Source organism: Pseudoalteromonas sp. MMG013, from assembly GCF_018100885.1.
GTDB lineage: Bacteria > Pseudomonadota > Gammaproteobacteria > Enterobacterales > Alteromonadaceae > Pseudoalteromonas > Pseudoalteromonas aurantia.
The window spans coordinates 1-57,671 of sequence record NZ_JAGJEE010000018.1 but is presented as its reverse complement, the minus strand read 5'-3'; the positions used below and the strand labels follow the sequence as shown (position 1 = coordinate 57,671).

Annotated in this window: 58 protein-coding genes (1 of these 58 running past the window's edge); 18 read left to right on the top strand and 40 right to left on the bottom strand. The window is 40.9% G+C overall.

All coding sequences use genetic code 11. From position 1 onward, the window contains the following. From fba to J8L98_RS15985, 5 genes are all read left to right on the top strand, one after another. Positions 1-775: the 3' portion of a class II fructose-bisphosphate aldolase gene (fba, locus tag J8L98_RS16005; protein WP_192508649.1), read on the top strand. The gene continues 290 nt to the left of window position 1, outside the view; only the last 775 of its 1,065 coding nucleotides appear in the window; its start codon lies beyond the left edge, outside the window; it ends in the stop codon at positions 773-775. Between the two features lie 505 nt (positions 776-1,280). Next, positions 1,281-2,237: a porin gene (locus J8L98_RS16000; RefSeq protein WP_210997254.1), complete on the top strand. Its 957-nt coding sequence runs from the start codon at positions 1,281-1,283 to the stop codon at positions 2,235-2,237. Between the two features lie 178 nt (positions 2,238-2,415). Then, on the top strand, positions 2,416-3,105 hold the full coding sequence (phoB, locus tag J8L98_RS15995; protein WP_010362411.1) for a phosphate regulon transcriptional regulator PhoB: 690 nt from the start codon (positions 2,416-2,418) through the stop codon (positions 3,103-3,105). Between the two features lie 34 nt (positions 3,106-3,139). Continuing rightward, positions 3,140-4,474 (top strand): phosphate regulon sensor histidine kinase PhoR, encoded by a 1,335-nt coding sequence (gene phoR, locus J8L98_RS15990; protein WP_210997253.1) that lies wholly within the window; start codon positions 3,140-3,142, stop codon positions 4,472-4,474. 70 nt (positions 4,475-4,544) lie between these two features. Then, positions 4,545-5,513, top strand: a complete 969-nt coding sequence (locus J8L98_RS15985; RefSeq protein ID WP_210997252.1) for a phosphate ABC transporter substrate-binding protein PstS family protein — start codon at positions 4,545-4,547, stop codon at positions 5,511-5,513. A 51-nt stretch (positions 5,514-5,564) separates the two neighbouring features. Here the strand turns inward: J8L98_RS15985 and J8L98_RS15980 are convergent, their stop codons facing one another. The 8 genes from J8L98_RS15980 to sfsA all read right to left on the bottom strand — a co-directional run bounded on the left by J8L98_RS15980 (position 5,565) and on the right by sfsA (position 11,808). Further along, positions 5,565-5,804, bottom strand: a complete 240-nt coding sequence (locus J8L98_RS15980; RefSeq protein WP_192508645.1) for a hypothetical protein — start codon at positions 5,802-5,804, stop codon at positions 5,565-5,567. A gap of 11 nt (positions 5,805-5,815) precedes the next feature. Then, the gene (panC, locus tag J8L98_RS15975) at positions 5,816-6,664 is read right to left on the bottom strand and encodes a pantoate--beta-alanine ligase (RefSeq protein WP_210997251.1); all 849 of its coding nucleotides are present in this window, start codon (positions 6,662-6,664) and stop codon (positions 5,816-5,818) included. Further along, on the bottom strand, positions 6,664-7,458 hold the full coding sequence (panB, locus tag J8L98_RS15970; RefSeq protein ID WP_210997250.1) for a 3-methyl-2-oxobutanoate hydroxymethyltransferase: 795 nt from the start codon (positions 7,456-7,458) through the stop codon (positions 6,664-6,666). Before panB ends, panC begins: the two co-directional genes overlap by 1 nt. Before the next feature lie 33 nt (positions 7,459-7,491). Further along, the gene (folK, locus tag J8L98_RS15965; RefSeq protein WP_210997249.1) at positions 7,492-7,974 is read right to left on the bottom strand and encodes a 2-amino-4-hydroxy-6-hydroxymethyldihydropteridine diphosphokinase; all 483 of its coding nucleotides are present in this window, start codon (positions 7,972-7,974) and stop codon (positions 7,492-7,494) included. Then, complete coding sequence (gene pcnB, locus J8L98_RS15960; RefSeq protein WP_210997248.1) at positions 7,971-9,269, bottom strand: polynucleotide adenylyltransferase PcnB; 1,299 nt, start codon at positions 9,267-9,269, stop codon at positions 7,971-7,973. The genes folK and pcnB overlap by 4 nt, the downstream gene beginning before the upstream one ends. 295 nt (positions 9,270-9,564) lie before the next feature. Continuing rightward, positions 9,565-10,470 (bottom strand): tRNA glutamyl-Q(34) synthetase GluQRS, encoded by a 906-nt coding sequence (gluQRS, locus tag J8L98_RS15955; RefSeq protein ID WP_210997247.1) that lies wholly within the window; start codon positions 10,468-10,470, stop codon positions 9,565-9,567. 12 nt (positions 10,471-10,482) lie between these two features. After that, the gene (gene dksA / locus J8L98_RS15950) at positions 10,483-10,926 is read right to left on the bottom strand and encodes an RNA polymerase-binding protein DksA (RefSeq protein ID WP_192508639.1); all 444 of its coding nucleotides are present in this window, start codon (positions 10,924-10,926) and stop codon (positions 10,483-10,485) included. 174 nt (positions 10,927-11,100) lie between these two features. Next, the gene (sfsA, locus tag J8L98_RS15945; RefSeq protein ID WP_210997246.1) at positions 11,101-11,808 is read right to left on the bottom strand and encodes a DNA/RNA nuclease SfsA; all 708 of its coding nucleotides are present in this window, start codon (positions 11,806-11,808) and stop codon (positions 11,101-11,103) included. A gap of 82 nt (positions 11,809-11,890) precedes the next feature. Here sfsA and pepB point away from each other — a divergent pair, with 82 nt between their 5' ends. After that, positions 11,891-13,186, top strand: coding sequence for an aminopeptidase PepB (gene pepB / locus J8L98_RS15940; RefSeq protein WP_210997245.1), 1,296 nt, complete (start codon positions 11,891-11,893; stop codon positions 13,184-13,186). Positions 13,187-13,248: 62 nt separating this feature from the next. On the opposite strand, the gene J8L98_RS15935 is transcribed toward pepB, so the two are convergent. The 5 genes from J8L98_RS15935 to gpmM form a co-directional block, all read right to left on the bottom strand. Beyond that, on the bottom strand, positions 13,249-13,668 hold the full coding sequence (locus J8L98_RS15935; RefSeq protein ID WP_210997244.1) for a CBS domain-containing protein: 420 nt from the start codon (positions 13,666-13,668) through the stop codon (positions 13,249-13,251). Positions 13,669-13,777: 109 nt separating this feature from the next. After that, positions 13,778-14,548, bottom strand: coding sequence for a divergent polysaccharide deacetylase family protein (locus J8L98_RS15930; protein WP_210997279.1), 771 nt, complete (start codon positions 14,546-14,548; stop codon positions 13,778-13,780). Between the two features lie 45 nt (positions 14,549-14,593). Further along, a complete protein-coding gene (locus tag J8L98_RS15925) occupies positions 14,594-15,817 on the bottom strand; it encodes a S41 family peptidase (RefSeq protein WP_247682584.1) in 1,224 nt (407 codons plus the stop codon). A 37-nt stretch (positions 15,818-15,854) separates the two neighbouring features. Next, positions 15,855-16,961, bottom strand: coding sequence for a peptidoglycan DD-metalloendopeptidase family protein (locus tag J8L98_RS15920; protein ID WP_247682583.1), 1,107 nt, complete (start codon positions 16,959-16,961; stop codon positions 15,855-15,857). Positions 16,962-16,990: 29 nt separating this feature from the next. Further along, the gene (gene gpmM, locus J8L98_RS15915; protein ID WP_210997242.1) at positions 16,991-18,535 is read right to left on the bottom strand and encodes a 2,3-bisphosphoglycerate-independent phosphoglycerate mutase; all 1,545 of its coding nucleotides are present in this window, start codon (positions 18,533-18,535) and stop codon (positions 16,991-16,993) included. A 264-nt stretch (positions 18,536-18,799) separates the two neighbouring features. On the opposite strand from gpmM, the gene J8L98_RS15910 reads away from it, so the two are divergent. Genes J8L98_RS15910 through gpsA form a run of 4 tightly spaced genes read left to right on the top strand, consistent with a single transcriptional unit; the run spans position 18,800 to position 21,032 of the window. Further along, entirely contained in the window at positions 18,800-19,231 is a 432-nt protein-coding gene (locus J8L98_RS15910) for a rhodanese-like domain-containing protein (RefSeq protein ID WP_192508632.1), read from the top strand. A 12-nt stretch (positions 19,232-19,243) separates the two neighbouring features. Continuing rightward, positions 19,244-19,501, top strand: a complete 258-nt coding sequence (gene grxC, locus J8L98_RS15905) for a glutaredoxin 3 (RefSeq protein ID WP_010362429.1) — start codon at positions 19,244-19,246, stop codon at positions 19,499-19,501. 34 nt (positions 19,502-19,535) lie between these two features. Beyond that, a complete protein-coding gene (gene secB / locus J8L98_RS15900; RefSeq protein ID WP_119861134.1) occupies positions 19,536-20,021 on the top strand; it encodes a protein-export chaperone SecB in 486 nt (161 codons plus the stop codon). A gap of 3 nt (positions 20,022-20,024) precedes the next feature. Further along, positions 20,025-21,032 (top strand): NAD(P)H-dependent glycerol-3-phosphate dehydrogenase, encoded by a 1,008-nt coding sequence (gpsA, locus tag J8L98_RS15895; protein WP_210997241.1) that lies wholly within the window; start codon positions 20,025-20,027, stop codon positions 21,030-21,032. A gap of 47 nt (positions 21,033-21,079) precedes the next feature. Here gpsA and trmL read toward each other — a convergent pair whose 3' ends face one another. After that, entirely contained in the window at positions 21,080-21,544 is a 465-nt protein-coding gene (gene trmL, locus J8L98_RS15890) for a tRNA (uridine(34)/cytosine(34)/5-carboxymethylaminomethyluridine(34)-2'-O)-methyltransferase TrmL (protein WP_210997240.1), read from the bottom strand. A gap of 194 nt (positions 21,545-21,738) precedes the next feature. On the opposite strand from trmL, the gene J8L98_RS15885 reads away from it, so the two are divergent. Continuing rightward, positions 21,739-22,584 (top strand): cation diffusion facilitator family transporter, encoded by an 846-nt coding sequence (locus J8L98_RS15885; RefSeq protein WP_192508963.1) that lies wholly within the window; start codon positions 21,739-21,741, stop codon positions 22,582-22,584. Here J8L98_RS15885 and J8L98_RS15880 read toward each other — a convergent pair. The 3 genes from J8L98_RS15880 to J8L98_RS15870 all read right to left on the bottom strand — a co-directional run bounded on the left by J8L98_RS15880 (position 22,542) and on the right by J8L98_RS15870 (position 25,577). Beyond that, on the bottom strand, positions 22,542-23,510 hold the full coding sequence (locus J8L98_RS15880; RefSeq protein WP_210997239.1) for an alpha/beta hydrolase: 969 nt from the start codon (positions 23,508-23,510) through the stop codon (positions 22,542-22,544). The two genes, J8L98_RS15885 and J8L98_RS15880, sit on opposite strands and share 43 nt — an antisense overlap. Then, a complete protein-coding gene (locus tag J8L98_RS15875) occupies positions 23,507-24,796 on the bottom strand; it encodes an ATP-binding protein (RefSeq protein WP_210997238.1) in 1,290 nt (429 codons plus the stop codon). The genes J8L98_RS15880 and J8L98_RS15875 overlap by 4 nt, the downstream gene beginning before the upstream one ends. A gap of 94 nt (positions 24,797-24,890) precedes the next feature. Next, positions 24,891-25,577, bottom strand: a complete 687-nt coding sequence (locus J8L98_RS15870) for a response regulator (RefSeq protein ID WP_210997237.1) — start codon at positions 25,575-25,577, stop codon at positions 24,891-24,893. A gap of 152 nt (positions 25,578-25,729) precedes the next feature. Between J8L98_RS15870 and J8L98_RS15865 the strand changes: the two genes are divergently transcribed. From J8L98_RS15865 to J8L98_RS15855, 3 genes are all read left to right on the top strand, one after another. After that, positions 25,730-26,170 carry a hypothetical protein gene (locus J8L98_RS15865; protein WP_210997236.1) on the top strand — a complete coding sequence of 147 codons (441 nt, stop codon included), beginning with the start codon at positions 25,730-25,732 and terminating at the stop codon, positions 26,168-26,170. 609 nt (positions 26,171-26,779) lie between these two features. Next, entirely contained in the window at positions 26,780-27,097 is a 318-nt protein-coding gene (locus J8L98_RS15860) for a hypothetical protein (protein WP_210997235.1), read from the top strand. Then, positions 27,094-28,716, top strand: coding sequence for a PepSY-associated TM helix domain-containing protein (locus J8L98_RS15855; RefSeq protein WP_210997234.1), 1,623 nt, complete (start codon positions 27,094-27,096; stop codon positions 28,714-28,716). The genes J8L98_RS15860 and J8L98_RS15855 overlap by 4 nt, the downstream gene beginning before the upstream one ends. A gap of 94 nt (positions 28,717-28,810) precedes the next feature. Here the strand turns inward: J8L98_RS15855 and yacG are convergent, their stop codons facing one another. From yacG to nadC, 7 genes are all read right to left on the bottom strand, one after another. Beyond that, positions 28,811-29,050: a DNA gyrase inhibitor YacG gene (yacG, locus tag J8L98_RS15850; RefSeq protein ID WP_192508623.1), complete on the bottom strand. Its 240-nt coding sequence runs from the start codon at positions 29,048-29,050 to the stop codon at positions 28,811-28,813. 49 nt (positions 29,051-29,099) lie between these two features. Beyond that, the gene (gene pilB / locus J8L98_RS15845) at positions 29,100-30,782 is read right to left on the bottom strand and encodes a type IV-A pilus assembly ATPase PilB (protein WP_210997233.1); all 1,683 of its coding nucleotides are present in this window, start codon (positions 30,780-30,782) and stop codon (positions 29,100-29,102) included. 110 nt (positions 30,783-30,892) lie between these two features. After that, positions 30,893-31,498 carry a dephospho-CoA kinase gene (coaE, locus tag J8L98_RS15840; RefSeq protein WP_210997232.1) on the bottom strand — a complete coding sequence of 202 codons (606 nt, stop codon included), beginning with the start codon at positions 31,496-31,498 and terminating at the stop codon, positions 30,893-30,895. Between the two features lie 6 nt (positions 31,499-31,504). Beyond that, positions 31,505-32,392: an A24 family peptidase gene (locus tag J8L98_RS15835; protein WP_210997231.1), complete on the bottom strand. Its 888-nt coding sequence runs from the start codon at positions 32,390-32,392 to the stop codon at positions 31,505-31,507. Positions 32,393-32,451: 59 nt separating this feature from the next. Then, entirely contained in the window at positions 32,452-33,675 is a 1,224-nt protein-coding gene (locus J8L98_RS15830) for a type II secretion system F family protein (protein WP_312037185.1), read from the bottom strand. 75 nt (positions 33,676-33,750) lie between these two features. Next, positions 33,751-34,212, bottom strand: coding sequence for a prepilin-type N-terminal cleavage/methylation domain-containing protein (locus J8L98_RS15825; RefSeq protein ID WP_210997230.1), 462 nt, complete (start codon positions 34,210-34,212; stop codon positions 33,751-33,753). Positions 34,213-34,718: 506 nt separating this feature from the next. Next, entirely contained in the window at positions 34,719-35,576 is an 858-nt protein-coding gene (gene nadC, locus J8L98_RS15820; protein ID WP_210997229.1) for a carboxylating nicotinate-nucleotide diphosphorylase, read from the bottom strand. Between the two features lie 140 nt (positions 35,577-35,716). Between nadC and ampD the strand changes: the two genes are divergently transcribed. After that, positions 35,717-36,256 carry a 1,6-anhydro-N-acetylmuramyl-L-alanine amidase AmpD gene (gene ampD / locus J8L98_RS15815; RefSeq protein WP_210997228.1) on the top strand — a complete coding sequence of 180 codons (540 nt, stop codon included), beginning with the start codon at positions 35,717-35,719 and terminating at the stop codon, positions 36,254-36,256. Positions 36,257-36,269: 13 nt separating this feature from the next. Continuing rightward, positions 36,270-37,124 carry a beta-lactamase regulator AmpE gene (gene ampE / locus J8L98_RS15810; RefSeq protein ID WP_210997227.1) on the top strand — a complete coding sequence of 285 codons (855 nt, stop codon included), beginning with the start codon at positions 36,270-36,272 and terminating at the stop codon, positions 37,122-37,124. Positions 37,125-37,143: 19 nt separating this feature from the next. Here ampE and J8L98_RS15805 read toward each other — a convergent pair whose 3' ends face one another. Further along, positions 37,144-39,639: a PilZ domain-containing protein gene (locus J8L98_RS15805; protein ID WP_210997226.1), complete on the bottom strand. Its 2,496-nt coding sequence runs from the start codon at positions 39,637-39,639 to the stop codon at positions 37,144-37,146. A 209-nt stretch (positions 39,640-39,848) separates the two neighbouring features. Here J8L98_RS15805 and radA point away from each other — a divergent pair, with 209 nt between their 5' ends. Both radA and J8L98_RS15795 read left to right on the top strand, forming a co-directional pair. Further along, the gene (gene radA / locus J8L98_RS15800) at positions 39,849-41,219 is read left to right on the top strand and encodes a DNA repair protein RadA (RefSeq protein WP_192508614.1); all 1,371 of its coding nucleotides are present in this window, start codon (positions 39,849-39,851) and stop codon (positions 41,217-41,219) included. Between the two features lie 13 nt (positions 41,220-41,232). After that, on the top strand, positions 41,233-42,153 hold the full coding sequence (locus J8L98_RS15795; RefSeq protein ID WP_210997225.1) for a hypothetical protein: 921 nt from the start codon (positions 41,233-41,235) through the stop codon (positions 42,151-42,153). A 79-nt stretch (positions 42,154-42,232) separates the two neighbouring features. Here J8L98_RS15795 and serA read toward each other — a convergent pair whose 3' ends face one another. The 15 genes from serA to rsmD form a co-directional block, all read right to left on the bottom strand. Next, positions 42,233-43,462, bottom strand: a complete 1,230-nt coding sequence (gene serA / locus J8L98_RS15790) for a phosphoglycerate dehydrogenase (protein ID WP_192508612.1) — start codon at positions 43,460-43,462, stop codon at positions 42,233-42,235. 12 nt (positions 43,463-43,474) lie between these two features. Further along, complete coding sequence (rpiA, locus tag J8L98_RS15785) at positions 43,475-44,128, bottom strand: ribose-5-phosphate isomerase RpiA (RefSeq protein ID WP_210997276.1); 654 nt, start codon at positions 44,126-44,128, stop codon at positions 43,475-43,477. Positions 44,129-44,202: 74 nt separating this feature from the next. Further along, entirely contained in the window at positions 44,203-44,823 is a 621-nt protein-coding gene (locus J8L98_RS15780; protein ID WP_210997224.1) for a 5-formyltetrahydrofolate cyclo-ligase, read from the bottom strand. 2 nt (positions 44,824-44,825) lie between these two features. Further along, complete coding sequence (locus J8L98_RS15775) at positions 44,826-45,365, bottom strand: hypothetical protein (protein WP_192508610.1); 540 nt, start codon at positions 45,363-45,365, stop codon at positions 44,826-44,828. A gap of 122 nt (positions 45,366-45,487) precedes the next feature. Beyond that, entirely contained in the window at positions 45,488-46,771 is a 1,284-nt protein-coding gene (purD, locus tag J8L98_RS15770; protein WP_210997223.1) for a phosphoribosylamine--glycine ligase, read from the bottom strand. Positions 46,772-46,786: 15 nt separating this feature from the next. Next, complete coding sequence (locus tag J8L98_RS15765; RefSeq protein WP_210997222.1) at positions 46,787-47,620, bottom strand: class I SAM-dependent methyltransferase; 834 nt, start codon at positions 47,618-47,620, stop codon at positions 46,787-46,789. A gap of 97 nt (positions 47,621-47,717) precedes the next feature. Then, on the bottom strand, positions 47,718-49,304 hold the full coding sequence (gene purH / locus J8L98_RS15760; RefSeq protein ID WP_210997221.1) for a bifunctional phosphoribosylaminoimidazolecarboxamide formyltransferase/IMP cyclohydrolase: 1,587 nt from the start codon (positions 49,302-49,304) through the stop codon (positions 47,718-47,720). A gap of 248 nt (positions 49,305-49,552) precedes the next feature. Beyond that, positions 49,553-49,843, bottom strand: coding sequence for a DNA-binding transcriptional regulator Fis (fis, locus tag J8L98_RS15755; RefSeq protein ID WP_005491017.1), 291 nt, complete (start codon positions 49,841-49,843; stop codon positions 49,553-49,555). Positions 49,844-49,861: 18 nt separating this feature from the next. Continuing rightward, complete coding sequence (dusB, locus tag J8L98_RS15750; protein WP_192508606.1) at positions 49,862-50,833, bottom strand: tRNA dihydrouridine synthase DusB; 972 nt, start codon at positions 50,831-50,833, stop codon at positions 49,862-49,864. A gap of 252 nt (positions 50,834-51,085) precedes the next feature. Beyond that, the gene (gene prmA / locus J8L98_RS15745) at positions 51,086-51,970 is read right to left on the bottom strand and encodes a 50S ribosomal protein L11 methyltransferase (protein WP_210997220.1); all 885 of its coding nucleotides are present in this window, start codon (positions 51,968-51,970) and stop codon (positions 51,086-51,088) included. A gap of 78 nt (positions 51,971-52,048) precedes the next feature. Continuing rightward, on the bottom strand, positions 52,049-53,887 hold the full coding sequence (rpoD, locus tag J8L98_RS15740; RefSeq protein WP_192508604.1) for an RNA polymerase sigma factor RpoD: 1,839 nt from the start codon (positions 53,885-53,887) through the stop codon (positions 52,049-52,051). A 104-nt stretch (positions 53,888-53,991) separates the two neighbouring features. Beyond that, positions 53,992-55,749 carry a DNA primase gene (dnaG, locus tag J8L98_RS15735; RefSeq protein ID WP_210997219.1) on the bottom strand — a complete coding sequence of 586 codons (1,758 nt, stop codon included), beginning with the start codon at positions 55,747-55,749 and terminating at the stop codon, positions 53,992-53,994. Between the two features lie 104 nt (positions 55,750-55,853). Then, positions 55,854-56,300: a GatB/YqeY domain-containing protein gene (locus J8L98_RS15730; protein WP_210997218.1), complete on the bottom strand. Its 447-nt coding sequence runs from the start codon at positions 56,298-56,300 to the stop codon at positions 55,854-55,856. A gap of 20 nt (positions 56,301-56,320) precedes the next feature. After that, on the bottom strand, positions 56,321-56,536 hold the full coding sequence (gene rpsU, locus J8L98_RS15725) for a 30S ribosomal protein S21 (RefSeq protein WP_010362466.1): 216 nt from the start codon (positions 56,534-56,536) through the stop codon (positions 56,321-56,323). A gap of 125 nt (positions 56,537-56,661) precedes the next feature. Then, entirely contained in the window at positions 56,662-57,264 is a 603-nt protein-coding gene (rsmD, locus tag J8L98_RS15720) for a 16S rRNA (guanine(966)-N(2))-methyltransferase RsmD (RefSeq protein WP_210997275.1), read from the bottom strand. Between the last annotated feature and the right edge of the window lie 407 nt (positions 57,265-57,671).

Here is a 57,671-nt window from a genome sequence, read left to right as displayed (position 1 = left end):
TGGTTTTTCATCTGTGATGATGGATGGCTCTTTGCTTGAGGATGGTAAAACGCCTTCAAGTTACGAGTATAATGTAGATGTTACGCGTCGCACAGTTGATATGGCACACGCATGTGGTGTTTCGGTGGAAGGTGAACTAGGCGTGCTTGGTTCATTGGAGACCGGTGAAGCTGGTGAAGAAGATGGTATTGGTGCAGTTGGCAAGTTAAGCTTAGATCAGTTACTAACAGATCCTGAGGAAGCAGCTGATTTTGTAAGTAAAACAGGGGTTGATGCGCTTGCAATTGCTTGTGGTACATCTCATGGCGCTTATAAATTTACACGTCCGCCGACAGGGGACATATTAGCGATTAACAGAATCAAAGATATTCATTCACGGATCCCTAATACACACCTTGTAATGCATGGTTCTTCTTCAGTTCCCCAAGATTGGTTAGCCGTGATCAATGAGCATGGTGGCCAAATTCCTGAAACGTATGGTGTGCCAGTAGAGCAGATCATCGAAGGGATTAAGCACGGTGTGCGTAAAGTGAATATTGATACCGATTTACGTTTAGCTTCAACGGGGGCAATTCGCCGTCATTTAGCAGAGAACCCTGCTAACTTTGACCCACGTAAATACTTAGCTGAAGCAACGAAAGCAATGACCGCAATTTGTGTTGACCGCTATGAAGCATTTGGTACAGCAGGAAATGCAGCTAAGATCAAACCAATTTCATTAGACGATATGCACTTGAAGTACTTATCGGGTGAACTTGATCAACAGATCAAATAATAACTAACACACCTGAATAAATTAAAGCTCCGAATACGGGGCTTTTTTTTGGATCATTATTTTATTAACTTTCTTTATTCACAGGTAAACTCATAACATATTGATAAAAACAATAATAACTAATTCTCAGGGCCCCAATTAGAGTAAGTTGATGTTAAGATCATGTTGGGATCACGATTGTACTAACAGTATTCAATGTAGATCAAGATTGTACTAATTGATCACGGCTTAATGCCTATTTCACTTGGTTTACGCCGTGTTAGTCATTATGTTTATACTGTTTGATCTAACTAAAGTGGCGTAAAGCTAGTAAAAAGCTGATCCCAAATAGGATCGCGTTAGTAAGATTTTGATCCTGATAAGTTGGGTTGATATAAATTTGATCTGTTCCTAATCACTGACTTGATCTATTTAGAATTACAGCTAATTTTTAACTTAGACGATAATTATATGAGCATCGTATGGACTCGGTGTTTTCCTCTTACAATTATGAGGCTGCGCTAATATGAAAACCAAATTATTACTCTCTCTTTTTACACTCGGCTTGCTTGTAATATCTGATGTTACGCTAGCGAATGAAGTTAAAGTCTATGGTCGAGTTCACGCCGGTTTACAGTTTAGCGATACGGGCGATGAAGATGAAACATCGATTAAAAGCTATGCGTCGAGGATGGGCCTTAAGGGTAAAGCGAAGATAAATGAGGGTGTTGATGTTTTCTTTAAATATGAATTCGAAGTTAATCCAGTAGATAACGATAAAGATGGTAAAGATGGTGATAATATCACCGCCCGATCGCAATATGTTGGGTTAAAAGGTAGCTACGGGGAAGTACTTGTTGGACGAAATGACACTCCAGTGAAAAAATCGCAAGGAAAAGTTGATTTAATGAACGATTTTACCTCTGATAATAAGGCGCTATTTGCAGGGGATAACCGCCTGGGGGATACGATTCAATATACCTCTCCATCACTTAACCATATGAAGTTTGTGGTTAGCTATATTGCGGAAGATAACAGTAAACAAGATGGAGAAACAGGGGTATCTATTGCGGGCGTGTACGGTGATAGTAAATTGAAAAAAACACCTGTTTACGCCAGTGTTGCTAGGGATTCAAAAGTTGCAGGACGCGATATTACACGGGTTGTATTGCAAGGAAAGCTAGGCGATGTGACATTAGGTGGCTTATACCAGCAAAGTGAAAAAGTGGATAGTGATGATTCTGTTGATAGCTTTGTTGTCAGTGCCGCGTATAAACTCCCGAATAGTTATAAATTATTAGCTCAATATCAAGACACCGATGGTGCTGAAGGTAAATTGAAAGATTCTGGAAACTCTACGTCGTTAGGTGTTGAGAAAAAGCTATCTAAACAAGCGCGTATGTATTTATGGTATTCCAAATTTGATCTTGATAACTCAGCAGATCAAGATCATATGGCGTTAACATTACGTTATGATTTTTAAAAAAACTTCCTAAAAAATGACATGATATAGTCATAATACCTTGTTAAAAAAATCGCTTAGCGCAAATAGTTAAGCGATTTTTTAGCAGGTTTTGTAGATCCACGTTACACTTTCATAAAACTGTCACACTTAGTCATAATAATGAAAACATCTTCGGTAATGAAAGAGAATATTGGGAATGTCACGTAAAGTACTTGTAGTTGATGATGAAGCACCTATCAGGGAGATGCTGGTATTTGTGCTGGAACAAAATGGGTTTCAAGCGATTGAAGCAGAAGATTACGATTCAGCAATTACGGCGATGGTCGAACCATACCCAGATATGGTGCTGTTGGATTGGATGTTACCAGGTGGCAGTGGGATTCAAATCGCGAAAAAGTTTAAGCAAAGTGAATATACGCGTCAGATACCAATTATTATGCTAACTGCGCGTGGTGAAGAAGAAGACAAAGTAAAAGGCTTAGAGGTTGGCGCTGATGATTACGTCACGAAACCTTTTTCTCCAAAAGAATTGATGGCGAGGATCAAAGCAGTGATCCGTAGAGTATCGCCGACTTCTTTAGAGGAGGCCATCGAAGTTCATGGTCTGCGCCTTGATCCTATATCACACCGTGTAACGTCGGCTGGCAGTGAGTTAGATATGGGACCGACCGAGTTTCGTTTATTACACTTCTTTATGACACACCCAGAGCGAGTATATAGCCGAGAGCAATTACTTGATCATGTCTGGGGTACTAATGTCTATGTTGAAGATCGTACTGTTGATGTACATATCCGTCGTCTACGTAAAGCAATAGCACCTCTGGGTCATGATAGATTAGTACAAACTGTGCGCGGTGCCGGCTATCGGTTTTCAAGTAAACTGTAGCGGCATGATGAATTATATTTAGGGTCCATCGTATATGTACCGAGTGATTAATAAACAGGCGTTGTTTAAGCGCCTGTTTTTGTATTTTTTACCACTAACTTTGATCGGTATTTTGATTGGTGCACCTTTTATTTTATTGTTTATAGGTGCATTGTCTTTACTGCTTTGGCATTATCACCAGCTATATAGATTAAGTGATTGGTTGCTTAACCAACGAAGCTTTAACCCTCCTGAAGGTGAAGGGGCATGGGAACAAATATTTGAAGGAATATATCATTTACAACATCGAAACCGCAAAAAGCGCAATGAGTTAGCAGAATTGATACGCCGCTTCCGCGAAGGTGCAGAGGCGGTGCCCGATGCGGTTGTAGTATTACAACAAGATCTCAGTATTGTGTGGTGTAATCAACTTGCTTTAAAAGTGCTTGGGTTGCAGTGGCCAACAGATCATGGTCAGCGATTAGATAATTTGATCAGGGATCCTAAGTTTGTTAAATACATGCAACTGCATCACTTTGATGAGCCGTTAGAGCTAGACTCAAGCCATGCAAATGATCAGGTACTGGAATTTCGTGTTATGCCATATGCTGAACAGTTGATGATGGTTGTCCGGGATATCACGCGTTTAAAGCAACTAGAACAAATGCGTAAAGACTTTGTGGCAAATGTTTCACATGAACTGAGAACACCATTGACGGTTGTTACGGGTTATTTAGAAATGATGGATGCTGATAATATGCCACCGCCTATGATGTGGGAGAAAGCGCATACAACCATGATTGAACAATGCAAACGCATGGATAGCCTAGTAAATCAATTATTGTCATTATCACGTATTGAAGGTGCAAGGCGACATGAGAAAGACAGGCCGGTTAATGTACCTGCTATGCTTGCCTTAATTCAAACTGAAGCATTATCTGTTAACCAAGACAAGCAACACGAAGTTGTATTTGATGTAGATCCACTTTTAGATATTTTAGGGTCTGCTGATGAATTACGCAGTGCGTTCTCTAATCTGGTGTTTAATGCGATTCATTATACAAAACCACATGGCAAAGTCGTTGTCTCTTGGCAGTACAATGATAAATCAGCTTGTTTTTCAGTGAAAGATAATGGTGATGGTATTGCCCCTGAGCATATTCATAGATTGACAGAGCGTTTTTATCGTGTTGATAAAGCACGTAGCCGTAAGACGGGGGGCTCTGGGTTGGGGTTAGCAATCACTAAACATGTGCTAACAAGGCATGACTCTAGTTTAGAGATCCAAAGTACGTTGGGAGAAGGATCATGTTTTTCTTTTTCCTTCACGCAAGATAAAGTAAAAATTATGACAGATGGTGAAAGTCATGAAACTGTCATTTTAGAGTAATTTTATTGTCATTAAATCGCGGCAGAATGAATCGCGTTATTTAATGGGAAGAACAATTGGAGCAACCCAAATGAAATTCAAAAGTTTAGTCGCCGCTATGGGCGTAGCTGTAACAACACTTGTCGCAACACAGGCGTCAGCGTTAGATAAAAACCTAGTTGAGTATAATAAAACGAGTGGTATTTCAGGTAATTTTTCTTCAGTTGGTTCTGATACCCTTGCCAATATGATGACCTTCTGGGCTGAAGAGTACAAACGTATTTACCCTAATGTGAATATTCAAATTCAGGCAGCTGGCTCTTCAACAGCGCCTCCAGCATTAACAGAGGCAACTTCTAACTTTGGCCCAATGAGCCGAAAAATGAAGTCAAAAGAAATTGAAGCCTTTGAGAAACGTTATGGATATAAGCCAACAGAAGTCCGTGTAGCTATTGATGCACTTGCTGTTTTTGTACATAAAGATAATCCGATTGAAGGCTTACGCATTGATCAAGTTGACGCTATTTTTTCATCAACACGTAAGTGTGGTGCTACAGACGAAGTTAAGCGTTGGAGTGACGTAGGTTTAGCTGGAGATTGGGCTGCCAAAGATGTTCAACTTTATGGACGTAATTCGGTATCAGGTACATACGGTTACTTTAAGAAAAAAGCTCTGTGTAAAGGCGACTTCCGTAATAATGTGAATGAACAGCCTGGTTCGGCATCTGTTGTACAGTCAATTTCATCATCTGTGAATGCTATTGGTTACTCGGGTATTGGTTATAAAACGTCAGGTGTACGTACTGTACCATTAGCTAAAAAAGGTAATAACTTTGTTGATGCTACATTAGAAAATGTGGCTAAAGGGAAATACCCATTATCTCGATTTTTATATGTTTATGTAAATAAGCACCCGAATAAAGCATTGTCACCTATTGAAGCTGAATTTCTAAAAATGGTTTTATCAAAAGATGGACAAAAAATTGTTGAGAAAGATGGTTATGTACCACTTTCAAGCAAAATGGCGACCGTTGAACTGAAAAAACTTGGTTTACTGTAGGAATAACAGATAAAAAACCGCTCATTTGAGCGGTTTTTTTGTAAAATTAACTTATTGGTACTGCCGAGTTTTACTCTTCGTCAGTTGCTGGGCTTGAACTTTGCACTGGTTAAAAGTTTCAATACATTCATTATTACATATTTGATGTGACATTGTTTCTGGTGTATTACTGTTCACACAGCTTGTTTCACATTGATAATTCTGTTGAGCACATTGATTCAATTCTGCTGAATTGTTACTTTGGCATGCACTTAATAGTAATATTGCACAGAGTGACAGTACAGTTTTCATCTTACTTCCTTCTAGATAGAGACTTGTAAGTTATCTATTAAGCGTACTGATCCTAAAAAGGCAGCCGCTAAGATCACCAAGTGATCATCTCCAAGTGTAGCAGGATTTAGTGTATCTTTATTTGCGATAGCAAAGTAATCAGCTTTTAAACCTTTTTGTTCTAGTGCCACTTTTGCACCGGCTTCTAATTGAGCAAAGTTGTGGTTACCCGCTTTAAGTTGAGTCGAGATCTCGAGTAGGGATTGATAAAGCGCTTTCGCTGTTTCCTTCTCAGTCTCGCTTAAATAGCCATTACGAGAACTCATTGCCAAACCTGAGAACTCTCGCTGTGTTGCAACACCGACAACTTCAATTGGCATCGAAAGGTCGCGTACCATGGTTTTGATGACTTGCAGTTGCTGATAATCTTTTTCACCGAAACATGCGAAATCGGGTTGTACCATGTTAAACAATTTCGTCACGACGGTTGCAACGCCTTTAAAATGGCCGGGCCTTTTACCACCGCAATAACCCAGTGATATACCAGGCACATCGACATAGCTCTGAGCACTTAAGCCATTAGGGTATATAGATGCAACAGAAGGTGTAAAAACAATATCAGTGCCAAGCTCTGCTAGCCCTTTTTTATCTTCGTCTAGGGTGCGAGGGTAATTATCTAAATCTTCATTTTCACCAAATTGCATAGGGTTGACAAATATACTGACAACAACTTTATCTGCGAGTGTTTTGGCTTTTTCAACAAGTGAAAAGTGTCCTAAATGCAAATTCCCCATTGTTGGTACAAATGCAATGCTCAGTCCTTGCTGTCGCCACGCTTTAATTTGGCTACGTAATGATTTAATTTCTGAGGTTGATTGCATTAACTAAACTCATGTTCGCTAGTTGGAAAGGTACCCGATTTAACATCGGCGCAGTATTGTTTAACTGCTTCTGGCATGTTGCCCGTTTCAGCTAAATAGTTTTTGGAAAACTTAGGAATATAACCCGCAGAAATCCCAACAAGATCATGCATTACTAATATTTGTCCATCAGTATCTTTACCTGCCCCAATGCCAATGACTGGAATAGTAACGGCTTCAGAAATACGTTTGGCAAGTGCTGAAGGAATACACTCAATGACGAGTAGCTGTGCACCAGCTTGCTCTAATGCTTGTGCGTCAGCAACCATTTTATCAGCCTGTGCTTGTTCTCGACCTTGTATTTTAAAACCTCCAAACACATGGACTGATTGTGGTGTAAGGCCTAAATGGCCGCATACAGGAATGCCTTGTTGGGTGAGAGTTTGAATAGTTTCATATAACCATTCGCCACCCTCTAACTTCACCATATTGGCACCAGCACGCATTAATTTAGCAGCATTATCACAGCTTTGTTGTGGATTTGCATAGCTCATAAATGGCATGTCTGCGACCACAAATAGTTCTTTACTTCCAGCGCGCACACAACGGGTATGGTAAGCAATTTCATCGGTGGTCACTGCTAACGTATCATCAGCGCCTTGTAATACCATACCAAGTGAGTCGCCAACCAACACAATGTCCACGCCATTGTCATAAAATAATTTTGCGAAGCTTGCATCATAGGCGGTTAACGCCGTAATTTTGTTCTGCGCATGTTTCATCTTCGCCAACGTTGACACTGTTACTTTAGCCATGTCCATTCCCCTTGATATACAGTAATCATTTCATTAATTAAGTGCTATTAAGTTATTTAATGCAACGTGTTCACTGACGTCTTGTAGTTTTCGACCATCAGGTAAAACGAGGTATGGTTCGATCTCGAGTAAGGGGTAGACCACAAACTCTCTCTCACATAACCCATAATGTGGGATGACTAATCTTTGAGAATCAATCACCTCATTGCCAAATAACAAAATATCTAAATCTAAAGTGCGCGCACCCCAACGTTCTTTTTTACGCTGTCTGCCTTGTTCTAACTCGATTGACTGTAAAACATCTAAAAATGGCTCGGGGGCCAACGATGTTGTCAATTTAGCCACTGCATTCACGTAATCAGGTTGGTCTTGAGGGCCCATTGGCTTTGAAGCATAAAATTTAGAGACAGCCAGCAGCTCGCAGGTCGTTATTTTTTTAATAGTTGCTATTGCACTGTGAAGCTGTGCGCTAGGGTTATCTAGGTTAGCGCCTAACCCTATATAGACAGTTTTCATGACTCACTAGGCTTCTTTTTAGGCTTTCGGCGAAAGCGACGTCGGGGCTTGTTTGACTCACTAGGGCCTAATGAGCGTACCATCTCTTTCTGACCGTTGATATCTTGTTGTAAATAGTTTGTCCACCAGTCAGCTAATTCAGCTTGTTCTTGCTCTCCACTTTCAACTCGAAGTAATAAGAAGTCGTAAGCAGCTTTGAAACGAGGCTGTTGACTGACCCGGTATGCGCGTTGTCCACCACGTTTATCCAAGCGCAATTGAATATGCCAAATATCTCTTGCGCCGAGTGTAAATCGCTTAGGTACTGCAACACTTTGCGCGTTTTCACTCAAGACGTGATTCATAGCTTGTGCGTAGGCATCAAAAATAGGCATGTTTTCTTGTTGTAGCTGTTCACTGCGTTTTAATAATGGAAACCACAATAAAGCGGCGTAAACAAACGCTGGCGTGACTTTTTTCTCTGCATTAATGCGTTTGTCAGTGTTAGCAAACATTTGAGCAATAAAGCGCGTTTCAAAGCCTGTTTCACTATTTTCGATAATATCGTCTAAAGCAGGGAACAGTTGTTTGAATAGACCAAACTCACGTAACATATGATAATTAGCTTCGGCCTTTCCATTTAAAAATAATTTCAATGTTTCTTCAAATAAACGAGCTGCAGGAATATGCGATAGCAAATCAGCTAGTTCAGAAATAGGAGCTTTCGTTGGTTGTGCTATTTCCATATCTAACTTGGTGGCAAATCGCACCGCTCTTAACATGCGCACGGGATCTTCACGATAACGTGTTTCAGGGTCACCGATCAGCTCTATTTTTCGATTGGCAATGGCATTCATACCATTGGCAAAGTCATGAATAGTAAAATCCTTGATAGAATAATAAAGCGCATTAATAGAAAAGTCTCGGCGCTCAGCATCTTCTTCTATCGTGCCATACACATTATCACGCAGTAATTGGCCATGCTCACTCGACTGACTGGTTTGATTTTTACTGGCACTGGCTTCGTGGTGGCCGCGCATGGTAGCAACTTCAATAATTTCACGTCCAAAAACGATATGGGCTAAGCGAAACCGGCGACCAATTAGGCGGCAATTGCGAAATAACTTTTTTATTTGTTCTGGAGTTGCATTGGTGACTACATCAAAGTCTTTGGGCTCAACACCTAACAAAATATCACGAATGCAACCACCTACTAAATAGGCATCGTAACCGCCATCTTTTAGGCGATAAAGTACTTTGATTGCATTTGGGCTAAATTGTTTGCGAGAAATACTGTGCTCACTGCGGGGAACCACTTGAGGGTCAGTACAGGTGACAAGATCTGATGAGCTTTTCTCACCATTGACTAGCTGTCTGCAAAATTTTAATAGCTTAGAAATAATAACCTGTCTCCTAAAAACTCATACCGATGCATGCTCGACTTAATACTAGGCTCACTTATTAGTGGTTAATCACTGTATTTATCAGCAATTAATACGGCGCCTAAGGTGGTTGCTTGAAACCGCTTACAGTGTAGGCAATTTTGCAAGGCTCGCTATGATATACCAGCAACGTGAAAAAATTAAGTTACAGGTGATAAATAATCGTAGATCAGGCGTATTCTATAAATTGACGTTCAGAAACAGCAGGAATCGCGCTTAAGCTGAAGTGTGCTTGTGACCAATGTAGAATATTATCAATATTGGTATGCATGATGTCTTCAGGTGTCTCGACGCCCAAGTATTTAAGGGCTGAGCACAAAGTTGGAATTGGATTACTTTCATTAATTGCAGGCGCGTGATTTTGTTTTGACAATTTAAACCCTGGTTTAGTTACAATCACGGGAATATGGGCAAATTCAGGTGGAGTGTGGTCCAGTTGTTGAAATAAACCTAACTGTCGAGCGGTGGGTTCAAGTAAATCGGCACCACGAACAATATGAGAAATACCTTGATCTATATCGTCGAGTACAACAACGAGTTGATATGCATAAAGGCCATCACGGCGTTTAACGATATAGTCTTCGTGAGCTATTTGCTCAGACGTATAGACTTTACCCTGTACCATGTCGTTGTATTGTAATATGGGGTGATGTTGTTTAATTCTCAGTGCATTGTTTGTCGGAGGGTGATTAGCGTGACGACAATGCCCTGTATATAAACCGCCTTGTAATTTAATTTCTTTGCGTGTGCATGTGCAGGCGTAAATTAAATTTTGTTGTTGGAGTGTGTTTAACGCATCGTTGTAGTAGTCATGCCGACGGCTTTGGTAAACGACTTCTCCATCCCAATGTAAGCCAAAAGCATCGAGCGTGCGTAAAATATCACTATCAGCGCCCTTAAGCATTCTTGGGGTATCTATATCTTCCATACGGACTAACCACTGACCATCGTGTACTTTAGCTGCTAAATAACTTGCGAGTGCAGCTACAAGTGAACCAAAATGCAGTGATCCTGATGGCGAAGGAGCAAACCGGCCACGATAGCTCCCTTGGATGGGTAATGCTGGGGTTAGCATAAATGGCAGAGTTTAACCTCTGCCGTTTTGTTTTTCTTTAATCTCGGCCAGTGTTTTACAGTCGACACATAAGTCAGCTGTAGGGCGGGCTTCTAAACGACGGATCCCAATTTCAATACCACAAGACTCACAGAAGCCAAAGTCATCATCTTCAATTAGTTGCAGTGTTTTCTCAATTTTCTTAATCAGCTTACGCTCACGGTCACGTGTGCGTAACTCTAAAGAAAACTCTTCCTCTTGCGCTGCACGGTCTACAGGATCTGGAAAGTTTGCTGCTTCATCTTGCATATGCGTTTTTGTACGATCAACTTCATTACGTAGATCTTTACGCCATGCATCTAATATTGCTTTAAAATGCGTACGTTGTACGTCATTCATGTATTCTTCGCCTGGTTTTTCCTGATATGGTTGTAAACCGGCTTGAGCCAACAACCCTAGTTTCTTTTGGTCTGGCATAGCATTCTCCTAAATCCTTAACACAACACCCCAGCTAACGCCGGCGGCTATAAATAGCAGAATCTCACACCCTTAGCAAATACTTTGTCTCAAAAGTTAACAATTGAGTGGGTAAGAATCAGTCATAGAGGTTTAATTCTAATGAGCAGCGATATGGGGGCTGGTTTTTAAAACTCAAGCCATTAATACCGGTACACGTTGTTTTATTTTTATCTCATCAAGGCTGATTATGGTGTTATAAGCATAAATTTCAACACCAATTTCTTTTGCTTTAACAAGCAGTTTAGCATATTCGGGATCGATATGTGCTGCTGGTTTTACTGAGTTGATACCACTGTGCATAACAATAAATAAAAGTACGGCTCGATCTCCTTGCTGCTTCATAGTCATTAACTCTCGGATATGTTTTTGCCCGCGCAGTGTTTGGGTATCTGGAAAATATCCTTGTTGTTGCTCTAAAAGAGTTACCGACTTGACCTCGACATAACAATCTTGTTTATTATCATCGCTTAATAGGATATCGATACGGCTATTTTCGTTACCATATTTAACTTCGCTATGTGTGTGTTGATAATCGCTAAGTTCAGGTATTTTTTGGTATTTAATGGCTTCAATAGCCACTTTATTTGCATGATTGGTGTTTACACAAATCATCTGCTTAAGATGGTTGCTAGTTATTTCAAGAGAGTGGGGGTATTTTCGTTTTGTATTGTCACTCGTTGAGTAATAGGCTCGAAAACCGGGGTCAGCACACCCAGTCATTTTACCTGTATTAGCGCAATGAACTGTGAATTCAACACCATTAGTATCAATTAAATCAACGAGAAATCGCTTATAGCGCTTAATTAATTGGGCTTGACTTAATGTACTAGAAAATTTCATATATTAATCGCAAGTCAGTTGGGTGATATAAAGGGCTAGTGTACACTGCTCAACATAATATAAGCGCTAAGGTTAGGATAAAATGTCTGATAAATTTATTGTTCGATTAAGTGAGCAAGCTGCTGCTCCTCATTGGGGGCAAGGCACAAGCCTGTCATTCACTGAAGATGGTGCAACCATTCACTTACAAGAAACTGAAACATTGAAAAATGTTCAAAAGGCCGCACGAAGTATTGCGCAGCAAGGCGTAAAAAATGTGACGCTTATGGGTGATGTGTGGTGTACGGAATCTCAATGGGCGTTTTATCAAGGTTATGTTAGTCCTAAACAGTTAAGTGGCGTTACATTCATTGAAAATGCACAGTCAGATTTGAATGAATTGATTGCGTTACAGAAGTCTGCAACGTGGGCTCGCAGCATGATTAACGGCACCGCTGAAGATGTGTATCCAGAAAGCTTGGCTGGAAATGCAGCAGAGTTTATTCAATCTTTAGCGCCAGAGCATGTGAGTTATCAGATCATCAAAGGTAAAGCACTACTGGAGCAACAATGGATAGGCATCCATGAGGTTGGTCGAGGTAGTGAACGTCCCCCTGTATTGTTGGAGTTAGACTACAATCCGACAGGGGATAAAGATGCGCCGGTGAGTGCTGCATTGGTTGGTAAAGGGATCACGTTTGATTCTGGCGGTTACTCAATCAAGTCTAGCGAAGGTATGCTGGGTATGAAATGCGATATGGGTGGTGCTGCAACGGTCACGGCCGGTCTTGCTTTGGCAATCCAGCGTGGTATGAAAAAGCGTATTAAGTTGTTTTTATGTTGTGCTGAAAACTTAATTTCAGGTCACGCATATAAGCTTGGCGATATTTTGACCTATAAAAATGGCACAACGGTCGAGATTGTTAATACTGATGCTGAAGGGCGCTTAGTATTGGCTGATGGCTTGATGGCCGCGGGTGAAACGGGAGCGGAGCTTATCATTGATGCAGCAACATTGACGGGTGCAGCTTTGGTAGCGGTCGGGCAAGAATATAACGCCTTATTTGGATTAGATAAAGCGTTAGTTAATGATGTTCAACAATTTGCCAGTGATGAATTTGAAGCCGCATGGCCGTTGCCTTTAGAGCCGTGGCACAAGAATAACTGTCCTTCACCGTATGCTGATACTGCTAATAGCAGAGCACAAAAAGGTGGTGGTTTTGGTGGTGCGTCAAATGCAGCAGGCTTTTTGGCTCGGTTTGTACCAAATGAAGGTCAAGGTTGGGTACATATTGATTTAGCTGCTGCATTTCAAAATAGTGCTGGTGGGCAATGGGCTGCTGGAGCAACGACATTGGGTATGCGCACGATAGCCAGAACATTACAAGAAAAAGCATAAATTGTATTTTAGTGAGTAAATAAAGAGTATGCCAAGCATGCTTTTTATTTACCCGCTGTGTTTTACGAGAGCAAAGCAGCCGCCAAGCGAACAAAATCTGACGAGGTTAATATCCCTATTAGCTCTTTTTGAACATTAGTTACAGGCATACACCCGTGGCGATTATCAACAAAAAATTGTGCTACTTTACTCAAGTTTTCTTCAGGTCCAATACAAACAAAGTCAGTGGCCATAATGTCACTTACTAATGTATGTTTTTCTTTTCTTTCAAGTGCAGTCGGCCCATAGGTGGCAATGATCCGCATTACCTCAGCAATCATAATTTTTTGGGTTAACATACCACAGAGAAAGCCTTGTTCATTAGTAACAGGAATATGTCGAACGTTTTTGGTGCGCATTAAATCGTGAGCATCACGTAAAGATTGATCTTGATTGACGCTATAGGGCTTGTGTGTCATCAAATCAGAAACTGTTTGTAGCATTCGGATACCTATAATTAAACTTGGTATATTAGTTATAACTGAAGCTGGCGAAATTTGAAGAGTAAAGTGGGGAATACCTGAGCGATATCAACTAATCGGTATAAATGTTTTATTTAATCCCTCGTCGATTGTTAGGTAAGTGCGTATTTTGTTGTTGTGCTAACTGAATATATTTATGTTGGACGAGCTGGGAAACCGGCACAAGTTCAAAGCCCTGCGCAATTAACTCAGGTAAAGCTTTGTTCAAAAATGAAATAGTGGTTGGGTATGGATGAGCAATCGCAATGGCTGAATTTTGACTTTGTGCAAGGAGTTTGAGCTGTGTTAACTGTGATTGTAACGCATCTTCTGTGGGGACATTGTCTAAAAAGACATGGCGTCCAATGTTTCTCACACCGTATAAATTAGCTGCATGCTGGGCTTGTGTTTGTTCTGTTGTACGACTATCTAAAAAAAATAAACCTCGTTTTTTGAGTACCTCCATCGTCCAGTTCATAGGGGTAATATATTGCGTAAGCGCTGATCCCATATGATTATTTACGCCTCTTACTTGAGGAAGTGTAGCAAGAGCATGGCCAAGTGTTGTTTGTAACTGCCATTTGTTCATCTTTAGCGTTAGGGCGCCAGGACCGAGTACCTTATTTTCGATAGATTGCATTGGCACGTGTAATAGGAGTTCTTTATTTTCTTTACTCGCTAAGCGAGCAAATAGTTGCGAGTATGGTGTATGAGGTAAGATCGAAAAAGACAACTGGCCCGGGAGGTTCAGAAGCTCAAGATCACGTTCATGATTGCCAACGTCATCAATAACGATGGCAATTTGTTTTGCATAACTAGGTGCGAGCGCTAAGCAAAAGCAAATAACTCCCCAAAAAAATATCTTTAACACGGTGCCTACTATAATTATTGTTATATGTTTTAATCGTTATTTTTGTAGCAACCTTTTAGCTGTCATGATGTGCGAGTCCAGCTTTGCTAACACGGTAATTTTGTTCGTTTGTTCACCATTCATTATAACGTCTTTGCTTAAATTCGAAAGGCTTTGTGGCGTGATAATGATATCAGGTTTAATGCCGACACCTTCAATAGATTGCCCTGACGGAGTAAAGTAACGGGCGGTTGTGAGTTTTAATGCGGTGGTACCATTGCCTAAAGGAATTAAAGATTGCACAGATCCTTTGCCATAGGATTGTTTGCCAATAATTAATGCTCTACCGTTATCTTGTAATGCGCCCGCAAGTATTTCTGCTGCAGAAGCTGATTGTTCATTGATTAACACAACAATCGGGGCACCATTTAAGATGTCGCCGTGCTCTGCACTGAAACGCTGGTTTGCGTCAAAAAACCGGCCTTTTGTTGTAACAATGGTGCCGGCCTGTAAAAACAAATCAGAAATTGCCACCGCACTGCTGAGTGTGCCGCCTGGGTTATCTCGTAAGTCAATAATAAGCCCTGTTAGTGGCGCGCCATTTCTGCTAATAAGTTTATTGATGTGTCGTGATACATCATGATAGCTATGGTTATTAAAGCTATTTAATTCAATATAGCCATTTCCGCTTTTTAACAGTTGGCTGCTAACACTTTCTAAGTTTATTTCCTGTCTACGAAGAGCAAGTGTCAGGTTGGTTTTTGCGCGCTCTACGGTGATGTTGATGGTTGCGAACTTGGCGTCCCGAAGCAGTTTAGATACATGGGCTATGTCTTTTTTCGTCACATCTGTTTGTCCAATTGCAACTAGTTTATCTCCGCCTTCGATACCTGCTTGCGCAGCAGGCGAGCCGGGTAAAGTATTGACGATGACAATGCGCTCATCAACTCGCTCAACCTCAATCCCAATACCTGTGTAGCGACCATTTGCAGCGCTGAAAATAGCTTCAAGTTCATGTTCTGAAAGGTATTTTGAGTAAGGGTCCAAATCTTTAAATAGTGAGTTTATGTTGTTTGCTTGAATATGGCTAAGCGGAATATCTTCCACGTAATAAGTGTGGATATGGTAGACAATTTCATTGATTTGTTCATTGTCAAATTGCGTGGCTGCATTGACCGTATGTAGCTGTAGTGCAATGCAAAATAGCAGCGTCGTTATAGCCATTTGCCAGTGATTAAGTATGCAGTGTGTGCTCGCTGCTATTTGATGTGATTTTTTCATGTGCTGCTCCAATGTCTTGGGCAGCACAGTTAATCAATTAACTTGCTCTGCACCATTTTACTGGGTCGACAGCGCTTCCCTTATGCCGTATTTCAAAGTATAGACCAGAACTTGATTGTCCGCCGCTTTGTCCAACCAAAGCAATTGGTTCTTGGCTCGTTACTAGGTCACCAACATCTTTTAGCAGTGTTTGCGCATGGCCGTATAAGCTCATAAAACCTCTACCATGATCAATGACAATGACCCAGCCAAATCCATTTAACCAATCAGCAAAAACAACTTGGCCTTGATTGATACTTTTAATTGCTTGTCCATTTGGAGATTGAATGACGATCCCTTTCCAGCTCATACCGGCATGTTTTCGTTGGCCAAAGCGGTGTTTAATTCGGCCCTTACTAGGGAGTGTGAGTGTTCCCTTGTATTGGGCAAGACCATTGAGAACCACCTCTTCTGGGACTGTTACTTTAGCTAAATTTTCTAATGCGCTTAGTAAAGTTTGTTCATTTTCTTTTAAATAAGAAATGGCTTCTTGCGTTTCATTTAAGGTTGCATCTAGTGTCGTTAAGTTCTTTTTTCGTTGAAGCTGCATTTTTGCGAGCGCACTTTTGCGTTCAGTTTGTTGAGTGAGCAAATGCGCTAGTTGATTTTTTTTGCGAGCGAGACGATTTTGATTTTCAGCCAGTTGTGCAACGACGCTTTTCAAAGTATCTAATTGTGTTATACGTGCTTTATTAAAATAATCATAATAACTTAAAGTACGCTCAAATGTGGCGCTAAGCTCTTGATTTAATAGCATCTTAGAGTAATCGTGAGTGCCCGTCATGTAAGCGCTTTTTAGCTGCGCAGCCAGTAAGTTTTGTAATTTTCGCTTTTTATTATTAAGACGCTTAGACTCGTTTAAAAGTGCATATTGCTGTTGTTGGTTTTCATTGATACCAAGCTGAGTTAACGATAAAGCTTTCGCATTTTTGGCAATATCGAGTTCTTGAGCTTGCAATTTTTGTTGTAAAACTGAAATTGCTTTTCTTTGTTGTTGATAGTTTTTTTGGCTTTTTTTAAGCTCTTTTTGTACTTCGGTTAAGTCTTGCTTTGTACGAGATTCATTGGCCGTAACATACGTTGCGGCCAGTAAACATAAAAACAAAACACACCTGAGAAAGGAGGAGTGCATATTTATTTTATCGTCATAATTGGAGTACCGGTCATTTCAGTTGGCTGTTCCATACCAATTAAGTGCAATATGGTCGGTGCAACGTCGCTGAGCGCTTTGCCTGCATGAGGCTGCGCATCACGACCAACGTAAATAAAAGGTACAGGTTCACTGGTGTGGGCTGTATGAGCTTGACCTGTTGCAGGGTTAGCCATTTGCTCTGCGTTACCATGATCTGCTGTAATGAGCGCTTCACCGCCGACTTCTTTGAGTGCAGAGACGACACGACCGATACATGTATCGACAGCTTCACAGGCTTTTACTGCGGCGTCAAATACCCCTGAATGTCCAACCATATCACCATTTGGGTAATTACAGATGATCACATCATGTTCACCGCTATGAATTGCTTCAACTAAGGTATCGGTCAGTAGTTCAGAGTTCATTTCAGGCTGCAAATCATACGTTGCGACTTGAGGGGAAGGAATAAGAGCTCGTTTTTCGCCGTCGAAAAGGTCTTCACGTCCCCCACTGAAAAAGAAGGTAACGTGTGCATATTTTTCCGTCTCAGAAATTCTAAGTTGAGTTTTATTATGTTTGGCGAGCCATTCTCCGAGTACGTTATGGAGTGCTTCAGGTGCAAATGCAACTGGCGCATCGATATCTGCGGCGTACTCAGTCATCATAACAAAGGCGCTTAACTTTGGAGAGCGCTTTTTAGCAAAACCAGTGAATTCTTTATCAACAAAAGCACGGGTCATTTGACGCGCTCTATCGGCTCTAAAATTCATAAATATAACGGTATCGCCATCGTTAATTGTGGCAGCGGAGGCATCTTGCGGCTGGATAATTGAAGCCGTGACAAATTCATCATTTTCATCACGTTCATAGGCTGCATTCAGTGCTTCAATACCTGAGCTATAGTGATTAGGTGCTTGTGCACAAACCATTAAATCAAACGCCGTCTCAACACGTTCCCAACGGTTATCTCTATCCATCGCATAGTAGCGGCCTACTACTGAGGCTAATCGACCACATTGCAATGCTTCGAAGGTAGTTTCAACGCGCTTGATAGATGCTTCGGCACTACGGGGTGGCGTATCTCGGCCATCTAGAAATGCATGAAAATAAACTTGCTTTGCGCCACGTGCAGCAGCCAATTCGATGGCGGCAACAATATGGTCTTCATGACTATGAACACCGCCAGGGCTCAGAAGGCCCATTAAGTGAACTGCTTTATTGGCTGCAACAGCCTTGTCAATATTGGAGACAAGTATTGGGTTATGTGCGAATTCACCATCATCAATGGCTTTAGTTATACGGGTAAAGTCTTGATAAACGATGCGCCCAGCACCTAAATTCACATGGCCAACCTCGGAATTGCCCATTTGCCCATCAGGTAAACCCACATCTAAACCAGAACCTGAAATGAGTGTACGAGGTTGGGTTTGCCATAACTCATCTAATACTGGGGTATTAGCGGCTAAAATTGCATTACTTTCTGTTTCTTCTCTGTAACCCCAACCATCTAAAATCATTAAAACAAGTGGTTTTTTCTGTGCAGTCATTTGAGCTCCTGAAATATGGCACGATGTCTAGCTCTAGCATACCTTGTTTTGTATCAATGTTCAGCCCGTGAACGATGATTTATGCTCACGTTGGAGTGGTTCAAATGATAAATCAAACGGTGAAGCATAAGGAGGCTTGATGATTTGTTTAATGGTGGACTAATAAAGGGCTATACCCAAGTGATCGCAAAATGTATACTTCGGGGTTATTAAAAATCATACATAATCGCTGCGTTTTGCTGCGAGATTAAAGTTGGAAGGTTCATGGAACAATATATTGAATTTGTTGGCAATCATGCTGTATTGAGTATTATTTGGTTGGCGATAGTCGCAATGATAGTGAGCAGCTTTATAAAAAGTAAGTTTTCTGCAATTAGACAAATTAACCCTCAGCAATTGACGTTGTTGGTTAACCGAGAAGAAGGTCAGGTTGTTGATATCAGAGCGATTAAAGAGTTTAATGCAGGACAAATAGCCGGCGCCAAACATTTAAGCGCTGAAAAAGCAAAACAAAGTGAATTTGTTGGCCTTGAAAAACTAAAAAGCAAACCCATTATATTGGTATGTACCACAGGTATGACTGCTTCTGGCATCGCAAATACCATGCATAAAGCTGGATTTGAGCAGGTTTACGTATTAAATGGTGGTATGGGAGCTTGGCAAAATGCAGGCTTACCGACTACGTCAGGAAAATAAAGAGAGAATTCAATGAGCCAGGTTGTTATATACAGTAAAGATTACTGCCCATTTTGTCATCGTGCCAAAGCATTGTTTGATGCAAAAGGTGTCACATATACAGAGTATGATATTGGTGTTCAACCTGAGCTACGTGATGAAATGATTGATAAAGCGAACGGGGCATATACTGTGCCGCAAATTTTTATCAATGATAAGCATATTGGTGGTTGTGACGACCTTATGGCCACAGAAGCCCAAGGTAAACTCGATACCTTGCTAACAGCATAATTATACAAACAAAAAATTTAATTTAGGAACACTCATGACTGAACAAAATCAAAACGCAGCGGCAGAGCAACAAGAAGGCGCACAATTTAACATTCAACGTATCTTTACTAAAGATGTCTCGTTTGAAACGCCTAACTCTCCAGCTATCTTCCAAAAAGAGTGGACACCTGAAGTTAAACTAGACATGGACACGCGTTCAAATAAGCTTGACGAGAATGTATATGAAGTTGTTCTCGCACTGACTGTGACTGCAACAATAGGTGAAGAAACGGCATTTTTATGTGAAATTCAACAAGCAGGGATCTTCTCTATCGCGGAATTGGAAGAGCTACAAATGGCGCATATGCTAGGTGCTTATTGCCCGAACATTCTGTTCCCATATGCGCGTGAAGCAGTAGCAGGCCTTGTTAACCGTGGTACTTTCCCACAGTTAAACCTAGCACCAGTTAACTTTGATGCGTTGTTTTCTCAGTACATGCAACAACGAGCTGCGCAAGCAGAGCAAACTGCTGACGCATAATTGATGACATCAGCACATACAGCTGTAACTGTTTTAGGGGCGGGGTCTTATGGCACCGCCCTTGCTATTTGTTTTGCCCGAAATGGTCATAAAGTGACGTTATGGGGTAGAAACAAGCAAGACGTTGAGACGCTAGCAGCTGAGCGCAAGAACCAACGTTACTTACCGGACATTACCTTCCCTGATTCTCTGACTTTAGAAGCAAACTTACAGAAAGCCGTACAAGCCAGTGAACTCGTTTTAGTGGTTGTACCAAGCCATGCATTCGGACAAACCTTAGAGCAAGTTCGAAATGATTTATTACCCAATGCCAGAGTTGCTTGGGCAACTAAAGGGCTAGAGCCAGAAACGGGTCGATTGCTACAAGATGTGGCGACACAAAAACTCGGGAATACTATTCCACTGGCAGTACTGTCAGGGCCCACGTTCGCTAAAGAAATGGCCGCAGGGTTAGTTACAGCAATTTCCGTTTCTGCTACGCATAATGAATTTGCAGCAGAGCTGGCAAAATTACTTCATTGTGGGCGCTCATTTAGAGTGTATAACAATGATGATTTTATTGGGATCCAATTGGGAGGTGCTGTTAAAAATGTGATTGCGATTGGTGCTGGTATGTCTGATGGGTTTGGTTTTGGTGCAAATGCACGAACGGCTTTGATAACTCGAGGCTTGGCTGAGTTATGTCGGTTAGGGTGTGCATTGGGTGCTCGTTCAGAGACTTTTATGGGGATGGCTGGGCTTGGGGATTTAATTCTCACATGTACAGATAACCAATCAAGAAATCGCCGTTTTGGACTTGCATTAGGCAAAGGTCTTGCTGTGCAAGAGGCCATGGATAGTATAGGGCAAGTTGTTGAAGGGTTTAGAAATACCAAAGAGGTTTACCTTTTAGCAAAACGCTCAGGCATCGAAATGCCGATCACTGAACAAATTTATCAAGTCCTTTATCAACAAAAAGATGTTAAAGAAGCTGCGATGGCATTGCTTAGCAGAGAACAAAAAGCGGAGTAACTTCTCCGCTTTTTGTACATGCCCACTTATTGTATCAGATGGTGCTACTACTTCGCGTTAACGAAGTCTAATTGTCGCCAAGACTCATAAACAAACACTGCGACGGCATTGGATAAATTCATGCTGCGGCTATCCGGGCGCATTGGAATACGCAAGCGCTGCTCTTCAGGTAGTGAATAAATAATATCATCAGGAAGTCCACGGGTTTCAGGCCCAAACAGCAAGCAATCACCAGCTTGATATTCTGGTTGGTGATGATATTTAGTGCCTTTTGTTGTACAGGCAAAGACACGTTTAGGTTGTTGCTTTTCTATGTACTCTGCAAAAGATGCGTGGCGTTGAACATCACTAAATTCATGATAATCTAACCCTGCGCGCTTGACGCGTTTATCATCCCACTCAAACCCTAAAGGTTCGATTAAATGCAGCGAATAACCGGTGTTGGCACATAAACGGATTATATTGCCCGTGTTAGGTGGGATTTCTGGCTGGTATAGTACAATATCTAACATAATAACCTCGAATAATGTAATAGCACTAGTATATCGAAAAGATGACAGCGCGATAACTATTTTAGAAGTGATGTCATGTGCCGTTAATTTGCATGTGCTAGGTTATGTACAGTAGTATCGCCAAGTTAGTAACGGTGGAGGGTGTTGTGAAGCACAGTTATGATGTTTTAGTCAGATTTTCTAGTATATTTACCATGATTATGGTGAGCCTAATGATTGCTACTAAGTGTTGGGCTTGGCTGTCATCTGGCAGCGCCGCGATGTTGGGCTCATTGACAGACTCTATGTTGGACATTAGCGCATCCATGATGAGTTTCTTAGTGTTGAGTTATGCGCTAAGACCGGCGGATGATGACCATCGCTTTGGGCATGGTAAAGCTGAAGCTTTGGCAGGGCTTGGACAAGCTGCATTTATTGCTGGCTCAGCTTGCTTATTGGTTTTTCATGGTATTGAGCGTATCTTTAACCCAGTTGAATTAGGCCATTCGCTACTCGGTGTTTGGGTGAGTCTATTTGCGATAGTGTGTACATTACTTGTGGTATTTGTACAGCATCAAGTATTGAAACGGACTCAATCAATTGCGGTTAAAGCGGATGCTTTGCATTATAAAGGCGATATATTACTGAATGTTGCAGTCCTGATAGCTATTCTTTTATCCTACTATGGTGTTATATATGCAGACCCGCTTTTTGCTATAGGGGTGGCTGGTTACTTACTCTATAATTGTTGGGATATCGCTAAAGAAAGTGCAGACCATTTGATGGATAAAGAATTGCCAGATGATGAAAAGAGTGAAATCGTCTTGTTGGCATCCAGTCATGAAGATGTATTTGGGATTCATGAATTGCGGACTCGACAAAGTGGCAAAGTGAAATTTATACAGCTGCATTTAGAATTAGATGATAATTTACCTCTGATAAGGGCTCACCATGTTGCAGATGAAGTGGTTCAAAGTATTGAAGCTGCATTTGAGGGAGACGTTGATGTACTTATTCATCAAGACCCGGTGTCTTTAGCTGTAAATGCCAACGCGTCATAAAATTCATACATATCCGTCAGGACTGCGTGTCTAATATCATCTGTTTCACATAGCAGCTCATGACGCGCCTCGACATATTGGCTCAGTGTTACATTGTCATGTCGAGTAGCCATACTGAACTGCGCTTGGTTGTTTACTATCATGTCATTGTTTGCACTGGCAATATGTATTGGTGTCGTGGTTGATAAAGCGTTAGCTTTTGCAACATATTTGAATACTTGCTCTAACCAGTTAAAGCTGACGCCACCTAAGCGTAGCTCTGGCTCATTATGATATAAAGTTCTGAACCGTTGATAACGGGTTGCGCATTGGGTTAATTTGTTTTCCCAAAACTCAGGCGGTGCATAGTCCTTTTGTCCAAATGCATAATGTTTGGAAAACCCGAATATACAGCCCACATGAGCGATAAACTTTGCGAGTGCATAGGGTACTTCGTGTGTCTGGATATCAAACATAGGAGCGCTGAAAAAAGCGCCTGAAATACTATTCTCATAGTGGCATAAGTACTCGTAACTAATAGCAGCGCCCATTGAATGGGCCAAAATGAAGGTTTCTCCTACGGCATTAGGTTCAACAATATTTTTTATAAAATAATGGAGGTCCTCAGAATAATCGCTGAAGCGACGCACATGCCCAATATGAGAGTTTGCCAGTGTGCGGGTTGATAAACCTTGACCAATATGATCATAGCTAAACACCGCAATATTATTTTTTGCCAGCTCCCACAGGAGCTCTTGGTACTTCCAAACTGACTCAATACGGCCATTTACCAAAACCAGACTATACTTTGCCGCTCTTGGTATATGGTAGGCGTAGAATAACGTTCCCTGTGGAGTTGAAAAGTAGCCTTGCTGGCAGTTTTGCCAGTGTTGCTCAATAGCAACTTGATGTTTAGCAAGTTCAGTACTGTGGCTATAAAAGTTCATAGTGGTAATCGTATCTCTGCAGCGAGCCCTGTAGGCGTGTTATGTTTAAGTATAAGTTTACCATTATGAGCGCAAACTGCCCGTTTAGTGATTGCAAGCCCTAAACCAATTCCCCCTGAACTTCGATTTCGAGAATCTGACACTCGATAAAATGGTTGGCATAAACGGATTAACGCCTCATCCGTGACTCCAAAGCCATCATCATGAACAAAAATGCTGAGAGAGTCAGCTGTTTGCGAAAAAGACACCGAGATATGATTTTGTGCGTATTTAATTGCATTTCGAATGACATTTTCAATCGCACTATTTAATAGAGACCCGTCACAAATAAGGGTAATAGAGGGGATTGGTTGACTGTTAAATATACGGTCTTTTTGTTCTGCTTCAAAGTGTGCATCATTGAGGAGGTTACTCATCAATGCATCTAAACTGACTTCCTCCAATTGTAATGTTTGTTGATTTTGTTCTAAGCGAGAGAGTGTTAGGACGTCAGAAAGCATTTGGTCTAAACACTTTGCTTCTTTCTCAATACGTATTAGGTAGCCATTTTGTGTGGTTCCTTGAGTGTCTTGTGCCATGGCATTTGCAAGGGTAAGGCGCGTTAATGGCGAGCGCAATTCATGAGACACATCGGCAAGCAATTGTTTATGGGCATGAACACTGCTTGATAAGCGTTCAGCCATAAAGTTGAAGTCGTGCATTAACGAAGCAATTTCATCATGGCGTTTGGCTGGAACGGTGACTCTAGCCGATAATTTTCCTTGCGCGAGCTTCTTCGCTGCTTTACCAAGTTCCGTCAAAGGAGCCACTAATCGACGACTAAATAAAATACTCAACACGATAGAAGGTAATAGTATAGCCAGCCCTTTTAACCAAAATGGCAGCATTTTTATGCGCGTAAGAAAAGCAGGTGCTTTCAAAGCTTTAATTTGAAATAACTGATATTCTTCACTGTTTAAAGTGACAGGAAGCGGCCCGTAAGCATAGTATTTGTCGGTGACAATGAAGAGGGGCTCTGTTGGAGATTCAAAAAAAAGCAAGGACAAATCCAGTTGTTGCTTGTTTGGTCGAGAGCTCACACTCTCTTCTATTTTCTTATGCGATAAATATAACCATTTATGTTCACTGAGGCGCGGGTGCTTAAGTGCTTTTGCGATGGGTTTGTGTTTAATATTAACGAACCGCTCTAAATTGTGCTGAATATGTATCAATGAGCCTAACATTTTACCCCGTAATTTTTTTGACTCTAATTGCTCTGGGTGTAATTGACTGAGTAATAGCAGCATTAAAAATATGCCTAATATCGTTAACCAAAATCCAAAAAAAGCTTGGTAAACTAAGGAGCCAGGCTTACTTAGAGTACAATTAAGAGGGCGATATTTATTCAGCCAAGAAAACATAGCCACTTCCTCGGATTGTTTGAATACATTGAATATCACTATACTTGGCTATTTTCTTTCTTAAATTACTTACATGCATATCAATAGAACGATCAAATGGGGCTAATCTTCTGCCCAGTACATGCTGACTTAAGGCATCTTTATTGACCACATCACCAATGTTAGACATTAACTTTTGTAAGATCGAAAACTCAGTACCAGTTAAGACCAGTAGATGATTATTTACCGCGGCTTTACGGGCTGCGATATTGAGTGTGACATGGGAGGAGGATAGTAATTGGTCATGTTGTTCAGTTTGTTTTACAAATTCGATTCGGCGGCTGATTGCATGGATGCGAGCTAGTAATTCCCGATGATTAAATGGCTTGGGAAGATAATCATCAGCACCTAACTCTAAACCGAAAATACGGTCAAAATCGTCGCCTTTTGCTGTGAGCATTATAATAGGCGTTAGGTGGCTAAGACGAATTTTCTTGAGTACTTCAAATCCATCTAAGTGTGGAAGCATCACATCGAGCAAGATAACATCATAGTTATTACTGGTCGCTTGTTTTAGTCCAGATAAACCATCAAATGCTTGTTCAACATCACAGCCTTGAGATGTTAAATACTCACTCAATAAATCACTGAGCGCTCGATCATCTTCGATTAATAATAATTTACTCATGCGGTTCACAATTAAGGGCGTTTTATTTAGTTTACCTCTATGAATATTAAATTGCAGATCTTTACACAGCCTTTACATTGCTTTGCGTTGCTTTTCATTAGGCAGCGTACACTCAAGGTGTTGTCTAATTTTACAGTGGAAAGGTAATAAATATGAATATTAAAAGTGGCTTAACATCAATTGTATTGTGTTCCGGAGTGTTGTTTGCATCGCTGACATATGCCGGTTCAGCTCATCACAGTGGAAAACATTTTTTACTTACAAAGCATGCAGCAATGAAGTTGGCTCTTACGGACGAGCAGCAAAATAGAATTAGTGAAATATTAACCGAAAAGCGCAGCCTAGTTAAGCAGGCAAAGGCAGCCCGAGCTGATAATAAAGGTGCATTTAAAGCAATAGTGGAAGCTGATAATTTCGATGAGCAACAAGCTAAAGAGACGATTGCAAAAATGCAGACTGTGAAAGCGCAAGTCTTATTAGCAAAATTGAAAAGCAAACAGCAAATTTGGCAACTGTTAGATGCTCAGCAACGAGAAAAGCTCTCAAATATTCAGCGCAAAAAAATGAAGCGACATCAACAAAAAGAAATGTAGTGCAACAATACACCTTCGAACAAGCGCTTTATCTAAAGCGCTTTTATGCAGTAATAGCGGGCTATTACTGCATAAAAGCAACGCCGAGAGTGAGAAAAATAGCTTTATTGGACAAATTCGCTTATCCAGAGCTGAGGTTATGTAGTAAATAAATACCTCAATATGTGTCACTGCAATAAACCCCATCATCGATGGCCCTTTTTAATTAAGCTGCGCGTGAATGTAACGGATAATAATTAAGTGAAAATGGTTATCATTGTTATTTTTATCGTTGTTGTATTTTGGTGTTTTGGGTATAATTCAAACTGTTTCCATTAAGAGTACTTACAATTATCAATAATGACTTGGAGTAAGGCGTGATTTTAAGCTTATTTGTTATCTTGGTCATAACGTCAGTTGTTTTGCTCTATTGCAGTAATAAGCATCAATATTTACTTATAAAACCATTACCAACTCATTATAAGGGGCTCAGCTTGTGCTGTAGTATGGCTGCCTTGTATGTGGTGAACTTACAATTGAGTGGTGTTGCAGCAGCGATGACTTGGCTGGTGGTGACGATGTTATGCCTGATAATACTACCCAGTACTATTTTTTTTGTGAAGGTAAAGAATGAACGATAGGCAAAAAGGAAAAATTCAGCCTCAGTGGTTATGGAAAACTCTGATTTCTTTGGTTTTAGGTTTAACGCTGAGTTTTGGTTTAGTTGGCTTATTCGCATGGTTTGGACCAGATAGCTTAAACAGTGAATTATCTGGTGAGCGTCTACTTTGGAAGACACAAATACATATGTGGATGGTCCCTCCAATATGGATGATTATTGTAACTGTTGGATACTTGTTTAAAACAGCCAAAGAAGCAGCAATGAGCTTACTTATTGGCAATGTATGTGTATTTGGTTGCTTGATATTCTTCAAGGATTTATTATGAAAATCCGTCCCGACATCATCAAAACATATCAAGTTTTACACACTTGGACAGGGATTTGTGCAGGATTGTTGTTGTTTATTGGTTTTTTTGCCGGTTCATTAACCATGTTTAGAGGTGCAATTGATCAATGGGCAACACCGCCAAGTTATCAGTTACCACAAGTGCACAGCAGTCAATATGATATTCTAATCCAAAAAGTATTGACGGATTACCCCAAGGCTGCGGATTCAATTAGTTTACATTTTTCAGAAGCCCATTCACCGATAACTTGGTATGAGTCAGGCAATGGTCGAGGGATATCTTTAGGTGATCAAGTTTACCATGCAACGCTTGATGAGCAGGGGGAATTGGTTGCAGAATTGCGCCATGTCAACGAATTGTCAATGCTTGTTGATTACTTGCACCGAACCGCTGGTATTATGGGTGAAATAGGGCATGATCAAGCCGGTGTATATGTTTTAGGTGTTGCCTCTTTTTTATATTTTATTGCACTAATCTCCGGAGTAATTTTTTTATTACCCACACTAACAAAGAGTTTTTTTGCGCTGCGTAATAACAAATCAAAAGCGCGGTTTTGGTTAGATACTCATAACTTAATTGGTGTTAGTAGTTTACCATTTCATATCATTATCTCCTTCACCGTATTTGTATTTGCCTTTCATGATTTGATTTATGGAGGAGTCGCTCAAATTTATGGTGATAAGCCTTTATTTAAGAGCAAAGTGAGATCTGAAGCCGTTTATAAAGTTGAGAACTTACCAAAGTTAGTCGAGTTACAGGACGTCATCAATAAATATGCACCGGAGTATGTAATTACGCAAATTGATTTTAGTGGTTTATCTGAATCAGGTCCTAATGCCGCAATTAAAATAAAAAGTACAGAGAAACTGATGCGAGGCCCAGTTACCGATTTTCTGTATATGCAACCTTATACATTTGAGATCTCAACGAGCAGCGTACGTGGAGGAGATCAAGGTGTATGGAGTGATCTCGTCTCTAGTTTCTTCGGTTTACACTTCGGAAGCTTTGGTGGTGACTTCGGCCGTTGGGTTTATTTCTTTATGGGGCTATTAGGGGCGGTATTATTCTACTCTGGAAACTTATTATGGCTAGAAAAGCGCAGAAATAAACAGGTACCAGAGCAAGCGAAATCAAGTAATTTACTGGCAAGCCTAACCGTTGGTATTAGTATTGGGTGTATCGCTGGTATCGCGAGTTCATTTGCCGCAACAAAGTGGATCGGGCTATTCAATGTCAATATAAACATTGTTTATCTGTATCTGTATTATTGCGTGTTTTTTGTAATTATTGCAATGAGCTTTATGTCTGGCGCTGCTCGTACTGCGATTGCTGGTATGCGTTTTATAGCCGTGCTCTGTTTTAGTATTCCACTCACTTCTATTTTAGCGACTATATTTCCGATTGATCCTATTTGGGCGGCATATAATGTCACAACCATCAGCGTTGAAGTCGCGGCCTGTGTTTTTGGTTTTGCTTTTGTCATCATGAGTCAAAAGGTAATGAAACGCGCGTATAGCAGTGAGGTCAATAGTGTTTGGCATATATCAAGAGGTAAGTCAGCGATAGCAAGGTTATCAAAAACGCCCATTAACGAATAGTAAGGGTAGGTATATCTACTTACCCTAAGCACGGAATGTAAAACAAAAAATGAGACTATTTTAAAGACATATTAAATGGAAGCTTATGGAGTGCTCATTTGAAAAAATCATCATTTTTTGCAAGCATAGCTTCCATGTCTTCAATCAAATCTTGAGCTGCCTGAGGATCTAGCTCAGCATCGCTTTGAATTGTTGTGGAGATCTTATTATTTTCGAAAGACCATTCGCCTAAATCAATAAGTTGGCAACGCTTGCAACAAAAGGGGCGGTATTGACTTTGCTCAGACCAAACAACATCTGTTGCACAGGTTGGGCAATTTACTACTGTGGGCATATAATTAACCTCGTCGTTAACTCAGCCCACAGTGTAATAAACAACGAGTCTAGAAGCTAGTCACTCGGTTTATTTCTAACAGTGATGTAACTCCTGAGGCTGCTTTTTTGAGACCTGATTTGCGTAAATTAGCAAATCCTAACTGCTCAGCCATTTGTGCAATTTTAATCGAGTTACCTCCCTCCATTATAACCTGTGCTATCTCGGGGGTAATTTTAACTACTTCATAGATACCTACACGTCCTTTATATCCATCAGTACAATGTTCACAGCCTTGCGGTGAGAATAGGGTGATATCTTGTATTTGCTCCGAGGTAAATCCTTGTTTAAGCAGTTCCTCTTCTGGCAGTGTCTCAGCTTGTTTGCACTTAGGGCATAAACGACGAGCAAGACGCTGTGCAATAATTAAGCTTATCGAGCTGGCTACATTATAGGCAGGTACGCCCATGTTGAGTAATCGTGTTAATGTCTCTGGGGCGGAATTGGTATGCAGAGTACTTAAAACCAAATGCCCAGTTTGGGCCGCTTTAATCGAGATCTCAGCAGTTTCTAAGTCTCGTATTTCACCAACCATAACGACATCGGGATCTTGTCGCAAGAATGCCTTTAATGCGTTGGCAAAAGTCATATCTGCACGAGGGTTAATTTGTACCTGGTTAATCCCCTCAAGATTGATCTCAACAGGATCCTCCGCGGTACTGATGTTACGTTGTGGTTTGTTGAGAATATTTAAACCTGTATACAGAGAAACTGTTTTACCAGAACCAGTCGGTCCTGTGACTAATATCATACCTTGAGGTTGCTCAAGCGCATCCATGAATAGGGATTTTTGTTCAGCTTCATATCCTAAAACATCAATGCCTAACATGGCACTTGATGAATCGAGTATACGCATTACAATTTTTTCACCCCATAATGTAGGTAGGGTGCTGACACGAAAGTCGATACTTTTACGTTCTGATATTTTTAGCTTAATACGGCCATCTTGGGGTTTTCGTTTTTCAGCGATATCTAAGCGAGCCATGACTTTGATTCGAGCTGATAAGCGCGTGGATAAGCTTGTTGGTGGACTTGCCATTTCATGCAATAAGCCATCAATGCGAAAACGCACTCGATATTTATGTTCATAAGGCTCAAAGTGTAAATCGGACGCCCCTTTCTTAATAGCATCCATGAGTATTTTATTGATATATACAATGATTGGGGCATCATCTTTATCACCCTCATCATTTTGCTGCTGTGCGCTTTGCGTGTCTTCAACATCTAAGTCTGCGAACTCTTTGTATTCTTCATCGCTGAGTGAGAGACCACCTGTGGAATCGAAAAGTAGGTCAATTTTTTGTTCGAGTTGTTTGTAGTCAACGACAACGGCTTCGCATTGTAGACCCGTGCTAAATTCGAAGTTCTCAAATGCCCCATAATCGGTAGGGTCTGATGTCGCTATATAGAGTTTTCTCCCCTTTTTAACTAAAGGAAGTAAGTGGTGTTGCTTAATGAGTTTTTCTTTAACTAATTCAGCTGGTAACTGTTCAACATCAAAATCGGTTAAATCAAATAAAGGAACTCGAAATAAGTCAAGGCATTGTTCCGCTAACTCTTTACCATTCATACCTGTGCACAAACAGATTAACTCCGCGGTTGATTGTGCTTCTGCTTGTTTTAGCTTGAGCTGCTCCGGTGTGACTTTACCCAACGTAATAAATTTACGTAGTAGTGGTGAGTGATGCTCCATAATGCCTCTAATGCTTACCTATACTGAACTCAGTTTAGCAAAAATATCAATAACTAAACTCTTTCTATGGTTAAATATCTTAAATTAGCGTGCCGCTTTGTCGCACTAATTTAGGTTAATTGCGCTTTGATTATCAATTCTTGATGTAGTGTATTTAGGTTATCGTACATTTTCTCTAATGAACCATTGTTATCTAAAATTGTGTCTGCTTTTTGCCGTTTCTCGTGCCGAGACATTTGTGAAGCAATAATACGTTTAACGTGGTCACTCTCAACATTATCTCTTTGAGAAGTTCTTGCTATTTGGGTTTCTTCGCTGACATCAACCAGCAATGTATGATTACACAATTGCTCGAGTTTGTTTTCGAACAGTAAAGGTGCAGCCAAGACAACATAGGTGGATTTGGCTTGCGCCAGCTGTGTGAGTGTGGCCTGGCGAATGATGGGGTGCAGTAAATCGTTTAGCCAACTTTTATGGTCATCATTGGTGAAGATAATGTGGCGTAACTTGGCTCTGTTTAAACTGCCGTCATCTTGTAAAATGTCTTTACCAAATTTATCAACAATTGTATTTAGCCCAAAGGTACCGGGTGCAACGACTTCGCGTGCAATGACATCGGCGTCGACGATACAAATGCCTTTTTCAGCCAGCGCATCACTGACAGCTGTTTTGCCCGCACCAATTCCTCCTGTGAGGCCTAAAACCCAATTTGCCATAGCGTATTAATACCCAATTAAATTGAAATACCAACTTTGTATTTGTTGCCCATATAAGAGCATAAGCCAACCGGCTATTGCTAGATAAGGACCGAATGGTATAGGCGTGCTTTTATCTTTCCCCTGTATTGCAAGCTGAGCACTTCCTATGATTGCACCAACAAGACTAGACAACAATACAATGGTTAAAATTGCTTGCCAACCAAGCAAGGCGCCGAAAATAGCGAGTAATTTGAAGTCGCCAAACCCCATACCTTCTTTACCTGTGAGTAACTTAAATAGCCAGTACACACTCCATAAACTGAGATAGCCTACTGCAGCGCCAATAATTGCCTGTGCAGGTAAAATCGTTAAATCAAAAATACTGGCTAATAATGCGAGCCATAATAATGGTAATGTAATTTGATCTGGTAATAGCATATGGTCGATATCAATAAATATCAGTGCCACTAACGCCCATGTAACGACTAAATACAGCATCATTGTTTGAGTTGGGCCAAAAGAATAGGCAACGAGCAAAGAAGCTAAAGTGGTGCCCATTTCAATTAATGGATATCTTACAGAAATACTGGCGTTACATCCGAAGCATCGGCCTTTTAATAATAGCCAACTAAGGACTGGAATATTGTGCCGCGCTTTGATCGCACTGTTACAGTTTGGACAGCTAGAGTGAGGGGTAGCAAGATTAAATGTAGCATTATCATTTTTCGGGTTGTCGCTCGCAAGTTCATCGGCAAGTAAAACACGGCACTCGCTCTGCCATGACTTATTCAACATAATGGGAATACGGTAGATGACAACGTTTAAAAAACTGCCAATACAAAGGCTAACGAGGCCTATAGTGAGAAGGAAAAACCATGGTTGAGTTTGTAGTACCTGTATTACTTCTTGCATTTTTATACTTATTAGAATGAGTTGTGAACGATAGAAAATGTGTGTTCTAGCGCTTCGAGTTAAATGACAGAGCCTAATTGGAAAATAGGTAGATACATTGCAATAATTAGCCCACCGACCAAAACACCCAAAACAGCCATTATTAGCGGTTCAAGTAAACTGGATAGTCCGTCTACGAGATCATCAACTTCTTGTTCATATATATTAGCGACTTTTGCAAGCATACTATCTAGTGCGCCAGACTCTTCACCGATGGAAACCATCTGTATGACCATGTCAGGGAACACTTTTGAGTTTCGCATGGCCCAGTTCATTTGGTTACCAGAACTAACTTCGGCTTTAATGTCTAAAATGGCATCTCGGTAAATAACGTTACCAGACGCACCAGCTGCTGAATCTAATGCATCAACTAAAGGGACACCTGCAGCAAAAGTGGTTGATAGCGTTCTTGCATAACGTGCTACTGCTGCTTTTTGTAAAATCATGCCAACAACCGGGAGCTTGAGCATTATTCGGTCGTTTAAGTTACGGGTGGCTTTAGAGCGAAGGAGCGCTTCTTTATAGCTATATCCGCCACCTGCAATAATAATTAACGCTACCCACCAGTATTTCTGTAAAAACTCAGAGATATGAATAACCATTTTTGTGAATGCGGGAAGTTCAGCACCAAAGCCATTAAAAATATCTTGAAATTGAGGGACAACAAAAATCAGGAGAATAGAGGTAACAATAATAGCAACCATCACCACGGCAATAGGGTAAAAAAGCGCTTTTTTAATCTTTGACTTGAGTGCTTCCGCTTTTTCTTTATAAAGAGCAACACGATCAAATATTTGGTCAAGAGCGCCTGATTGTTCACCTGAGGCGACTAAGTCACAATATAAATCATCAAAGTATCGTGGGTATGCCCGTAATGACTTTGAAAACGGGTGGCCCGCTTTTACTTCATCAGCAATGCTGCTAATAAGCTTACTTAAGGATTTGTTTTTAACACCAGATGAGATCATTTCTAAAGATTGGATTAAGGGCACACCCGCCAAAAGCATGGTCGCAATTTGGCGCGTTGTTACAGAAATATCTTTGGCAGTGATCTTCTGTTTACTGTTAAAACCAAATAGCGCTTTGGGTTTTCTTTTAACTCTGGATGGAGTAATACCTTGTTTGCGCAGCTGTGCTTTAACGAGTGCGATGCTGGCACCAGCCATTTCGCCTTCTAAGCGCTTTCCTCGAGAGCTTACACCTACCCAAAGGAATGTATCAAGCGTATTTTTATTATCAGTCACAAGCGTCCATCTATCGTATATAGAGGAAAGGGAGAATGTATCTCCCTTTCAGTTTATATCGAATTTAACCTAAATTTAGCCACCTGATGCAGCAACAGTACAGCTGCTTGGCAACCAAGATGTTTTCGCTGTTCCAGTGGCTGCGCCAGTACATGTCCACTCAGTGATTGTAAACCCAGCGGTAAAGTTAGCAGCAGTGGCAGCACTAGCACCATTTTGTGGCGTAAGGACAATTGTTAAACCTGCTAGATCATCATCGGCTGTGGCAGTAATGACCCCTAGAGCTGTAATTGCGACACCTGAAACATATTTGGTGGCTTTAAAGTCTGCAGAGCAGTCAGCTGGGCTCGCGCCTACTTGTGCTTTTTCAGATGCACATGTTTTAACCGTACTTGCGGCAAGCATAACTTCTGTTGCTTTTGCTCTATTGGTGTAATCACTGTATTGAGGTAATGCAACTGCGGCTAAAATACCAATGATTGCAATTACAATCATTAATTCAATAAGGGTAAAACCACCCTGGTGTTGTTTAGTCATGATGTGTCTCCTAAAGGATGTATATCTAACTTTAATTACAAAGTTAGGTGATTATTAAAATTATTGCAATAGCTGCTAGTCTCACGAAAGCTCATCGGCTTTGTGCTATTTTGACCTATATTCTTTTATTAACTCTGTTGCTTTTGTTAACAAAGTTTAGAATATTGAATCAATTTATCCAAATGAACCTATGATATTTATCAATGATTTATTTAGGTTTCCTAGTTTAACTCTGTTATCACCGCAACACATTGTATCTATATTATCGGTCATTACTGGCTAATACTTTAATAACAATTACTGATAGTAACAAGAAAAATTAATGATATTTTAGCCTGTAACTCAGCGGTAAGCTGAAACTAACCATACTTTATCATCAATTTAACCATTATTGATAAATTTTTTGTTACATTCTGGTTCTTTGTTCGTATTAAAGTTTTTTTTCATTTACCTGTCAATTGATTAGGTGGCTATTTTTGACTTGATCACCCTCTTATTGATCTCGATTAAGTATCGAAACGCATGGAAAGGTCGATACTTTGTAAGTTTTTTGTAAGTGCACCGCTAGAAATAAAGTCCACGCCAGCTTGCGCGTAAGTAGTAAGGGTCTCGATTGTCATATTACCAGAGACTTCTAATTTGGCTTTCCCTTGAGTGAGTGCTACAGCATTTTGAATATCAGGCACGCTGAAGTTATCAAGCATAATAATATCTGCACCTGCTTCCAGCGCTTGCTTTAACTCATCTAAGTTTTCAACCTCAACTTCTACCGCTTTGTCTGCATGACTCGCTTTGGCTTGAGCGACAGCTGCATTTATCCCACCACATGCAGCGATGTGGTTTTCTTTTATTAAAAAAGCGTCAAATAAACCTATTCTATGGTTTTTACCACCACCACAGGTGACCGCATATTTTTGCAATGCACGTAGGCCTGGGATTGTTTTTCGCGTATCAAGTAGTTGTGTATTACTGCCTGCAAGTGCTGCAACGTACTGTGCGGTTGTGGTTGCTGTCCCACTGAGTGACTGGACAAAGTTTAAAGCGGTACGCTCAGCAGTTAATATTGCGCGGGCCGACCCTTTAGCTGTAAATAATTTGGTGTTTGCAGTCACTTTCTCACCATCTTTGACTAATACATTCACAACAACACTCGGGTCAACCTGTTTGAATACTTCTAAAATTAAGTCTGCGCCACAAAATATGCAATCTTCACGCGTAATAACAAAAGCATTTGCTTGTTGTGTTTCAGGGATCAATTGTGCGGTAATATCACCATCACTGGCTGTTTGAAAATTTAAGTCTTCATTTAATGCTTGGGTCACCAATGAAGTAATGAGTTCAGATGTGATGAGTTGGCTTTGCATAGTACCGTCACTTATATGTTTATATTTAAGAGAATTCAGTAAATTTTACTGCGTAGCGGACTATTACACAATCAAGGTAGTGAATTTAAATAAAGCTTGTTATGGTAAAAATAGATTAAATGATTAAATAAGTGAATGACATGACCCAACGAGATTGGTCGAATTTGGCATCTCCTCGTCCTTGTACATTTTTTGATGACAGACCAGATAGTGAAGAGATATCATTGTTGGTGATTCATAATATTTCACTACCAGCGGGGCAATTTGGTACGCCTTATGTTGATAGTTTATTTACTGGACAGCTAAATTGTGATGCACATCCGAGTTTTTCTGATTTACGAGGATTAAAAGTGTCGGCGCATTGCTTTATTCGCAGAGATGGCTCCGTATTGCAATATGTCCCATTTGGTAAACGGGCTTGGCATGCTGGGGTCTCAGAGTTTGCTGGACGAGCAAGATGCAACGACTTTAGTATAGGTATAGAGCTTGAGGGAACAGATTGCATAGAGTATTCCTCTGAGCAATATGCTAGTTTAGCTGCATTGACCCGAGAAATTAGGCACAATTATCCTGCTATTTCACTGGATAGAATTGTGGGGCATTGTGATATAGCACCGGGAAGAAAAACAGACCCTGGCGCTATATTTAAGTGGCAAAAACTTTTAGATTTAATTACATAAAAAGAGACAGGTTATGATCTTAATCTCTATTATTCTTGCTTTGGCATTAGAGCGATTAGGTGCACGTAGTTTACATTGGCAAATAGATTATTATTTGACGCGTTATTTGAAGTCAGGCTACGACAATAAGACTATCAGTAAATTGTTAAACAAAGATATGGGGTTCATATCTTATTTACTGCTTCCCGTGCTTTTGATTGCTGCGGTATATCAAATTTCAGATTTCATAGTTTGGCAGTTCACTATAAATACTGTTTTGCTCCTTATATGTTTTGGGTGTGCCGTGCCGAGGAAAAAGTATAAAGGCTATCTGAATGCCTTAACGCGCGGAGACAAAGAAGCCGCTACACTTTATGCGTTGCAAATGGGCCAAATTAGGACTGAGTGTGAGCAAGACGGGGAGTGGTTCGGGCAAACGCTAGCATGGATAAACTTCCGTTATTATTGTGCTGTGATGTTTTGGTTTGTGTTACTAGGCATACCCGGCGCTGTGTTATACGCATCAATTCGTTCAGCGTTTGATATTGCGAGTGAGCAATCACAAACATCACCTTATGCACGCCATCAAGTACGATTAAATGCATTATTGTTTATATTAAACTGGCTACCTGCACGACTTACGAGTTTTGGTTACTTGATTATTGGTAACTTCTCTAAAGGAACACACCATTTTATTAAGTATGCACTGGACTTTTCAACATCAAACCGCAAGCTTGTAACGACAACAGCGTTAGCAGCAGAGCAAATAGAGCAGCAATATGTTGGATGTACTTATGAGGCAACATGCATGATGCGATTAGTGAAACGTAATGTATTGCTGTTTTTAGCACTTGTTGCAGCTTTAACTCTATTTGGGCTGTTAGCTTAGCGCGATATACGGGCCCTGATTAATGCAGAAGCCCGTCTGACCACTGTTTTTTGCGTTCTAGCATGGCTTTGATAAGCCGCGGCTCAACATCAAGTTGACGTATTGCTTCATCACTAATATCGATTAAGTCACACACACCGGTTACAGACCACAGTGCCTCTTCTAGATCCTTAGCTTTGTGTAATGCGTAGTGACTGACGTATCGTAATTCATTTGCCAAATAATCGGTATCAGGACGCCCGGTTTTGGAAATATGCAAATGGAATACAAATAGTATGTCTTTCTTAATCGCTTTTTTCAAAAACAAGTAAAGCGGCTCTATCGGTTCATCAAAAGCAATACATTGACTTTTTATCGCATCGGATAGGTGTTCTTTGGTACTGTCAAAACGAACAAATACAGTATATTTTAAAGGCTTATCTTGGCGACTAATATGACGGAATGCCTCGTTTAAATGCTCTTCAATGAAGTTCTCAGGGAACAGGTTGGTAGCATCTAAGTGCTCAACGCCCCCTGTATGATAGGACATTAATAATTTATGCAGATTTGTTGGGTATAGGCCAAGGCCGATAGCACCAATATTAAATAGTGCCGATTCTTTATGAATATATAGTGGAAATTGGCATACACTTTTTGTGACCATGTTTCTGAGTGCAGTAGATAGCCCCGGGATTTTTGGTGTTTCTTCACATGCGTGTAGTTTGCTTTTATTCATGTCAATAAGCTGTTTAAAAAACTCCATTCCGACATGAGGTAAATCTGTTAACCTGCTGACCTTGAGATTTATAATGGTTTTAGATTTACTGACAGCCATAACTTCATATCTAAGGTTATTCAGTTGATGTTGTTTAGTTATTTTTTGCAAGTCGGGCAGTTCTAAATGAACAATGTCACCTTTTTTAACGGTCGAAGGTGATGGTGTCTCGAGTTGTAACCCCATCACTGAAAAGTCTCGGGTATTACCAGAGTCAGCGTGTTCAGAATCAACGTGCATGGTGACGGCTGTTTTGTATAAATAGCGCTTATGAGAGCGTAAGTTTACGTATTCTAACGCAACAACTTCGAGTGATGGCGGGTTTGTGGCTTTACCATGGCCGAATGCTTTTAGCTTATTTACTGAGTTACTATCAAATTGATGGGCTTGATAAGCATTTAATTGCTGTTTACTTGAAATATCAGTTAGTAGCATCAAGAATTTTACGTCTTGGATAATACCTTGCACTCGAGGCGTCGGTCTTTTGTTGAGCTTTTCCACATTCTTTCCTGCGCTAAGAGGTAAAGATAGAGGAATAAAGGCATCTTCGTGATGGCTAGGCATGAGCTGAACTTTATAGGTACGCCAGCTCTCTTTTTGGCTACCAAAGCCAAGAAACAAGGCTTTGAGTTCTGGATGTTCGTCAAGTTCATATCCAAAGGCTGAATAGTAGTATATTTTGCCACCATTGGAGTGTGTGAAAGTATACACAGTCGCTTCTTTGACGGCGTTTGGAAATGCAAGTATTCGCGCTAACCTACTTTGACTAAAAATACTATATAAGCATGAAATTTTACGTTCGTCTTCAAAGTAGTAGTTTATGTATGCGTTATTTTCATTCGTTAGCGCAATGGTCGGAAGTAAGTGTTTGCCTTTCTTTGCGAAGTATATGAATAATGAGCTCACTCTAGGTAAATAAAATTGTTCATATCCTTTGCATACAACCGCGTCCATTGTGTTATCGAGGTTTATTTTATAGCGGCGCTTATTTCCATGTATAAAGCTCTGTAAAAATTCATCAAATCCAGAGTTATTTTCAATAAAAGTCCGTTTTAGACGTATGTGTTGGTAGTCCCTCGAAACAGGCTCAACAGCAACAACTTCATATTGAACCCCTCCTTTTAATCCCAACTCAAAGTCTTGTTCTAAGCCAACCAATCTAATACCAATGAGTTGCTCTGGTACAAGAGAGTAATTTGGAGAAAGCTTTATCTTTGCACCACTGAGGGAAATGTCAGATGTAGTGGCCGATACAGTGCCTTCTTTACCTAAGTCAACGGTAATTTTAATCGAGTAATTCATTCGCTCTTCACAGCGACTTTCATAGGAAGCAAAGCGTATAAGCTTTGTTCCATTGGCTAGCTGCTTTTCAGATTGTGAAGATGCCCCTTGCTCATCTAGGTTTTTTTGCATCACCTTGTAATTATTTTCAGTGTGCATTACTGCTTCGTATACAGCTAAAGTATATTTTCCATGTCTTGCTAATTCTTCCTCAAATACATCAATAGCAACATTGTCCATAAAGTGCTGCTTACCATCATGTTCGTAAGGTTTAACTTCACCAGCGACTTGGCCTCGTAAGTCAATAAATCGGGCTACTGGCTGAGAGAGTCGAGACATCTCCATTTTTAATAAGAATTGATCTGGTTTTGACAGCGAAGAAGTCGTTTGTGCAAAAATTTGGTCAAAATTAGGATCGCCTAATTGCAACTTTAAATCGTCGATGAGGGGTTGATATTTTTGCAGCTTATCTTCAGCCATAAATGAACCGTATTCTTACCTGTATTCTTGCCCTGAGGCTATATCGTTATAATTTTCTAAATACTTAGCCAATACTATGACAATATTAGGTCATAGTTAACATTATTCGTAAACAATTACAGAAACTCAGCTTGTTAGTGCCAGTATTTCGTATATATTGCCGGATAAGTTAGATTAAAAATTAATTAAGCAATAAGTGTGCCTTTATTATGGTGAAAAAGAAAACTGCGTTTGTGTGTAATGATTGCGGTGCGGAATTTGCGCGTTGGCAAGGGCAATGCTCAGAATGTCGCGCTTGGAATACGGTGACAGAGTTTAGAGTACCGTCGGTGAAAGCACCACCAAAAGGTTCAGCAATGTCTGGGTATGCAGGTATGGTTGAAGCAACAGTACAAACTCTGGATGAAGTGAATTTAGAAAGTCTACCGCGTTTTTCAACAGGTTTTAAAGAGTTCGATCGAGTGCTTGGGGGCGGGGTTGTACCTGGAAGTGCAATTTTGATAGGGGGATCTCCCGGTGCCGGTAAAAGTACAGTGTTGTTGCAAACGATGTGTTTACTTGCTGAATCAATGAACACGCTCTATGTGACAGGTGAAGAGTCTCTGCAGCAAGTCGCTATGCGAGCCCATAGGTTAGGTTTACCGACCAACAAATTAAGGACATTAGCTGAAACCAATGTAGAAACGATTTGTCAGTTAGCGTTGAAAGAAAAGCCAAGCATTATGGTTATTGATTCAATTCAAGTCATGCATATGAGTGATGTTCAATCAGCCCCTGGAAGTGTATCTCAAGTGCGAGAAAGTGCGGCGTATTTAACGCGTTTTGCGAAGCAAAATCAGGTTGCTATTTTTATGGTTGGTCATGTCACAAAAGATGGCTCTCTTGCGGGCCCTAAAGTATTGGAGCACTGTATAGATTGTTCTATCTTACTTGAAGGGAGTAGCGACAGTCGATTTCGAACCTTACGAGGTAACAAAAACCGTTTTGGAGCCGTCAATGAGTTGGGGGTTTTTGCGATGACAGGGCAAGGGCTTAAAGAGGTCAGTAACCCATCGGCTATTTTCCTTAATCGAGGAGAGGAGCAAACACCAGGATCTTTGGTGATGGTTATTTGGGAAGGAACGCGTCCATTGCTTGTTGAAGTACAGGCGCTGGTGGATTATTCACAGCTCGCAAACCCTAGAAGGGTAACGGTTGGCTTGGAACAAAATCGACTCGCTATGTTACTCGCTGTCTTGCACCGCCATGGAGGTTTGCAAGTTGCTGACCAAGATGTGTTCGTCAATGTTGTGGGCGGCGTTAAAGTGTCGGAAACAAGTGCTGATTTAGCACTTATTACCGCACTGGTGTCGAGTTTTAAGAATTATGCATTAGACCGTGAGTTAGTGGTATTTGGTGAAGTCGGGCTTGGCGGTGAAATTAGGCCTGTACCCAGTGGCCAGGAAAGGTTAAAAGAGGCTGCTAAGCATGGCTTTAAACGTGCTATTGTACCAAGCGCAAATAAACCAAAGGAAATCATCGAGGGTATGGAAGTCATCGCTGTTAACTGTTTAAGTGATGCCCTTGAAGCTTTATTTTAAAATGGAAAAATAGATGAAAAAATCAGTCATTATGTTGTTAGTCACAGGCGCACTTGCAGCAGGGTATGTGGCATTGCAATCACATATGAATCAAGTTGTTGATGAGAAATTACAAACCCAACTAGCTATTGCTGTTGGGGATTCAGGTATGCAGTTTGACTATGCCGATGCCTCAGTGAATATGTTTAATGGTAATATTGTTGTCAATGGTCTGATGGTTTCGGACCCACAAGGTGTATCGGCTTTTGGAATTGATGAAATTGTTCTTATTGGTTATGAAGAAGAAAGCATTAGTGAGTTTACGCAAGTAAACATCCATGGTTTTTCGCTCTTTGAAGCGATTAAAAGCAACAGTCTTGATACGCCCAAGCCTTTATTGGATGCGAAGTATGATTTTAGTACGTCATTGGCCTTTGATGCTGAAACAGGATATAGCCAATTAAAGTTGGCATTAGCAGCACATAATATTGCACAGTTTGACTTTGATATGGAGCTCAACAATAGCGGCCCTTTAATGGATGTATCTTTTGATATGCAAAAGCAGCAAAGTGTTGCCGCGTTAACTGTGGAAGAACAGCTACAGATACAAACTAGACTTATGGGCGCAATGCAGCAACTAGCTCCAAAATCTTTACAGCTTCAGATCGAAAATAAAGGCCAATTGGCACAACTATTGAGTGATCAAGTAGCGATGGCTGGACTAGATCAAGTGAGCTTTGAAAATATGCTACAAATGCAACTGACACAAGCGCCGCTTCCACAGATTGCAAAGGACGCAATTGTTGCATTTGCACAAGGAAAAGAATCACTGCGTGTTTCAGTATCTCTACCGGGTGATAGTGATATTCAAACAGTATCACAACATGTAATGTCTCTTGCAGGACAGCCTGAAGAATTAGCTAAATTAATGAACTTGGAAGTTCACGGAAAATAGCTTAATAACAGACTTTTATCCGATGATCAGGTGTATTTAGCCATGTTAAGCACTATTTACACCTATCTGTGAGTTACTATTAATGTAAGATACGGGCTCTTATAGTCCCTTCCACCGCGCTGAGCTCTTTTAATGCGACTTCTGAATGATCGCTATCTACGTCAATCACGACATAACCAATGGAGTCGTCAGTTTGTAGATATTGCGCAGCAATATTGATACCGTGTTGCGCAAAAGCTTGGTTTATTTGCGTTAATACTCCGGGGCGGTTTTGGTGTACATGGAGTAAACGGCTGCGATTGGCAAGCTCAGGTAAAGAAACCTCAGGAAAGTTAACTGCACTTAAAGTTGAGCCATTATCAGAGTATTTAGCAATTTTTCCAGCGACTTCAATACCAATATTCTCTTGTGCTTCTTGTGTAGAACCGCCAACGTGTGGAGTTAAAATCACATTATCAAATTCTCGTAATGGGGAAATAAACTCTTCATCGTTAGATTTAGGTTCTGTAGGGAATACATCAATCGCAGCTCCAGCTAATTTTTGGTCACGTAAAGATTCAGCTAATGCGTCAATATCGACAACAGTACCTCGAGATGCGTTGATTAAAATAGCGCCGCGTTTCATAACCTCTAGCTCAGCTAAGCCAATGAGGTTTTTAGTTGATGGTGTTTCAGGAACGTGGAGACTAATAACATCAGCTCGTTGTAATAAATGAGTTAAGTTCTGTACTTGTTGTGCATTGCCTAAAGTGAGCTTATCTTCAATATCGTAAAACTCTACTCGCATTCCGATATTTTCAGCCATGATCCCAAGTTGAGTGCCAATATGTCCATAACCAATGATCCCGAGAGTTTTACCCCTAGCTTCATACGAGCCGATTGCTGATTTTAGCCATTCTCCACGATGTGCCATCGCATTTCTTTGTGGGATCCCTCTAAGCAGTAATAAGATCTCACCTAATACCAGCTCTGCAACAGAACGGGTATTCGAAAAAGGGGCATTAAATACAGCGATACCACGCTCTCTTGCAGCGTTGAGTGCAACTTGGTTAGTCCCAATGCAGAAACATCCCACTGCGACTAACTTTTCTGCTGCGTTAAGCACTGACTGAGATAAATGTGTACGAGAGCGGATCCCAACGAAGTGGACATCTTTGATCCGCTCAATCAATTCACTTTCAGGTAGCGACGTTTTGACATAATCAATATTACTATAACCATTACGTTTAAGTGTTTCTACAGCACTTTGGTGAATACCTTCTAGGAGTAGTATTTTGATTTTCTCTTTAGCTAACGATACCGTACTCATGTCTCATTCCTGTTAATTTATATTGGGACCCTCAGGGGTGCCGGTTATAACAATATCAGCGCCGCGTTGTGCAAATAAGCCATTTGTCACTACGCCCACGATTTGATTTATTTTCTCTTCAAGTTGCTTTGGCTCTAAGATACTTAAGCCATGAACGTCTAAGATAACATTGCCATTATCCGTTGTTACGCCATGTCTATATACCGGATCGCCACCTAGCTTTAACAATTCTCGTGCGACATAGCTTCTCGCCATTGGAATAACTTCAACGGGCAATGCAAAAGCACCAAGTGTTTCGACATGCTTGGTATTGTCAACGATGCAGATAAATTTATTTGCTACTGCAGCAACTATTTTTTCTCGAGTTAAAGCAGCACCACCGCCTTTGATCATGTCATTACTATGATTTATCTCATCAGCGCCATCTATGTAAACGTCGAGCTGAGCCACATCATTGAGTTCAAATACTTCAATACCGAGTGCTTTAAGCTTCTCTGTAGATGCCTCAGAACTAGAAACCGCGCCTTTAATGGTGTCTTTAATTGAGCCAAGTGCATCTATAAAATGGTTAACAGTAGACCCAGTGCCTACGCCAACGATGGTATTTTCTTGTATGTAATCCAGTGCAGCCCATGCAGCCGCTTTTTTCATTTCATCTTGGGTCATCACGCAATTCACTTTGTTATCAAAATTTATCGCAGTATACCTCAAAATATCTGATTAAATACCTGAGATATAATTTACCAAGTATAAAATTTAGAGGGCGTTAATATATGTTGCAGTGGCACGTCCCAAGCCGCTATTGGTAACTTTTCAACTTTTTGACAGTCATGAGCTAAACCTAAGACAATGGGCTTTGCGATGTTGTTACGATAATAATTGGCCAACGTTTTATCGTAATAGCCCCCCCCCATACCAAGTCTGTTCCCAAACTCATCAAAGGCAACCAGTGGTGTAAATAAGTAATCTAGAGAGTACAAAGGGCATATATGACTGCAATTCAACTCAGGTTCCAAGATAGCATAGCGGTTATGCACCATGGGTGAATTTTCTTCATACTTTTGAAATAGTAATGTAGTGCCGTTAAAAGGGTGGATTACAGGCAGGTATACAGTGTGATTTTCTTTTATAAGATACTGAATTAATTTGTTTGTTTTGAGTTCTCCATCATTACTTAAATACAGGGCGATTTTGGCGTTTTTAGGTGGTTTTACATGTTGAGAAAAATTAATACAAAGGGCTGTTTCGGCTGTTTTTTGCTCTTCATACGTCAGAGATTTACGTGCATTTCTAACTGACTGGCGAATTATTGCGCGATCTTGCCTGTGTTTATCGCAAGCATATTGAAATGTGTTACTCATAGTTACATTGCTACGAGGTTAGGAAAAGCAATCGCAAGTGCCAATATGATTAATAATATGATGAGTATCGCACCCAAGCCATATTGAACTGTTTTGCTGCGCTTCGGGGGAGGGGAGTCTAATTCAAGCTCTTCGAAGAGTTCATCATCTTCCCATTGTTCTGAGGCTTTTTCATTACTTTCAGGGAGTTGTTCAGGAAGGCGCTGCTCTAATTCTTCCAAACGTTCTTCAATTCGAATTAAACTACTTGTAATATAGTCTAAGGCACCAAACAATCTCTCATCACGTTGGCTTTGAGCGAGCTGTGAGGTAGAGGGAGAACTAGCTGGTTGAAGTTTTGCTTGTATGCCCAATGAAGCAAGCAGTTTAAGCTGCTTAGTACTTTTTTCTTTATCTGCGATGGAGAATAGGGGTTTGCCTGCAAAGAACGCTTGTACTTTTGACTCTGGAATTTTCAGCTTTTGGCTTAACTTTGTGGTCGCTTCTGCGGCTGAGATACCTTCATTTAAGCTCGTAAATACAACGCGATATTTGTCCGTCATGAGCGCAATCCTAATAATTAGACTATTGGATTGAGTATACCCAATTTTTCATGTGATGCGAATCACACAGATAGTGTGGTAATAAAAGAAAGGCCAGCGAGCGCTGGCCTTATTAGAGATAATTATAGTTCTCTAGCGATGGCACGATAGGCTATGTCAGTACGATATTCGACACCATCCCATTTTATATCTGCAGCCAAAGCATATGCACGCTTTTGTGCTTCAGTCACGGTATGCCCTAGTGCGGTTGCACACAACACTCTCCCACCGGCTGTAACAACATGCTCACCGTCTTGCTTGGTACCAGCATGAAATACCTTTTCGCCTTCAGCATAGCTCACCTGCAATCCAGAGATAACATCGCCTTTAGGATAACTTGCAGGGTAGCCTTTCGCTGCTAAAACCACACCAACAGCTGCACGTGGGTCAAATTTAATTGGGGTGCTATCAAGCTCTTGTCGGTTAGCGGCTTCAATCAATTCAACAAGATCTGATTGCAAACGAAGCATAATTGGTTGCGTTTCAGGGTCACCAAAACGACAGTTATATTCAATCACTTTAGGTGTACCATCAGCAGCAATCATCAGACCTGCGTATAAAAAGCCTGTATATGGGTTACCTTCATTTGCCATACCATTGACGGTTGGAAAAATAACTTCATCCATGATCCGTTGATGAATGTCAGCTGTGACAACGGGTGCTGGGGAGTATGCCCCCATACCACCAGTGTTTGGACCTAAATCGCCATTAAATGCACGTTTATGATCTTGACTGGTGGCGAACGGTAACACGTTTTTGCCATCAACCATTACGATAAATGAAGCTTCTTCACCTTCAAGAAACTCTTCAATTACGACACGGCTACCAGCTTCACCAAATGCATTACCAGCGAGCATGTCGCGAATGGCCTCTTCAGCTTCAGCTTCTGTCATGGCGACAATAACACCTTTACCTGCCGCTAAGCCGTCTGCTTTGATCACAATCGGAGCACCTTTTTCTTGCAAGTACGCAAGCGCAGGCTCGATCTGTTCAAAAGTTTGGTAGTCAGCAGTAGGAATGTTATGTCGCGCTAAAAAGTCTTTGGTGAACGACTTTGATCCTTCAAGTTGTGCGGCTGCAGCAGTAGGACCAAAAATCGCAAGGTCTTCTTCACGGAAGCGGTCAACAACACCTAGCACCAAGGGTACTTCTGGGCCTACAATGGTAAGTTCAACATTGTTTTCTTTTGAAAAAGATACCAGTGAATCTAGATCTTCCACCTTGATATCAATATTTTCTAATTTAGGCTCAAGCGCCGTACCTGCATTACCAGGTGCGACAAAAACAGTTTTTACTGAAGGGTTTTGAGCGGCTTTGAACGCAAGAGCGTGTTCACGACCGCCACTGCCAATGACCAGTACATTCATGGCTTAATTTTCCTATTAAAGCTTTTTAAATTTGAGCGTCATGCGGTCACTTTCCCCAATCGCTTTATATTGATCTGCATTTTTATCACCCAATGCTAAGCGTGGTGGCAATGTCCAAACACCTTTTGGGTGATTAGCACTGTCTAAGGGGTTAGCGTTCACATCACTTTCAGCCACTAATTCGAATCCTGCTTTTTTCGCTATATCAACGACATAACTTTGTTTCATATAGCCAGATCGTTTTTGATCTGCATCATCACGATGTTCAGGCAAACGGTGTTCAACTACACCGAGTACACCGCCTGGTTTGAGTGCTTTGTTAAATGCTTGAAATGCATTTAATACACCTTCATCACCTTGACGCATATACCAGTTATGGACATTTCTAAATGTAAGCACCATATCAGCAGAGCCTGTCGGCGCGATATCTGAATGTGTAAGCGGTGCAAATTCGGTTATTTTCACTTCGCTAAAACGGTTATCTTTTGTAACTTTATCTTTAAAGCCAGCTAAAGAGCGTTGATAGTACTTAACCTCTGAGTCTGCTGGGAAGTGCGCAGCATACAGAGTACCGTTGCCTTTAACAGCAGGTGCAAGTATCTCAGAATACCATCCTCCCCCAGGTGCAATTTCTACCACGGTCATATCAGCTTGTAGACCGAAGAAATCAAGTGTTTCAACAGGGTTTCGATACTGATCACGCGCACGATTTTTTTCCGTACGCTCAGCATTATTTGCAGCAGAAACGAGTTCAGAAGCGGCTTGAGAGCCTGAGTTTCCATTACTAGCACAGCCGGCAATAGCGGCTACGATACTTGCTGCAAGCAGTGTTTTTAATCCAAATTTCATTTTTCTGTCCTTCACTTTTGTGATTGTGTTTTAAGCAGAATACTTGAATTTAGGGCAAACAAAAAGCACGAAACGATAAACGTTTCGTGCGAGTAGATTAATGGCGGAAGTGACGCATGCCAGTTAATACCATTGCCATGCCAGCTTCATCAGCTGCGGCAATGACTTCTTCGTCACGCATTGAGCCGCCAGGCTGTATGACGGCAGTAATACCAGCAGCAGCTGCTGCATCAATACCATCGCGGAATGGGAAGAATGCATCAGATGCCATGACTGAACCTTTTACTTCTAAGTTCTCATCAGCGGCTTTTATACCAGCAATTTTAGCTGAATAAACGCGGCTCATTTGACCCGCACCAACACCAATCGTCATTCCGTCACGGGCATAGACAATCGCGTTTGACTTAACAAATTTAGCGACTTTCCAGCAAAATAGTAAATCTTTAAGCTCTTGCTCTGTTGGTTGACGTTTTGACACAACTGTTAAGTCATCAAGCGTAACCATACCTTGGTCGCGGTCTTGAACTAAAACACCACCATTTACACGCTTGATATCTGACTGAGTTGTTTTTACACCCCATTGTCCACACTCTAATAAACGGACGTTTTTCTTTGCGGCAACGATTTGAGCGGCCTCTTCACTGATGCTTGGAGCAATAATTACTTCTACAAACTGGCGTGCAACAATTGCTTCGGCTGTTGTTGCGTCTAGCTCACGGTTAAATGCAATGATACCGCCAAAGGCAGACGTTGGGTCTGTTTTGAACGCTCTGTCGTATGCAGCTAAAATGTTTTCGTCAACGGCCACTCCACATGGGTTGGCATGTTTCACAATCACACATGCAGGTGCGTCAAATTCTTTGACACATTCAAGGGCTGCATCGGTATCAGCAATATTGTTGAAAGAAAGCGCTTTACCTTGTAACTGTGTTGCGGTTGCAACAGATGCTTCTTGTAAATCATTCTCAACATAAAAAGCCGCATCTTGGTGAGAGTTTTCACCATAGCGCATGTCTTGCTTTTTAGTGAACTGCATATTGATAGTGCGTGGGAACTTAGTCTCAACGGCTGCTTCTTCAGTGTAATCAGGCACCATTTTACCAAAGTAATTGGCAATCATACCATCGTACTGCGCTGTGTGCTCATAAGCGGCAATAGCAAGATCAAAGCGTGTTTGGTAGGTTGTTGAACCATTGTTTTCGTTCAGTTCAGTAATAACGCGGGTGTAGTCTTGCGCATTAACAACAATAGTCACATCTTTGTGATTTTTTGCTGCTGCACGAACCATAGTTGGGCCGCCGATATCAATGTTTTCAATTGCGTCTTCAAGGCTGCAGTTAGCTTTTGCAACAGTTTGTGCAAAGGGGTATAAGTTAACCACAACCATGTCAATTGCAGAAATATCGTTTTCTGCCATAACGCCTTCATCTTGACCGCGACGGGCTAAGATGCCGCCATGCACTTTCGGGTGAAGTGTTTTAACGCGGCCATCCATGATTTCAGGGTGACCTGTATAGTCAGATACTTCCGTGGCAGCAATGCCGTTATCAGCTAATAATTTATATGTACCGCCAGTTGATAAAATTTCAACGCCTTGTGCACTCAGTGCTTGGGCTAATTCAACGATACCGGTTTTATCTGACACACTTAATAGTGCGCGACGAATTGGACGATGTATATCCATGATGGTTAGAGTTTCCTCAATGATAAGTTAAGGGCTAGCTTAGAAGGGCGCTATTTTAGCCTATCTAGGAGAAGAAAACGATGGAAAAGACAAAAGTGCGGTTGAGAAAATTACAATTTATTTGGTTAGCAAGGATTTAATGTAAAGATAAGGTGATAAGCAAGAACAAAGTCAGCGAGAAAAATGCGCTATAAAATACAAAAAGCACAATTAAGTGCTTTTTGTATTTAGTATGAATTAAGCAGTGCTTAGTTCATGCCATATTTTTTTAGCTTCTTACGAAGAGTACCACGATTGATACCTAATAAGATTGCTGCACGTGTTTGGTTACCACGTGTATACGTCATTACTTCTTCAAGTAATGGCGCTTCTAGCTCAGAAAGAACAAGGTCGTATACGTCTTGTACATCTTGACCATTAAGCTGCTTTAAATAGTGGTGAACAGCTTTTTTTACTGCATCACGTAAAGGTTGCGGTTTCTCTTGTGACTGAACATGAGCGTTAGTGATAAATGGAGAAGTCACATTTTGTTCGAACATCGTATGTCTCTTTCTTTCTTAGTTAGCTGCTAGTGTTTCAAAGTATTTTTCCAATGCCTCGATTTGCTCATTTGGCGCTTCGAGGGCATTGAATACTCGCCTAAACTGACCTGCTTGGTCATGGGTTTGCAAATACCAAGATACATGTTTACGTGCGATACGCGCTCCCATTGGCTCCCCGTAAAACTGATGAAGATTAATTAAATGCTCCATCAAAATACTACGTACTTCAGATATTTCTGGCGTAGGTAGGTGTTTTCCAGTTCGCAAAAAGTGGTCTATCTCCCTAAAAATCCAAGGGCGACCTTGGGCGGCTCGACCAATCATGATGGCATCTGCACCCGTATATTCCAGTACCTGCTTCGCTTTCTCTGGTGATGTGATATCACCATTGGCAACCACTGGTATTGATACCGAACGTTTTATATCCCTAATCGTGACATATTCAGCCTCACCTTTGTACATACACGCTTTTGTGCGGCCATGTACAGCAAGTGAAGCAATGCCATTACGTTCAGCAATTTTGGCAATCTCAACCCCGTTACGATTTTCCGTATTCCATCCTGTGCGGATTTTAAGTGTTACAGGTACTTCAACAGCATTTACTACCGCATCAACTATCTCTTCCACTAAATCTGGATATTGTAACAATGCTGAGCCTGCCAGCTTTTTATTCACTTTCTTTGCGGGGCAGCCCATATTGATATCTATGATCTGTGCCCCATTTGCAACATTGAACTGAGCTGCTTGCGCCATTAATTCCGGATCGGCACCAGCAATTTGTACTGAACGAACGCCTGACTCACCACTATGATCCATGCGGTTCATCGATTTGTCAGTTTTCCATACCTTTGGATTTGAAGACATCATTTCCGAAACAGCTAACCCAGCCCCTAATTGGCGGCAAAGTTGTCTAAACGGTCTATCTGTGATCCCTGCCATAGGGGCCACAATAATGTTGTTATCAAGTTGGTAAGGACCAATACGCACAGTAGTTCAATCTGCCTCTTTTCAAGGGGCGCTAAGTTTACGGCTTTTTTTGCAAAAATCAAAGGCTATAAATTGAACATTATTGCTTTTTTTTTAAACTTAGTGGGTTGACTTTTTATAACAGTTTGAGAGTTCGATTTATTTGACTGTTTTTTAATCTGAATTTTTCATGGTGATTGAAAAGTGTTCAGACTGTTTTATGAAAATAAATGGTAAAGCCTGTTAAAGCGAGGCTTTACCAGTTACAAACTACTAACTCTCACGGATATTTTTATGGCCACTTACACGTGTCCATTCACCCTCTTGTGCAATGTCATCAAGTTGAATAAATGGCGCGTAAACTGTTGCAACAGACTGAGCTTGCTCTTCTAAAATTCCTGACATGGCGATTTCACCACCTGGTTTTAGAAATGCTAAAATGATTTCGTGCAGCTCTCGCAGAGGTTGAGCGAGAATATTGGCAACCACAATATCAGCACTAAATTCAGGTTGGTTTTCCGGTAAATAGACTTCAAGCTGATCAGCAACACCATTGCGCCCTGCATTATCTTTACTTGCAGCGAGTGCCTGAGGGTCGATATCGATACCGATCACGCGCTCAGCGCCAAGCTTAATGGCTGCAATGCCTAGGATGCCTGAGCCACAGCCAAAATCAACGACGGTTTTACCGGATAAATCTTGGCGTTCAAGCCACTTTAAGCACAGTGATGTGGTAGCATGAGTCCCGGTTCCAAACGCAAGGCCTGGGTCGAGTAATACATTCACAGCGTCTGGTTCTGGAATATCTCTCCAGCTCGGACAGATCCAAAGGCGCTCGCCAAATTTAATCGGGTGGAAGTTATCCATCCACTCACGTTCCCAGTCTTTATCTTCAAGCTGCTCAATCTTATAGGTAAGCTCAGAGGTGCTATTGGTTTGCAGATAGGCAACGACTACATCCATATTATGTGCAGCATCAAATAAACCGATAACAAGTGTATCAGGCCATAAGATCACTTCGCCTGGTTTTGGTTCATACACTGGGTTGTTACTGGCGTCCATAAAGGTCACGGAAGGGCAGCCAACATCCAGTAATAAGTCACTAAGTTGGTCGGCAGAGTCTTTATTTGCGTGAATTCGGATTTGGATCCAAGCCATGATTATTCCTAATTAATGTGTCAACAAAAAGGCCGCTAAAGCGGCCTTTTTTATAAAAATCTTTTTGTAAAAAGCATATTAGCCTTTTACATCTAAGAAGCTTTTTAATAGATCTGAGCGAGACGGATGACGCAACTTGCGTAATGCCTTCGCTTCAATCTGACGAATACGCTCTCGGGTTACGTCAAACTGTTTACCAACTTCTTCAAGTGTATGGTCGGTATTCATATCAATACCAAAACGCATACGTAATACTTTCGCTTCTCTTGCTGTTAAGCCTGCCAGCACTTCATTGGTGGCACCACGAAGGCTTTCCATTGTTGCTGAATCAATTGGAGACTCAATCGTTGTGTCTTCGATGAAATCACCAAGATGTGAGTCTTCATCATCACCAATGGGCGTCTCCATTGAGATTGGCTCTTTGGCAATTTTCAGTACTTTACGAATTTTGTCTTCTGGCATCATCATGCGCTCAGCCAGCTCTTCAGGGCTAGGCTCACGACCCATTTCTTGCAGCATTTGACGTGAAATACGATTTAATTTGTTAATCGTTTCAATCATATGTACTGGAATACGAATAGTACGTGCTTGGTCGGCAATTGAACGAGTGATAGCCTGACGGATCCACCAAGTCGCATAAGTTGAGAACTTATAACCACGGCGGTATTCAAACTTATCTACCGCTTTCATCAAACCAATGTTACCTTCTTGGATCAGATCCAAGAATTGTAAGCCTCGGTTGGTGTATTTTTTCGCAATAGAGATTACAAGACGTAAGTTTGCTTCAACCATTTCTTTTTTCGCACGGCGGGCTTTTGCTTCACCAATACTCATTCGACGGTTGATGTCTTTTATACGCTCGATGCTCAGACCGGTACTTTCTTCAATTACACTCAGCTTATTGATGCAGCGTTCGATTTCAGGCTTTACTTCAGCTAGTTTAGCTGAATATTTTTCGCCAGCAGCGATTTCAGCATCAACCCATGCCATATCCGTTTCGTTGTTAGCGAAATGCTTAACAAATGTTTTCTTTGGAACTTTTGCTATTTGTACAGCTTGCTTCATAACAATACGTTCTTGAACCCGAACACGGTCCATCATTTCACGCATATTGTTAACCATACGGTCAAACTGTTTAGGTACAAGTTTGAAAGTACGGAATAAGTCACCAATTTCCTGAATTGCAACTTGCGCATCAGGGTGTGAACGGCCTTTAGATTCAAATACTTTACGAGCTGCTGTATATAACGAACGTAACTTTTCAAAGTGCTCGCGCGCTTCTTCAGGATCTGGCCCTGTGTCTACCTCATCTTCGTCATCGTCGTCGTCAGACTCATTGTCTTCATCGGCTAAATCTTTATCACTTAGCTCAGAACCAATGTGTGTTGCAGTAATTTGTGTCTCTTCAGCATCAGGATCAAAGAAACCAGAAACAATGTCACTAAGGCGCATTTCTTCTGCTTCAAATTTATCCCATTGTTCAAGTAAATAAGTAATTGCTTCAGGGTACTCTGCGACAGAGATTTGTACCTGATTGATACCTTCTTCAATTCGCTTAGCGATTTTTATTTCGCCTTCACGAGTTAATAGCTCAACAGTACCCATTTCACGCATGTACATACGCACAGGGTCAGTTGTACGACCAATTTCTTTTTCTACCGTTGCCAATGCAGCTGCAGCAGCTTCCGCTGCGTCTTCATCGGTTGTGGTTTCCTGCATCATCAATTCATCGGCATCAGGCGCATTTTCAGCAACCTTAATACCCATATCATTGATCATGCTTATAATATCTTCTACTTGATCTGAGTCTATTATGTCTTGTGGAAGGTGATCGTTAACTTCTGCAAACGTTAAGTAACCTTGCTCTTTACCTTTCTGAATCAGAAGTTTGAGTTGTGACTGAGGAGTTTGATCCATAGAGAATTATGCTTCCACTCTGATAAGTTGATACAACAGGCGCCAGTTACTACACCTGAATAATTTACGTGACGCACGTGAATAGAACATTATAACAGCAAAAATTAATTTTGACTAGTTCTTCTGCTAGTCAAAGCTTGAGTTAATAATGCACATTCTAGTCTTTCATCACTATTTAGGCCCTGAGTTTTGTCTTTTATTAATAATGTCTCTAACCGAAAATTTAAACACTGATCTTCAATAAATTTGAAAGTATGCTGAAATTCTTTTACTAGAGCTTGCTCATCGATGTCATGCCGCCACACTGCGAGTTTTCTCAAGGAGTCATATTCAGGCTGATCACGAAAAGACTCTAGGAGTTGAGCACTCGTGTATTGTGGATGCTGTAAACATACTGATTGAAGTCTTAATAGCAATTCAATACCGGGTATTTTCATTAATGCTAAGTCAGGTAAATACTCAATATTTGTTGCTAATTTAGGATATTGTACAAGTAAACCTATCGCTCTGCGCATCGGAGTCACTTTAAATTTGCGCTCAATGTTTTGCTGTTGCTTTGGTGTCGTGAGTTTTGTACTTAGCTGTTCACGTGTACGGCCTATTAATTTGGCAAGGGTATTAAGCAAACCTTCTTGGTAGTACTCGCTGGGTACTTTACTAATGAGTGGTAATGCATCACTCATTAACTTAGCTTTGCCAGCATCTGAAGTTAATTCACAGCTTTGCGCTAATTTATTAAAAAGTACTTTAGAGAAATCATCAGCTGAGTGGTAGCGGGCCTCAAATGCATCTTTACCTTCTTGCTGCACTAATGAGTCAGGATCTTCGCCATCAGGTAAAAATACAAATTGTAATGCTTTCCCGTCTTTTAAGTTTGGTAAAGCATGTTCAAGTGCGCGCCATGCAGCATCGCGCCCAGCTCTATCTCCATCGTAGCAACATATTACTTTGTCGGTTGTACGAAATAGAGTTTGCATATGTTCTGCGGTTGTCGCTGTGCCTAAAGCTGCTACTGAATAAGAAATTCCTTGCTCAGCAAGTGCTACTACATCCATATACCCTTCAACAATGAGGATTTGCTCAAGTTTATTGTTCGCTTGTTTAGCTTCGTATAAACCATACAGCTCAAACCCTTTGTGAAAAATACGGGTTTCTGGGGAGTTTAAGTATTTAGGTCCTTGATCTGCGCCCATTACACGCCCACCAAAGGCAATAACACGTCCTCGTTTATCTCTGATAGGGAACATTAAGCGGTCACGGAAAAAATCAAACTGTCGACCTGGTGTTTTTTCTGAGGCGAGCTTTAATTCAACGAGCTGCTGTTTATGTGCGTTTGTACGGCCGATTTGTTGACATAAGCTTTCCCATTCAGGAGGTGCATAGCCCATCATGTAACGTTGAACGGTTTCTCCTGAGAGCCCTCGACCTTTGACATACTCAATTACATTAGCTGCATTTTTATGATGTTTAAGTTGATGCTGATAAAACTGTGCGGTTTGTAACATCAAGTCATAATCTGAACGTTTTTGTTCAATACTGCGTTCTGGAGCTCCAGAGCCATGCTCTCGAGGTACTTCGAGGTTAAGTAAGTTTGCCAGCTCTTCAATCGCATCAACAAACTCGAGCTTGTCGTACTCCATAATAAATGAAATAGCATTACCATTCGCACCACAGCCAAAACAATGATAGAACTGTTTGTCTCTAGCGACGGTAAAAGAAGGGGATTTTTCGTTATGGAATGGACAGCAAGCTTGATAATCTTTACCTGCTTTTTTTAATCCGATACGCGCGTCTATAAGATCGACAATATCGGTTCTGGCAAGCAAGTCATCAATAAATTGTCTTGGGATTTTTCCAGCCATATGCTATGTCGCTATTGTAGCGTTCCTAACAAAAATTTAATGCTTATACGAAGAAACCGAGCGCAAGGCTCGGTTTACTTAATCATACTTTATGTATGTTGGGACTATGCGCTTAATCGTTGTTTAATTAAACCTGAGATTTTGCCCATATCGGCGCGACCTTCAGCTTTAGACTTGATTATACCCATAACTTTACCCATGTCTTGCATACCTGCAGCACCAGTATCGGTAACAGCAGAATCAATCAAAGCAATGATTTCTTCATCAGTCAAAGGCTGAGGCAAGAAAGTTTCAAGCACCTTGATTTCATTAGCTTCAATTTCAGCTAAATCTTCGCGACCAGCATCAGTAAACTGAGTATATGAGTCACGACGTTGCTTAACCAGTTTCACTAGTACAGAGGTAATACCTGCGTCATCTAGTGTTACACGGTTATCAATTTCACGCTGTTTAATTTCAGCAAGTACCATACGAATTGCACCAAGACGAATCTTGTCTTTTGCGCGCATGGCTTCTTTCTGTGCGTCTTTTAGCTTAATTAAAAGGCTCATTTATACAAGACCTAAACAAATTAGTATAATTTAACGCGACGTGCGTTTTCGCGAGAAAGCTTTTTCATATGACGCTTTACTGCAGCAGCTTTTTTACGCTTACGCTCTGCTGTTGGCTTTTCATAATGCTCGCGACGACGAACTTCTGAAAGGATACCTGCTTTTTCACATGAACGCTTGAAACGACGAAGTGCTACGTCAAATGGTTCGTTCTCTCTTACTTTAATTACTGGCATTAAAAATTCACCTACCTAATTAATGAGCTATGCTCACGCTGATCAAAGATTGATCAAGTGGTTCAAAAATGGTGCGGTATTGTAATCTGAAGCCTTACCATATGTAAAGCTTAAATTAGCGCAAATTAAATGCTTGCTAGCGCCGAACGTTGATATAGCTTACAAAGTACTTGTCCTGCTTGCTTTTCTTTTAATAACTGCCATTCTTTTGGGGCGCTAAAATCGAGCTCTTTTTCAATTTCAACGTAAATAATAGCGTCATTAGTAAGCCAATTATGGGTTTCTAAAGCATGACAGCAAAGATGCGCCAAGTCTTTTCTAAAAGGGGGATCTACAAATACTAAGCTATATGGTTTGCCTGTATTTCCTTTTTCTAAAAAAGTAATACTATTGTTATTAAATATCTGTGCATGGTTTAGTTCTAATGTATCGATATTTTTTTGTATTTGTGCCGCCGCATATTTGTCTAATTCGATAAAATCAGTATGCTCAGCAAAGCGTGATATTGCTTCAAAACCAAGGCCACCAGAACCCGCAAAGCAGTCTAATACTCTGGCGTCTCTGGTATCTTGCATTAACCAATTAAACACAGTTTCTTTCATTCTATCCGTTGTGGGCCTTAACCCCTCTACGTTTTTAACTGGCAGCTTTCTGCCTCGGAATTTTCCGCTAATAATTCGAATAAATCCATCGGCGTTTACTTTTTTAACAGGGGTTTTCTTTCTCATTGTATGCCAGTTCGCACTATCTGAATGTTTCATATGTTATAAATCACTTAGCGTGCATTTTTCATCCCTTAGGAACATGTTACACTGCGCAGCAATTTTTAATTTTAGGTCAGCTTTATCCCCTTACTTTTAATGCTAACTATTGGTAAGTAGGAAGATAAGGCTGATCATACACGTTGTTTTGGGCAGGCTCTGTCATCGGAGTCAACTCAAAACTGTAGTTTAGTTTATCAGATTTATTGACATGGTATTTAGCGAGTATGGGAAAAAAGAATAAATTTTTGTCTTGGTTAGGTTTTGGCAAGAAAGAAGCTGAACAGCAAGCACAACAAGAGTCACAAGAAGGGCAACTCGCTAAAGAGCAAGCAAAGCAACTTGAAGCCGAAAGAGTTGAAGCTGAAAGAGTT

Bases quoted from the DNA above. Each gene is read 5' to 3' on its own strand.
- coaE (WP_210997232.1), bottom strand. From the start codon at position 31,498: ATGGCAAATTGGGTTTTAGGCCTCACAGGAGGAATTGGTGCGGGCAAA.
- dksA (WP_192508639.1), bottom strand. From the start codon at position 10,926: ATGCCAGACCAAAAGAAACTAGGGTTGTTGGCTCAAGCCGGTTTACAA.
- J8L98_RS15935 (WP_210997244.1), bottom strand. From the start codon at position 13,668: ATGCTACAAACAGTTTCTGATTTGATGACACACAAGCCCTATAGCGTC.
- J8L98_RS15925 (WP_247682584.1), bottom strand. From the start codon at position 15,817: ATGAAAAAATCACATCAAATAGCAGCGAGCACACACTGCATACTTAAT.
- ampE (WP_210997227.1), top strand. From the start codon at position 36,270: ATGATCTTAATCTCTATTATTCTTGCTTTGGCATTAGAGCGATTAGGT.
- serA (WP_192508612.1), bottom strand. From the start codon at position 43,462: ATGAGTACGGTATCGTTAGCTAAAGAGAAAATCAAAATACTACTCCTA.
- J8L98_RS15775 (WP_192508610.1), bottom strand. From the start codon at position 45,365: ATGACGGACAAATATCGCGTTGTATTTACGAGCTTAAATGAAGGTATC.
- J8L98_RS15865 (WP_210997236.1), top strand. From the start codon at position 25,730: ATGAATATTAAAAGTGGCTTAACATCAATTGTATTGTGTTCCGGAGTG.
- gluQRS (WP_210997247.1), bottom strand. From the start codon at position 10,470: ATGCTAACCCCAGCATTACCCATCCAAGGGAGCTATCGTGGCCGGTTT.
- J8L98_RS15880 (WP_210997239.1), bottom strand. From the start codon at position 23,510: ATGAACTTTTATAGCCACAGTACTGAACTTGCTAAACATCAAGTTGCT.
- J8L98_RS15875 (WP_210997238.1), bottom strand. From the start codon at position 24,796: ATGCTGCTATTACTCAGTCAATTACACCCAGAGCAATTAGAGTCAAAA.
- phoB (WP_010362411.1), top strand. From the start codon at position 2,416: ATGTCACGTAAAGTACTTGTAGTTGATGATGAAGCACCTATCAGGGAG.
- pepB (WP_210997245.1), top strand. From the start codon at position 11,891: ATGTCTGATAAATTTATTGTTCGATTAAGTGAGCAAGCTGCTGCTCCT.
- gpsA (WP_210997241.1), top strand. From the start codon at position 20,025: ATGACATCAGCACATACAGCTGTAACTGTTTTAGGGGCGGGGTCTTAT.
- ampD (WP_210997228.1), top strand. From the start codon at position 35,717: ATGACCCAACGAGATTGGTCGAATTTGGCATCTCCTCGTCCTTGTACA.
- folK (WP_210997249.1), bottom strand. From the start codon at position 7,974: ATGAAAACTGTCTATATAGGGTTAGGCGCTAACCTAGATAACCCTAGC.
- nadC (WP_210997229.1), bottom strand. From the start codon at position 35,576: ATGCAAAGCCAACTCATCACATCTGAACTCATTACTTCATTGGTGACC.
- grxC (WP_010362429.1), top strand. From the start codon at position 19,244: ATGAGCCAGGTTGTTATATACAGTAAAGATTACTGCCCATTTTGTCAT.
- panB (WP_210997250.1), bottom strand. From the start codon at position 7,458: ATGGCTAAAGTAACAGTGTCAACGTTGGCGAAGATGAAACATGCGCAG.
- J8L98_RS15835 (WP_210997231.1), bottom strand. From the start codon at position 32,392: ATGCAAGAAGTAATACAGGTACTACAAACTCAACCATGGTTTTTCCTT.
- rpoD (WP_192508604.1), bottom strand. From the start codon at position 53,887: ATGGATCAAACTCCTCAGTCACAACTCAAACTTCTGATTCAGAAAGGT.
- J8L98_RS16000 (WP_210997254.1), top strand. From the start codon at position 1,281: ATGAAAACCAAATTATTACTCTCTCTTTTTACACTCGGCTTGCTTGTA.
- rpsU (WP_010362466.1), bottom strand. From the start codon at position 56,536: ATGCCAGTAATTAAAGTAAGAGAGAACGAACCATTTGACGTAGCACTT.
- J8L98_RS15910 (WP_192508632.1), top strand. From the start codon at position 18,800: ATGGAACAATATATTGAATTTGTTGGCAATCATGCTGTATTGAGTATT.
- J8L98_RS15885 (WP_192508963.1), top strand. From the start codon at position 21,739: ATGATTATGGTGAGCCTAATGATTGCTACTAAGTGTTGGGCTTGGCTG.
- secB (WP_119861134.1), top strand. From the start codon at position 19,536: ATGACTGAACAAAATCAAAACGCAGCGGCAGAGCAACAAGAAGGCGCA.
- rsmD (WP_210997275.1), bottom strand. From the start codon at position 57,264: ATGAGAAAGAAAACCCCTGTTAAAAAAGTAAACGCCGATGGATTTATT.
- sfsA (WP_210997246.1), bottom strand. From the start codon at position 11,808: ATGAAATTTTCTAGTACATTAAGTCAAGCCCAATTAATTAAGCGCTAT.
- panC (WP_210997251.1), bottom strand. From the start codon at position 6,664: ATGCAATCAACCTCAGAAATTAAATCATTACGTAGCCAAATTAAAGCG.
- J8L98_RS15730 (WP_210997218.1), bottom strand. From the start codon at position 56,300: ATGAGCCTTTTAATTAAGCTAAAAGACGCACAGAAAGAAGCCATGCGC.
- dnaG (WP_210997219.1), bottom strand. From the start codon at position 55,749: ATGGCTGGAAAAATCCCAAGACAATTTATTGATGACTTGCTTGCCAGA.
- J8L98_RS15765 (WP_210997222.1), bottom strand. From the start codon at position 47,620: ATGAAATTTGGATTAAAAACACTGCTTGCAGCAAGTATCGTAGCCGCT.
- rpiA (WP_210997276.1), bottom strand. From the start codon at position 44,128: ATGACCCAAGATGAAATGAAAAAAGCGGCTGCATGGGCTGCACTGGAT.
- J8L98_RS15825 (WP_210997230.1), bottom strand. From the start codon at position 34,212: ATGACTAAACAACACCAGGGTGGTTTTACCCTTATTGAATTAATGATT.
- J8L98_RS15805 (WP_210997226.1), bottom strand. From the start codon at position 39,639: ATGGCTGAAGATAAGCTGCAAAAATATCAACCCCTCATCGACGATTTA.
- J8L98_RS15860 (WP_210997235.1), top strand. From the start codon at position 26,780: ATGAACGATAGGCAAAAAGGAAAAATTCAGCCTCAGTGGTTATGGAAA.
- purH (WP_210997221.1), bottom strand. From the start codon at position 49,304: ATGGATATACATCGTCCAATTCGTCGCGCACTATTAAGTGTGTCAGAT.
- trmL (WP_210997240.1), bottom strand. From the start codon at position 21,544: ATGTTAGATATTGTACTATACCAGCCAGAAATCCCACCTAACACGGGC.
- gpmM (WP_210997242.1), bottom strand. From the start codon at position 18,535: ATGACTGCACAGAAAAAACCACTTGTTTTAATGATTTTAGATGGTTGG.
- prmA (WP_210997220.1), bottom strand. From the start codon at position 51,970: ATGGCTTGGATCCAAATCCGAATTCACGCAAATAAAGACTCTGCCGAC.
- fis (WP_005491017.1), bottom strand. From the start codon at position 49,843: ATGTTCGAACAAAATGTGACTTCTCCATTTATCACTAACGCTCATGTT.
- purD (WP_210997223.1), bottom strand. From the start codon at position 46,771: ATGAATGTACTGGTCATTGGCAGTGGCGGTCGTGAACACGCTCTTGCG.
- yacG (WP_192508623.1), bottom strand. From the start codon at position 29,050: ATGCCCACAGTAGTAAATTGCCCAACCTGTGCAACAGATGTTGTTTGG.
- radA (WP_192508614.1), top strand. From the start codon at position 39,849: ATGGTGAAAAAGAAAACTGCGTTTGTGTGTAATGATTGCGGTGCGGAA.
- J8L98_RS15870 (WP_210997237.1), bottom strand. From the start codon at position 25,577: ATGAGTAAATTATTATTAATCGAAGATGATCGAGCGCTCAGTGATTTA.
- J8L98_RS15780 (WP_210997224.1), bottom strand. From the start codon at position 44,823: ATGAGTAACACATTTCAATATGCTTGCGATAAACACAGGCAAGATCGC.
- pilB (WP_210997233.1), bottom strand. From the start codon at position 30,782: ATGGAGCATCACTCACCACTACTACGTAAATTTATTACGTTGGGTAAA.
- J8L98_RS15985 (WP_210997252.1), top strand. From the start codon at position 4,545: ATGAAATTCAAAAGTTTAGTCGCCGCTATGGGCGTAGCTGTAACAACA.
- phoR (WP_210997253.1), top strand. From the start codon at position 3,140: ATGTACCGAGTGATTAATAAACAGGCGTTGTTTAAGCGCCTGTTTTTG.
- J8L98_RS15980 (WP_192508645.1), bottom strand. From the start codon at position 5,804: ATGAAAACTGTACTGTCACTCTGTGCAATATTACTATTAAGTGCATGC.
- J8L98_RS15855 (WP_210997234.1), top strand. From the start codon at position 27,094: ATGAAAATCCGTCCCGACATCATCAAAACATATCAAGTTTTACACACT.
- J8L98_RS15795 (WP_210997225.1), top strand. From the start codon at position 41,233: ATGAAAAAATCAGTCATTATGTTGTTAGTCACAGGCGCACTTGCAGCA.